The organism is Mycobacterium sp. NPDC050853 (assembly GCF_040653875.1).
Classification (GTDB): Bacteria; Actinomycetota; Actinomycetes; order Mycobacteriales; family Mycobacteriaceae; genus Mycobacterium.
The window spans coordinates 170639-228309 of record NZ_JBFAGW010000002.1 but is presented as its reverse complement, the minus strand read 5'-3'; the positions used below and the strand labels follow the sequence as shown (position 1 = coordinate 228309).

The 57671-nt window shown below is 64.3% G+C and carries 50 protein-coding genes, 2 tRNA genes and 1 pseudogene (2 of these 53 running past the window's edge); 38 read left to right on the top strand and 15 right to left on the bottom strand.

Annotation, left to right across the window (positions count from 1 at the left end; genetic code table 11):
- Nucleotides 1-1797, top strand: the 3' portion of a protein-coding gene (locus tag AB0H22_RS09380; RefSeq protein ID WP_358146421.1) for a cytochrome c oxidase assembly protein. 213 nt of this gene lie to the left of the window's left edge; the window shows 1797 of its 2010 coding nt (coding positions 214-2010); its start codon lies off the left edge, out of view; it ends in the stop codon at nucleotides 1795-1797.
- Here AB0H22_RS09380 and atzF read toward each other — a convergent pair.
- Complete coding sequence (atzF, locus tag AB0H22_RS09375; protein WP_358146420.1) at nucleotides 1794-3407, bottom strand: allophanate hydrolase; 1614 nt, start codon at nucleotides 3405-3407, stop codon at nucleotides 1794-1796. The genes AB0H22_RS09380 and atzF overlap by 4 nt on opposite strands.
- A 182-nt stretch (nucleotides 3408-3589) precedes the next feature.
- Here atzF and AB0H22_RS09370 point away from each other — a divergent pair, with 182 nt between their 5' ends.
- The 5 genes from AB0H22_RS09370 (at nucleotide 3590) to AB0H22_RS09350 (ending at nucleotide 11842) form a co-directional block, all read left to right on the top strand.
- Nucleotides 3590-4072 (top strand): single-stranded DNA-binding protein, encoded by a 483-nt coding sequence (locus AB0H22_RS09370; protein WP_358146419.1) that lies wholly within the window; start codon nucleotides 3590-3592, stop codon nucleotides 4070-4072.
- Nucleotides 4073-4190: 118 nt separating this feature from the next.
- A complete protein-coding gene (gene ettA, locus AB0H22_RS09365; protein WP_180751724.1) occupies nucleotides 4191-5864 on the top strand; it encodes an energy-dependent translational throttle protein EttA in 1674 nt (557 codons plus the stop codon).
- A gap of 227 nt (nucleotides 5865-6091) precedes the next feature.
- Nucleotides 6092-10765 carry an NAD-glutamate dehydrogenase gene (locus AB0H22_RS09360; protein ID WP_358146701.1) on the top strand — a complete coding sequence of 1558 codons (4674 nt, stop codon included), beginning with the start codon at nucleotides 6092-6094 and terminating at the stop codon, nucleotides 10763-10765.
- A 7-nt stretch (nucleotides 10766-10772) separates the two neighbouring features.
- The gene (locus AB0H22_RS09355) at nucleotides 10773-11198 is read left to right on the top strand and encodes a thioesterase family protein (protein ID WP_180751725.1); all 426 of its coding nucleotides are present in this window, start codon (nucleotides 10773-10775) and stop codon (nucleotides 11196-11198) included.
- The gene (locus AB0H22_RS09350) at nucleotides 11195-11842 is read left to right on the top strand and encodes a hypothetical protein (RefSeq protein ID WP_180751726.1); all 648 of its coding nucleotides are present in this window, start codon (nucleotides 11195-11197) and stop codon (nucleotides 11840-11842) included. Before AB0H22_RS09355 ends, AB0H22_RS09350 begins: the two co-directional genes overlap by 4 nt.
- Here AB0H22_RS09350 and AB0H22_RS09345 read toward each other — a convergent pair.
- Both AB0H22_RS09345 and AB0H22_RS09340 read right to left on the bottom strand, forming a co-directional pair.
- Nucleotides 11839-13428, bottom strand: coding sequence for a glycoside hydrolase family 13 protein (locus AB0H22_RS09345; protein WP_358146418.1), 1590 nt, complete (start codon nucleotides 13426-13428; stop codon nucleotides 11839-11841). The genes AB0H22_RS09350 and AB0H22_RS09345 overlap by 4 nt on opposite strands.
- Nucleotides 13429-13480: 52 nt before the next feature.
- A complete protein-coding gene (locus tag AB0H22_RS09340) occupies nucleotides 13481-13900 on the bottom strand; it encodes a globin (RefSeq protein WP_180751728.1) in 420 nt (139 codons plus the stop codon).
- A 237-nt stretch (nucleotides 13901-14137) separates the two neighbouring features.
- Here AB0H22_RS09340 and AB0H22_RS09335 point away from each other — a divergent pair, with 237 nt between their 5' ends.
- The 4 genes from AB0H22_RS09335 (at nucleotide 14138) to AB0H22_RS09320 (ending at nucleotide 16409) form a co-directional block, all read left to right on the top strand.
- Entirely contained in the window at nucleotides 14138-14689 is a 552-nt protein-coding gene (locus tag AB0H22_RS09335; RefSeq protein WP_358146700.1) for an HNH endonuclease, read from the top strand.
- Between the two features lie 55 nt (nucleotides 14690-14744).
- Nucleotides 14745-15008 (top strand): hypothetical protein, encoded by a 264-nt coding sequence (locus tag AB0H22_RS09330; protein WP_180751729.1) that lies wholly within the window; start codon nucleotides 14745-14747, stop codon nucleotides 15006-15008.
- Nucleotides 14995-15462, top strand: coding sequence for a DUF5130 domain-containing protein (locus tag AB0H22_RS09325; protein WP_180751730.1), 468 nt, complete (start codon nucleotides 14995-14997; stop codon nucleotides 15460-15462). The genes AB0H22_RS09330 and AB0H22_RS09325 overlap by 14 nt, the downstream gene beginning before the upstream one ends.
- Nucleotides 15463-15566: 104 nt before the next feature.
- Nucleotides 15567-16409 (top strand): hypothetical protein, encoded by an 843-nt coding sequence (locus AB0H22_RS09320; protein WP_358146417.1) that lies wholly within the window; start codon nucleotides 15567-15569, stop codon nucleotides 16407-16409.
- Nucleotides 16410-16484: 75 nt separating this feature from the next.
- Here AB0H22_RS09320 and pepN read toward each other — a convergent pair whose 3' ends face one another.
- On the bottom strand, nucleotides 16485-19046 hold the full coding sequence (gene pepN, locus AB0H22_RS09315; protein WP_358146416.1) for an aminopeptidase N: 2562 nt from the start codon (nucleotides 19044-19046) through the stop codon (nucleotides 16485-16487).
- Nucleotides 19047-19184: 138 nt separating this feature from the next.
- Here pepN and AB0H22_RS09310 point away from each other — a divergent pair, with 138 nt between their 5' ends.
- On the top strand, nucleotides 19185-19802 hold the full coding sequence (locus AB0H22_RS09310; protein ID WP_180751733.1) for a DsbA family protein: 618 nt from the start codon (nucleotides 19185-19187) through the stop codon (nucleotides 19800-19802).
- A gap of 9 nt (nucleotides 19803-19811) precedes the next feature.
- On the opposite strand, the gene AB0H22_RS09305 is transcribed toward AB0H22_RS09310, so the two are convergent.
- The gene (locus AB0H22_RS09305; protein ID WP_358146415.1) at nucleotides 19812-20768 is read right to left on the bottom strand and encodes a M48 family metallopeptidase; all 957 of its coding nucleotides are present in this window, start codon (nucleotides 20766-20768) and stop codon (nucleotides 19812-19814) included.
- A 60-nt stretch (nucleotides 20769-20828) separates the two neighbouring features.
- On the opposite strand from AB0H22_RS09305, the gene AB0H22_RS09300 reads away from it, so the two are divergent.
- The 3 genes from AB0H22_RS09300 (at nucleotide 20829) to AB0H22_RS09290 (ending at nucleotide 22854) form a co-directional block, all read left to right on the top strand.
- On the top strand, nucleotides 20829-21308 hold the full coding sequence (locus AB0H22_RS09300) for a ribose-5-phosphate isomerase (RefSeq protein WP_180751735.1): 480 nt from the start codon (nucleotides 20829-20831) through the stop codon (nucleotides 21306-21308).
- A gap of 6 nt (nucleotides 21309-21314) precedes the next feature.
- Nucleotides 21315-22112 (top strand): Fpg/Nei family DNA glycosylase, encoded by a 798-nt coding sequence (locus AB0H22_RS09295; protein ID WP_180751736.1) that lies wholly within the window; start codon nucleotides 21315-21317, stop codon nucleotides 22110-22112.
- Nucleotides 22113-22194: 82 nt separating this feature from the next.
- Nucleotides 22195-22854, top strand: a complete 660-nt coding sequence (locus AB0H22_RS09290) for a TetR/AcrR family transcriptional regulator (RefSeq protein ID WP_180751737.1) — start codon at nucleotides 22195-22197, stop codon at nucleotides 22852-22854.
- On the opposite strand, the gene AB0H22_RS09285 is transcribed toward AB0H22_RS09290, so the two are convergent.
- Together AB0H22_RS09285 and AB0H22_RS09280 are read right to left on the bottom strand one after the other, a co-directional pair.
- On the bottom strand, nucleotides 22851-23690 hold the full coding sequence (locus AB0H22_RS09285; RefSeq protein ID WP_358146414.1) for a DUF1542 domain-containing protein: 840 nt from the start codon (nucleotides 23688-23690) through the stop codon (nucleotides 22851-22853). The two genes, AB0H22_RS09290 and AB0H22_RS09285, sit on opposite strands and share 4 nt — an antisense overlap.
- Nucleotides 23691-23922: 232 nt before the next feature.
- Nucleotides 23923-23996: transfer RNA gene (locus AB0H22_RS09280), tRNA-Gly, on the bottom strand.
- A 164-nt stretch (nucleotides 23997-24160) separates the two neighbouring features.
- Here AB0H22_RS09280 and AB0H22_RS09275 point away from each other — a divergent pair.
- From AB0H22_RS09275 to AB0H22_RS09245, 7 genes are all read left to right on the top strand, one after another.
- Nucleotides 24161-24234, top strand: a tRNA-Pro gene (locus AB0H22_RS09275).
- 66 nt (nucleotides 24235-24300) lie between these two features.
- Complete coding sequence (gene tig, locus AB0H22_RS09270; RefSeq protein WP_358146413.1) at nucleotides 24301-25674, top strand: trigger factor; 1374 nt, start codon at nucleotides 24301-24303, stop codon at nucleotides 25672-25674.
- Between the two features lie 131 nt (nucleotides 25675-25805).
- Nucleotides 25806-26399, top strand: coding sequence for an ATP-dependent Clp protease proteolytic subunit (locus AB0H22_RS09265; RefSeq protein ID WP_180751740.1), 594 nt, complete (start codon nucleotides 25806-25808; stop codon nucleotides 26397-26399).
- On the top strand, nucleotides 26396-27052 hold the full coding sequence (locus tag AB0H22_RS09260; RefSeq protein WP_078298432.1) for an ATP-dependent Clp protease proteolytic subunit: 657 nt from the start codon (nucleotides 26396-26398) through the stop codon (nucleotides 27050-27052). Before AB0H22_RS09265 ends, AB0H22_RS09260 begins: the two co-directional genes overlap by 4 nt.
- A 217-nt stretch (nucleotides 27053-27269) precedes the next feature.
- Complete coding sequence (gene clpX / locus AB0H22_RS09255) at nucleotides 27270-28550, top strand: ATP-dependent Clp protease ATP-binding subunit ClpX (protein WP_180751741.1); 1281 nt, start codon at nucleotides 27270-27272, stop codon at nucleotides 28548-28550.
- A gap of 18 nt (nucleotides 28551-28568) precedes the next feature.
- Nucleotides 28569-29180 carry a maleylpyruvate isomerase family mycothiol-dependent enzyme gene (locus tag AB0H22_RS09250; RefSeq protein WP_180751912.1) on the top strand — a complete coding sequence of 204 codons (612 nt, stop codon included), beginning with the start codon at nucleotides 28569-28571 and terminating at the stop codon, nucleotides 29178-29180.
- Nucleotides 29181-29199: 19 nt separating this feature from the next.
- Nucleotides 29200-29739, top strand: coding sequence for a GNAT family N-acetyltransferase (locus AB0H22_RS09245; protein ID WP_180751742.1), 540 nt, complete (start codon nucleotides 29200-29202; stop codon nucleotides 29737-29739).
- A gap of 64 nt (nucleotides 29740-29803) precedes the next feature.
- On the opposite strand, the gene AB0H22_RS09240 is transcribed toward AB0H22_RS09245, so the two are convergent.
- The 3 genes from AB0H22_RS09240 to AB0H22_RS09230 are packed head-to-tail and all read right to left on the bottom strand — an operon-like array spanning nucleotide 29804 to nucleotide 32356.
- Complete coding sequence (locus AB0H22_RS09240; RefSeq protein WP_180751743.1) at nucleotides 29804-30001, bottom strand: hypothetical protein; 198 nt, start codon at nucleotides 29999-30001, stop codon at nucleotides 29804-29806.
- Between the two features lie 10 nt (nucleotides 30002-30011).
- Nucleotides 30012-31169 carry an acyl-CoA desaturase gene (locus AB0H22_RS09235; protein ID WP_358146412.1) on the bottom strand — a complete coding sequence of 386 codons (1158 nt, stop codon included), beginning with the start codon at nucleotides 31167-31169 and terminating at the stop codon, nucleotides 30012-30014.
- 29 nt (nucleotides 31170-31198) lie between these two features.
- On the bottom strand, nucleotides 31199-32356 hold the full coding sequence (locus AB0H22_RS09230) for a ferredoxin reductase (RefSeq protein WP_358146411.1): 1158 nt from the start codon (nucleotides 32354-32356) through the stop codon (nucleotides 31199-31201).
- Nucleotides 32357-32460: 104 nt separating this feature from the next.
- Here AB0H22_RS09230 and AB0H22_RS09225 point away from each other — a divergent pair, with 104 nt between their 5' ends.
- Nucleotides 32461-33117: a TetR family transcriptional regulator gene (locus AB0H22_RS09225; protein ID WP_358146699.1), complete on the top strand. Its 657-nt coding sequence runs from the start codon at nucleotides 32461-32463 to the stop codon at nucleotides 33115-33117.
- 12 nt (nucleotides 33118-33129) lie between these two features.
- Here AB0H22_RS09225 and AB0H22_RS09220 read toward each other — a convergent pair whose 3' ends face one another.
- Nucleotides 33130-33291 carry a hypothetical protein gene (locus AB0H22_RS09220; RefSeq protein ID WP_180751746.1) on the bottom strand — a complete coding sequence of 54 codons (162 nt, stop codon included), beginning with the start codon at nucleotides 33289-33291 and terminating at the stop codon, nucleotides 33130-33132.
- 72 nt (nucleotides 33292-33363) lie between these two features.
- On the opposite strand from AB0H22_RS09220, the gene AB0H22_RS09215 reads away from it, so the two are divergent.
- Nucleotides 33364-34044: a guanylate cyclase gene (locus AB0H22_RS09215; protein WP_180751914.1), complete on the top strand. Its 681-nt coding sequence runs from the start codon at nucleotides 33364-33366 to the stop codon at nucleotides 34042-34044.
- Nucleotides 34045-34048: 4 nt separating this feature from the next.
- Here the strand turns inward: AB0H22_RS09215 and fdhD are convergent, their stop codons facing one another.
- On the bottom strand, nucleotides 34049-34870 hold the full coding sequence (gene fdhD / locus AB0H22_RS09210; RefSeq protein WP_180751747.1) for a formate dehydrogenase accessory sulfurtransferase FdhD: 822 nt from the start codon (nucleotides 34868-34870) through the stop codon (nucleotides 34049-34051).
- Nucleotides 34863-37220, bottom strand: a complete 2358-nt coding sequence (locus tag AB0H22_RS09205) for an FdhF/YdeP family oxidoreductase (protein WP_358146410.1) — start codon at nucleotides 37218-37220, stop codon at nucleotides 34863-34865. The genes fdhD and AB0H22_RS09205 overlap by 8 nt, the downstream gene beginning before the upstream one ends.
- 265 nt (nucleotides 37221-37485) lie before the next feature.
- On the opposite strand from AB0H22_RS09205, the gene AB0H22_RS09200 reads away from it, so the two are divergent.
- From AB0H22_RS09200 to AB0H22_RS09180, 5 genes and pseudogenes are all read left to right on the top strand, one after another.
- Nucleotides 37486-39447 (top strand): 2-oxoacid:acceptor oxidoreductase subunit alpha, encoded by a 1962-nt coding sequence (locus AB0H22_RS09200; RefSeq protein WP_180751749.1) that lies wholly within the window; start codon nucleotides 37486-37488, stop codon nucleotides 39445-39447.
- Nucleotides 39444-40541, top strand: coding sequence for a 2-oxoacid:ferredoxin oxidoreductase subunit beta (locus tag AB0H22_RS09195; RefSeq protein WP_180751750.1), 1098 nt, complete (start codon nucleotides 39444-39446; stop codon nucleotides 40539-40541). Before AB0H22_RS09200 ends, AB0H22_RS09195 begins: the two co-directional genes overlap by 4 nt.
- A gap of 1012 nt (nucleotides 40542-41553) precedes the next feature.
- A pseudogene (locus AB0H22_RS09190) lies at nucleotides 41554-41778 on the top strand (transglycosylase family protein); the annotation flags it as partial.
- Between the two features lie 100 nt (nucleotides 41779-41878).
- Nucleotides 41879-42457, top strand: a complete 579-nt coding sequence (mobA, locus tag AB0H22_RS09185) for a molybdenum cofactor guanylyltransferase (protein ID WP_358146409.1) — start codon at nucleotides 41879-41881, stop codon at nucleotides 42455-42457.
- 4 nt (nucleotides 42458-42461) lie between these two features.
- Nucleotides 42462-43697, top strand: coding sequence for a YibE/F family protein (locus tag AB0H22_RS09180; protein WP_180751753.1), 1236 nt, complete (start codon nucleotides 42462-42464; stop codon nucleotides 43695-43697).
- 20 nt (nucleotides 43698-43717) lie between these two features.
- Here the strand turns inward: AB0H22_RS09180 and AB0H22_RS09175 are convergent, their stop codons facing one another.
- Both AB0H22_RS09175 and AB0H22_RS09170 read right to left on the bottom strand, forming a co-directional pair.
- Nucleotides 43718-44389, bottom strand: coding sequence for a VOC family protein (locus AB0H22_RS09175; RefSeq protein WP_358146698.1), 672 nt, complete (start codon nucleotides 44387-44389; stop codon nucleotides 43718-43720).
- 21 nt (nucleotides 44390-44410) lie between these two features.
- Entirely contained in the window at nucleotides 44411-45565 is a 1155-nt protein-coding gene (locus AB0H22_RS09170) for an FAD-dependent oxidoreductase (protein ID WP_358146408.1), read from the bottom strand.
- Between the two features lie 126 nt (nucleotides 45566-45691).
- Between AB0H22_RS09170 and AB0H22_RS09165 the strand changes: the two genes are divergently transcribed.
- The 10 genes from AB0H22_RS09165 to proB form a co-directional block, all read left to right on the top strand.
- Nucleotides 45692-46306 carry a DUF937 domain-containing protein gene (locus tag AB0H22_RS09165; RefSeq protein ID WP_358146407.1) on the top strand — a complete coding sequence of 205 codons (615 nt, stop codon included), beginning with the start codon at nucleotides 45692-45694 and terminating at the stop codon, nucleotides 46304-46306.
- A 175-nt stretch (nucleotides 46307-46481) separates the two neighbouring features.
- Entirely contained in the window at nucleotides 46482-49118 is a 2637-nt protein-coding gene (locus AB0H22_RS09160; protein ID WP_358146406.1) for a valine--tRNA ligase, read from the top strand.
- 6 nt (nucleotides 49119-49124) lie between these two features.
- Nucleotides 49125-50549, top strand: coding sequence for a folylpolyglutamate synthase/dihydrofolate synthase family protein (locus AB0H22_RS09155; RefSeq protein ID WP_180751757.1), 1425 nt, complete (start codon nucleotides 49125-49127; stop codon nucleotides 50547-50549).
- A gap of 68 nt (nucleotides 50550-50617) precedes the next feature.
- Nucleotides 50618-50944: a DUF4233 domain-containing protein gene (locus AB0H22_RS09150; protein WP_180751916.1), complete on the top strand. Its 327-nt coding sequence runs from the start codon at nucleotides 50618-50620 to the stop codon at nucleotides 50942-50944.
- A gap of 93 nt (nucleotides 50945-51037) precedes the next feature.
- Nucleotides 51038-51448: a nucleoside-diphosphate kinase gene (ndk, locus tag AB0H22_RS09145; protein WP_180751758.1), complete on the top strand. Its 411-nt coding sequence runs from the start codon at nucleotides 51038-51040 to the stop codon at nucleotides 51446-51448.
- A 504-nt stretch (nucleotides 51449-51952) separates the two neighbouring features.
- Entirely contained in the window at nucleotides 51953-54640 is a 2688-nt protein-coding gene (locus tag AB0H22_RS09140) for an Rne/Rng family ribonuclease (RefSeq protein ID WP_358146697.1), read from the top strand.
- 185 nt (nucleotides 54641-54825) lie between these two features.
- The gene (gene rplU / locus AB0H22_RS09135; RefSeq protein ID WP_078291167.1) at nucleotides 54826-55137 is read left to right on the top strand and encodes a 50S ribosomal protein L21; all 312 of its coding nucleotides are present in this window, start codon (nucleotides 54826-54828) and stop codon (nucleotides 55135-55137) included.
- 12 nt (nucleotides 55138-55149) lie between these two features.
- Complete coding sequence (rpmA, locus tag AB0H22_RS09130) at nucleotides 55150-55422, top strand: 50S ribosomal protein L27 (protein ID WP_180751760.1); 273 nt, start codon at nucleotides 55150-55152, stop codon at nucleotides 55420-55422.
- Between the two features lie 94 nt (nucleotides 55423-55516).
- Nucleotides 55517-56965, top strand: coding sequence for a GTPase ObgE (gene obgE / locus AB0H22_RS09125; protein ID WP_358146405.1), 1449 nt, complete (start codon nucleotides 55517-55519; stop codon nucleotides 56963-56965).
- Nucleotides 56962-57671: the 5' portion of a glutamate 5-kinase gene (proB, locus tag AB0H22_RS09120; RefSeq protein ID WP_180751762.1), read on the top strand. Its footprint extends 409 nt past the window's final position; the window shows 710 of its 1119 coding nt (coding positions 1-710); it begins with the start codon at nucleotides 56962-56964; the stop codon falls past the right edge of the window. Before obgE ends, proB begins: the two co-directional genes overlap by 4 nt.

The following is a 57671-nucleotide window of genomic DNA, read 5'->3' as shown; positions in this document are numbered from 1 at the left end:
GTCGGCGCATTCCTGCTCGCGGCCTTTTTCGTCCCACCGCAATCCAACGGCGTGCTCGACGTGGACGGCTACCGCTCGCTGCGCATCGGCACGGCCGCATCAACCGCGCTGGCGGTGTTCTCGGCGGCCATGGTGCCGTTGTCGGTGTCCGATGTGTCGGGTCAGCCGGTGAGTACTTTCCTGAACCCCGGCGAGCTGTGGTCGCTCGCGGGTGAAATCGACACCGTAAACGCGTGGCGCTGGATGGCATTCATCGCCGCCGGCGTCGCGATCGCGAGCCGGGTGGTGTTGCGCTGGGCATGGACGCCGCTGCTGGTACTCGGATCGGTGGCGACATTGATGCCGCTGGCATTGGTGGGGCATTCGGCATCCGGCGGCGCGCACGACCTCGGAACCAACAGCCTCATCATCCACCTGGTTTCCGCGGCGCTGTGGGCCGGTGGGCTGCTGGCGCTGCTGATACACGCGCTGCGCGGTGGCGGCTATCTCGATGTGGCGGCGCGCAGGTTCTCCACGGTGGCACTGTGGTGCTATGTCGCGATAGGGCTCAGCGGAATCATCAACGCGCTTATCCGGGTGCAGCTTTCGGACCTGCTTACCACCCGCTACGGATGGTTGTTGGTCGGCAAGACGACCGCGCTGCTTGTCCTCGGCGTGCTGGGATATCTGCAACGGCGTTCGGCGATGACGGCATTGGCCGAGGATCCACAGAATCGTCGGCCGCTGATTCGGCTCGCAGGCTTGGAAGCGGTCATCTTCGCGGTCACCTTCGGAATCGCCGTCGGGTTGGGTCGCACCCCGCCACCGCCGCCGCTGAACCTCAACCCTTCACCGGTCGAGGTCGCCATCGGTTACCCGATTGCCGGTCCGCCGACCCCGCAGCGTCTGATGTTCGACTGGCGCTTCGACCTCATCTTCGGAACGGCCGCCATTGTTTTCGCCGTCGCCTACCTGGTCGGTGTCCGTCGGCTGAAAAAACGCGGTGACGAATGGCCTGTGGGGCGCACCATCTCATGGGTATTCGGTTGCGCCTTTCTGCTCATCGCTACATCGTCGGGCGTCGGCCGGTACATGCCCGCGATGTTCAGCATTCACATGGTCGCGCACATGACGCTCTCGATGCTGGTGCCCGTGCTCCTCGTTCTCGGCGGGCCCATCACGCTGCTGCTGCGTGTACTGCCCGCCGCGGGCAAGGACGATCCGCCGGGGCTACGCGAGTGGGTGCAGATGGCACTGCACAGCACGTTCTCTCGCTTCGTGACGCATCCGCTGGTGGCGACGTCGTTGTTCATCGGCGGGTTCTACGGCTTGTACCTGAGTGGGCTCTATGACGCCGCCGTCGATGTGCACGCCGCGCACCTGGCGATGAATCTGCACTTTCTGCTGAGCGGGTACCTGTTCTATTGGGTGGTCATTGGTATCGACCCGTCTCCGCGGCGTCTGCCTCCGGTCGCCAAATTGGGCATTGTGCTGGTGTCACTGCCTTTGCACGCGTTCTTCGGCGTCATCCTGATGGGCACGAAAGCCATTCTCGGCGAAAAGTTTTACAGCAATCTGGCCTTGCCGTGGCGGATCGATCTGGCCGCCGATCAACACATGGGCGGCGCCATCACTTGGGCGACGGGGGAACTGCCGTTGCTGGTGGTCATGATTGCCCTGGTCATCCAGTGGTCACGTTCGGATGAGCGGCTGGCCCGCCGACAGGACCGTGCCGCCGAACGTGATGACGACGCCGATCTGGCCGCCTACAACGCCATGCTGGCCAAAATGGCTCAGTACGAAGAGAAGCCGAGCTAACCCACCGCACCTGCGGCGATGGCCGCCGGCCAGCTGCCGTACGCACTGATATCGGTGCCCGCTTGCGCCGCGGCGCCGTCACAGCCGAATCCGGTGCGCCACAGGCCGTCATCGCACTCGACCTTGCCCAGCAGCATTGGCTCGGGCAGCTGTGCGAGGAAGGTGCCCAGCGCTGCGGGGGAAAGCCGCCAGATCTCGCCGCCGATGCTCACCCCGTCCTCTTCGGAGCGGGTGAGGCCGGGTTTGGGTGGTGTGGTGTGCAGTGCCGCCATCCGATACTTCGGCGCGGTACGTACCGGGCCGATCCAACGTGCCCCCCGGTCGGTGAGCTGGAACTCCAGCGGGCCACCCTTAAGGTGAGCGCCGAATACCGCAAGCTCATGTGACAGGGTGCTCGCAGCGGGCCAAACGTCCTGTCCCGCCGTATCTCCGGTGACCATCGCGGCGATATCGAAGGCCACCGCGTCGTCGAAGGCGCGGGCCAGGACCGTCACCCCGAACTGGGCGTCACCTGCGGTTCCCGTGGGCACCGCCACCCCACACAGGTCGAACAGATTGCAGAAGTTGGTGTAGGTCCCCATGGTCGCGTTGACGCCAATCGGGTCGGCCGTCACCTGCTCGATAGTCGGATGCAGCGGTGCGGTGGGTACCAGCAGCGCGTCCGCACCCGCCAGGGAGGCCATGGCTTCCTCGCGGAGATGCTGCACCTCGGCGCGGTCTCGAACCAGCCGGTGTGCGGGGATATCGCGTGCATTCGAAATGATCTGCGCAACAATGGGATCCAGTGCAGCATTGGGGTTGGCATCGATGAACTCACCCGCGGCGGCATAGCGTTCGCTGACCAGCGCGCCCTCGTACAGCAGTTTCGCTGCCGCCAGGAAGGGCGCCAGATCGATCTCGACGATTGTCGCTCCGATTACTCGAAGACGTTCGACCGCCGCGTGAAATGCTTTGCGCCACGTCTCATCCAGTGCGGGAAGCTGGCGCGGAATGGCGACGGTGGGCTGTGGGGGAGCGGCCAGTCGTGTGTTGGTGGGCCAGGAGCGCGGCCCGACAGCACTTCCCATGGCGGCCATCGCGGCATTGGCGGTGTCCAGCGTCCGGGCGAAAATGGTGACACAGTCATAGGATTCGCAGGCTGGAACCACACCCTCGGTGGAGATGACGCCGACGGTCGGTTTGATCCCGACGATGCCCTGCAGCCCTGCGGGTACCCGCCCGGATCCCGCGGTATCGGTTCCGATCCCGATATCGGCCTGTCCGGTTGCGACCGCGACTGCGGATCCCGAACTGGAACCGCCGCTGATGTATTCAGGACGGCGCGAGTCGGATACCGCACCGTAGGGGGAGCGTGTGCCGACGAGCCCCGTCGCGAATTGATCCAGGTTCGTCTTGCCGACGACCACTGCACCCGCGCCACGTAAGGCCGCGACCACCGGGGCGTCGTGTTCGGGAACGTACGCGTATTCCGGGCAGGCGGCGGTGGTGGGCACACCGCCCACGTCCACGTTGTCCTTGACCGCGAGTCGCACTCCGGCCAACGGCCCTGATGAGCCCGCCAATTCGGCGGCGATGTCGTCCTCGGGGCGGCGCATGATCCAAACCGTCATGTCAAGCAAGGTACGGGTGGCCGGACTCATCGGCCAGTTATCCCCAATCCGATACCCATCCACAATCAGCACCCGCGGCCCCGTATGTGTCGGGCCGGGGTGTCGGTACGAGACGAGTTACTGGAGCCACCAAGGGCACCCGGTTCGGCGGTGCACGAATGAAAAAAGGAAAGGTACGGACAATGTTTGAAACTCCAGTCACTGTCATCGGCTCCATTGTTGGAGACCTCAAGCGGCGCCAGGTCGGCTCCGACGAGATGATCAAGTTCCGCGTCGCCAGTAATGCACGCCGTCGGCGTGACGACGGCAGCTGGGTGAACTCCAACTCCCTGTTCATCAATGTCACGTGCTGGGGCCGGCTGGTCACCGGAGTCGGCGCGGCGTTGGGGAAGGGAGCGCCGGTGATCGTGCACGGCCATCTGCACACCAGCGAGTTCGAGGACAAGGACGGCAACCGCCGTCAGGTCACCGAGATGAAAGCGATCGCCGTCGGGCCAGACCTATCACGGACGATCGCCCGGATAGAGAAGGCCGGATACACCGGCAAGCAGGAGGACATCGCGGCCGCGGAGCAACCCGGTTCCGGGGCCGAGGAATCGATGGAGGAGCCCGTGGATACCGACGAGAGCAGCGAGGAGCCGGTAAACCTTCCGTTGAGTGCTTGATATCTGAGCTGACGCCGGCGACCGCGCGGTCGCCTCTCACCTAGGATGGGTCGGGCAGCTCACCGGAACGGTCGTGAGCTGCGGCAAAAGAACTTAGAGGAGAGGCGACAGCGCGGCAATGGCTGAGTACATCTACACGATGATGAAAGTCCGCAAGGCGCATGGCGACAAGGTCATCCTCGACGATGTCACGCTGAGCTTCCTGCCCGGTGCCAAGATCGGTGTGGTCGGTCCCAACGGCGCCGGTAAGTCCAGTGTCCTGAAGATCATGGCGGGGCTCGACACACCGAACAACGGCGAGGCCTTCCTGGCCAACGGCGCCAGCGTAGGGATCCTGCAGCAGGAGCCGCAGCTCGACGAGACGAAGACGGTACGTGAGAACGTCGAGTCGGGCGTGGCCATCAAGGGCAAGCTCAATCGCTACAACGAGGTCGCCGAGTTGATGGCGACCGACTACACCGACGAGCTCATGGAAGAGATGGGCAAGCTCCAGGAAGAGCTGGACGCCGCCGACGCCTGGGATATCGACTCGCAGCTGGAGCAGGCCATGGATGCGCTGCGCTGCCCGCCGCCGGACGAGCCCGTGTCACATCTGTCAGGTGGTGAGCGCCGCCGGGTAGCACTGTGCCGTCTGCTGCTGTCTAAGCCAGACCTGCTGCTGCTCGATGAGCCCACCAACCACCTCGACGCGGAAAGCGTGCTGTGGCTCGAGCAGCACCTGGCCAGCTACCCAGGCGCCATCCTGGCGGTGACTCACGACCGGTACTTCCTCGACAACGTGGCCGAATGGATCCTCGAACTGGACCGTGGGCGGGCCTACCCCTACGAGGGCAACTACTCCACCTATCTGGAAAAGAAGGCCGACCGGATCGCGGTCCAGGGACGCAAGGACCTCAAGTTGCATAAGCGGCTACAGGAGGAACTTGCCTGGGTCCGCTCGGGCGCCAAGGCCCGCCAGGCTAAGAACAAGGCCCGCCTCGGACGCTACGAGGAGATGGCTGCCGAAGCGGAGAAGACCCGCAAGCTCGACTTCGAGGAAATTCAGATCCCGACTGGCCCGCGGCTGGGCAATGTGGTGGTCGAAGTTGCGCATCTCGACAAGGGGTTCGACGGCCGCGCGCTTATCAAGGACCTGTCGTTCACCCTGCCCCGCAACGGGATTGTCGGTGTCATCGGGCCCAACGGTGTCGGTAAGACCACTTTGTTCAAGACGATCGTGGGGCTGGAAGAGCCCGACAGTGGTGTTGCCAAGGTGGGCGAAACCGTGAAGCTGAGCTATGTCGACCAGAGCCGCGCCGGGATCGACCCCAAGAAGAACGTGTGGCAGGTCGTCTCCGACGGTCTCGACTACATCGAGGTCGGCCAGAACGAAGTGCCGTCGCGGGCTTACGTTTCCGCATTCGGGTTCAAAGGCCCGGATCAGCAGAAGCCAGCCGGTGTGCTGTCCGGTGGTGAGCGCAACCGCCTCAACCTGGCGCTCACCCTCAAACAGGGCGGCAACCTGATCCTGCTCGACGAGCCCACTAACGACCTCGATGTCGAAACCCTGGGCTCGCTGGAGAACGCGCTCGAACAGTTCCCCGGCTGCGCGGTCGTTATCTCGCATGACCGGTGGTTCCTGGACCGCACCTGCACGCACATCCTGGCGTGGGAGGGAACCGACGACAATCCCGCGTCCTGGTTCTGGTTCGAAGGCAACTTCCAGGCGTATGAGGAAAACAAAGTTGAACGTTTGGGTATCGATGCAGCCAGACCTCACAGAGTGACCCACCGCCGCCTGACACGCGACTAGGGTGAGGTTGCGTGCCAATGCCCGGCACGCAACCTCGGCCAGGAGTGCTTTGCGTGACGGTTAACACTGGGACCACAACTTCCGAAAACACGCCATCTACCAATGGATCTGGCGTTCCGACGATCGACGTTTTGGCGGCTGCGTTCAGCCACGCCCGCTTCCTGGGTGACCAGGAATGGGACGAAGTCGGCGACGCCGACGTCCATGCCACGTCGCCGACGCCGCCCGTGCGTGAAGCGCTCATGAGGGCGCTGCTGCGCCTGGCCGCACAACGTCGACCGCATGCGATTTCGATGGCCGTGTACCGCAACGGAGACGATGCCGGCCTCGGTACCGCCCTGCAGTTGGTCACCGATTACACGCCGTTGCTCGCCGACTCCGTCACCGTGCTGTTGCGACGTTTGGGTGTGGCGATCGTGGACCTGATGGACCCGGTTTTCATCGTCGAGCGCTCCGCCGACGGCACTCTTCTCTCCGCGATACCGGTCGACAACCCACACAGCGATACCGCCATCGGTGCCGAGTGCTGGATCCACCTGCAGCTGCCGCCGTCCATCGACGCCGAGCGGCTCGCCTTCATCGAGACGCAGCTGCCGCACACCCTCGAAGACGGCAGCCATGTCGCTGCGGACACCGATGCCATGCGTGATGCAGTCATCGACCTGGCTGCCGACCTGGACGCCTCCGCGGGCACCGCCCGGTTCTCCTCCGCCGAGTTGACCGAGGTGGCCAACCTGTTGCGCTGGCTCGTGGAAGGCAACTTCACGGTGCTCGGATATCAGCGTTGCACCGTCGAGGACGGGCGGGCCACCGTGGAGGAATCGAGTCGGCTCGGCCTGCTCAAGCGGCGCGAAGAGGTGCTTCCGCAGCTCACCCACAACGACGAGCTGTTGGTCCTGGCGCAGGCCACTGTGCCGACGTATCTGCGTTATGCGATCTATCCGAACATCGTGGTGATTAGGCAGGACGACGGCACCGGTCCCGCCATCGAGCACCGCCTCGTGGGCGTGTTCACAGTGGCAGCCATGAACGCGGATGTTCTGGATATCCCGGTGATCTCCGATCGAGTCCACCAGGTGCTGGCGCGTTCGGACGCCAACCAGGACTCGTTGGCCGGGCACATGCTCATCGACATTATGCAGAATCTGCCCCGTGCGGAGCTGTTCGCGGTGGGTGTGGACCAACTGCAAAACATCGTCACCGCCGTGAGGAACATTGGTGCACACCCGGGTTCGCTGCTGTTTCTGCGATCCGATGAGCTCGGAAACTTCGTGACCGCCCTCGTGTACCTGCCCCGTGACCGCTACACCACGACTGTTCGACTGGCCATGCAGGACACCTTGGTGCGCGAGCTTGGCGGCACCGGTATCGATTACACCGCGCGAGTCAGCGAATCCCCCTGGGCATTGGTGCATTTCACGATCCGTATGCCCGAGGACAATCTGTCCACGAATGTCGACACTTCTGAGGCCAACCGGATTCGATTGCAGGGCCTGCTGACTCAGACCAGCCGTACCTGGAGTGACCGCTTGGTCAGCGCGGTGCGCCCCGACTCGCCGATCGACCGCGCCTGCGCGGAACGCTATTCGGTCATCCTGCCCGAGGTCTTCAAGACGAACGTCGCACCCGCGGATGCCCTGGACGACATCGCAAGAATCGAAGGACTCCAGGATAACTCGCTGGACCTAGCCTATGACGCCGCCGAAGAGCCGGCCACCGGCGTGCTCAGCATGTACCTGGGCGGGCGCTCAGCCTCGCTCAGCCAGGTGCTCCCGGTCCTGCACAGCATGGGCGTCGATGTGTTGGAGGAGCGCCCCTATCACTTCATCCGTCCGGACGGCCTCGCCGTATCGCTCTATGCATTCCGCATCGTGGTACATCCGGCGATCGCGCGTGCCTTCGATGCCGAGGGCGTGCAGCACCGCGCGAAGCTCTTCACGGACGCGATCGACGATGTCTGGAACGGCCGTGTGGAGACCGACAGATTCAACGAGCTGGTGCTGCGCGCCGGGCTCACCGCCGGTCAGATCACCATCCTGCGCGGATATGCCAAATACCTGCGTCAGGCCGGGTTCCCCTACAGCCAGGCACATATCGAGACGGTGCTCGCCGACAACTCCGCGACCGCGCGTGATTTTGTGGAACTGTTCGAGGCCCGCTTCGATCCGGCCATCACCGACGACACTCTCGCCGACACCAAGGCAGAGCAGGTCCTCGCCGAGATCGAGAAGGTCGTCAGCCTCGACACCGACCGGGTATTGCGTGCGTTCTTTGCGCTGATCCAGGCCACACTGCGCACCAACTACTTTGTGACGCAAGAGGACTCGGCCCGGGCAAAGGGAGTACTTGCCTTCAAGCTCAACCCGCGTGAGATCGAGGAACTACCCGAGCCGAGGCCGCGATTCGAAATCTTCGTGTATTCACCCCGCGTCGAAGGGGTGCATCTGCGCTTCGGCGCCGTTGCCCGCGGCGGATTGCGTTGGTCGGATCGCCGCGAGGACTTCCGGACCGAGATCCTGGGACTGGTCAAGGCGCAGGCAGTGAAGAACGCCGTCATCGTCCCCGTCGGTGCCAAGGGCGGGTTCGTCGTCAAACAGCCGCCGCAGGCCACGGGCGATGCGGCGGTGGATCGAGATGCGTTCCGCGCCGAGGGCGTCGAATGCTATCGACGATTCATCGGCGGTCTACTCGACCTCACCGACAATCTGGAACGGGCCACCAACGCCGTCGTCCCGCCGCCCGGGGTGCGCCGCCGCGATGGCGCTGACACCTATCTGGTGGTGGCAGCGGACAAGGGCACCGCGACCTTCTCCGATATCGCCAACGACGTCGCCAAGTCGTACGGATTCTGGCTGGGCGACGCATTCGCCTCCGGTGGTTCCGTCGGTTACGACCACAAGGCCATGGGCATCACCGCCCGCGGCGCCTGGGAGAGCGTAAAACGGCACTTCCTGGAGATGGGAATCGACACCCAGACAGAGGATTTCACCGTCGCCGGGGTCGGCGATATGAGCGGGGACGTGTTCGGTAACGGCATGCTGCTGTCCCAGCACATCAAGCTGGTGGCCGCCTTCGACCACCGGCACATCTTCCTGGATCCCGATCCCGATCCGGCGTCCTCCTGGGCCGAACGCAAGCGGATGTTCGCCCTGGAGCGCTCCAGCTGGGCCGACTACAACTCCGCACTCATCAGCGCCGGCGGCGGCGTTTACAGCAAGGAACAAAAGTCGGTACCGATCAGCCCCGAGGTTCGTGAGGCGCTCGGAATCGCCGGGGATATCAGCGAGATGACGCCTCCCCAGCTCGTTCGCGCCATCCTGCTGGCCCCGGTTGACCTGTTCTTCAATGGCGGCATCGGCACCTACATCAAGGCCGAGAGTGAATCGCAAGCCGAGGTGGGGGACAAGGCCAATGACGCCGTCCGCGTCAATGGAAACCAGGTGCGCGCCAAGGTAATCGGTGAAGGCGGTAACCTCGGCCTGACCTCGCGCGGGCGGATCGAATTCGAACTCAACGGCGGTCGCGTCAACACCGATGCGCTGGATAACTCGGCCGGTGTGGATTGCTCCGATCATGAGGTCAACATCAAGATCCTGGTCGACTCGTTGGTCAGCGCCGGCAAGATCGAGGCCGCTGAGCGCACGGCGCTGCTGGAATCTATGACCGACGATGTCGCCGCACTTGTGCTGGCCGACAACGAGTCCCAGAACCACCTCATGGGCACCAGTCGCGCCAATGCTGCCTCACTGCTGAGCGTGCACGCGCGCCAGATCGCCTATTTGGTCGCCGAACGTGGACTGGACCGTGAGCTGGAAGTGCTGCCCTCGGAGAAGGAGATCGAGCGCCGCGTCGCACTCGGAATCGGTTTGACGTCACCGGAATTGTCGACGCTGATGGCGCACGTGAAGCTGGCACTGAAGGCGGATCTGCTGGCCAGTGACGCCCCGGAACAAGAGGTCACGCTACGGCGCATGGTGCACTACTTCCCGAACCAGCTGCGGGAACGTTTCGACGCGGAAATCCGCCAGCACCCGCTGCGCAAGGAGATCTACGCCACCATGTTGGTGAACGCGGTGGTCGACTGCGGCGGAATCACCTATGTGTACCGGCTGTTCGAAGACGCCGGGACGGGTTCGGTGGACGGTCTCAAGACCTATGTGGCGGTGGAGGCCATCTTCGGGCTGCGCTCGTTGTGGGATCGCATCCGCCATGCCGATCTGCCGGTGGCGGTCTCGGATCGGCTGACCCTGGACATGCGCCGTCTGCTGGACCGCGCCTCGCGGTGGCTCATCAGTTACCGGCCGCAGCCGCTGGCGGTGGGTGCCGAGATCAACCGATTCGCGCAAGGTATTGCTGAGCTGACCCCACTGCTCAACACCTGGCTGCGCGGTCACGATCTGGAGATCGTCACCAAACAGACCGAAGACTTGATGGCGCTGGGTGTTCCGCTAGATCTCGCCGGCGACGTCGCCGGCTGCCTCTACGGATTCAGCCTGCTGGACATCATCGACATTGCGGACATTGCGGACCGCGACGGCGCGGAGGTTGCCGACCTGTACTTCACCCTGATGGACGACCTGCGAGTCGACGATCTGCTGACGGCCGTGTCGCAACTGGAGCGCAACGACCGGTGGCATTCATTGGCCCGGTTGGCGATCCGCGACGATATCTACTCCTCGCTGCGGGCGCTGACCATGGATGTGCTCGCCGTTGGTGAGCCTGACGAGACGGGTGAGCAGAAGATCGCAGAATGGGAGTTCACCAATGCGGCGCGGCTGCAGCGGGCCCGCGGCACGCTGGCCGAGATCTTCGCTTCTGGAGAACCGGATCTGGCGACACTGTCGGTAGCATCACGCCAGATCCGAGGGATGATCAGGAGCAGCATCACCGGTCCTGCATGATGGAGTCATGAGTTCTGAGAAGCCCGGCTATGTCGCGGCGGTGCCGGTCCGCTGGTCCGATATCGATATGTACCAGCACGTGAACCACGCGACGATGGTGACGATCCTGGAAGAGGCGCGAGTGCCCTTCCTGCGTGACGTTTTTGGTGCCGAGATCACCACCACGGGCCTGCTCATCGCCGATGTCCACGTCAAGTACAAGGGGCAGGTACGGCTCGCGGACTCGCCGTTGCAGGTCACCATGTGGGTATCGAAGATCCGGGCGGTGGACTTTACGATCAACTACGAGGTGCGTTCGGTGAGCGCGGCGCCGGACTCGAAGCCTGCGGTGGTCGCAGACACCCAACTGGTGACCTTCCACCTCGACAGTCAAACCATGCTGCGTCTCACCGACACCCACCGCGAGTACCTGCAGCGGTGGTCTCGAGAATGAGCGAGGCTCCGTTGCGGGTACCCGAGGCGGTTGATCGCCAGGACCTGGCGACCTTCCTCACCCGCACATCGCGCATCGACGAGGCGGCCGTGGTGAGGCTGCGTGCACGTGCTGACGGACGGATAGTTATCTGGGCCGCAACACAATTCGATGTCCTGGCCTGCCGCGCGGTACGCGGAGAGCTGGGCACACCCGATATCACCGCCGCCGCGGACGAACTGCTGCGTGGCCTTCAGACGCCGGACGCGAGTGGATATGTGAACACGGGATTCCCGATGGACTCGGTGTGGCGAGGCGCGCTGCCTGCCGATAACGGCTTCGAGTATCTCGACGACATACCCGCGCGGTCAGTGCTCGAACTGGCGCAGCGCGGGGGAGAGCTGGCCCGCGAACATGGCAGCGCCCACGGCCCGCCCACGTCGCTGCTTGACCAGTCGGTCGTCACCATCGATGGAGCCGACGGCCAGCAGGTCGATGTGCCCATGCGATGCATGTTTGCCTTGACCGCAATGGGATTCATTCCGACGAGCCCCGCGGAGGACGAACCGGTGCGGGTGCGGGCATCGCAGGCATGGTTGCGGCTGGACGCCCGCTTCGGATCGGTGTACCGCCGGCGTAACGATCTTTCGCTGCTAGTGCGTTAGACGATCCAGGCCGCGGTGTTGCGCGGCAGCTTGCCGTTGACGAGTGGCCCACTGGCCAGGATGACCTCGCCCGGAGGCAGATCCACCAGGTCGCTGCTGACGTTCAAGGCGCAGGTCAGCCCGCCACCCTTGACGCGGAACGCGAGTGCGTTCGGCGGGCTGCCATACCACTCAAGGCTGGTGCCGTCGAATTCCTTGCGGCTCCTGCGCAGTTCGATGGCACGCCGATACAACGACAGTGTGGAATCGGTGCGCTCCAGCTGGCGTTCCACGGTTAAATCGGCCCAGCCGTGCGGCATCGGCAGCCATGTCTGGTCGTTACTCGAGAAGCCGTACGGGGGATCGGTGCCCTCCCAGGGGATCGGCACCCGGCAGCCGTCACGGCCTCGCTCGGTATGGCCGGAGCGCTCCCAGACCGGATCCTGCAGGGCAGCGTCGGGCAGGTCCACATTTGGTAGGCCCAGCTCGGAACCGTTGTAGATGAACACCGTTCCGGGCAACGCCAGCATCACCAAAGCCATGGCGCGGGCCCGCCATTGGCCGATCGAGCCATCGCCGTAACGCGTCACCTCACGTTCCACATCGTGGTTGGACAACGTCCACGTAGGTGTTGCTCCTACGGAATCCACTGCGGCAAGCGAGTTGTCGATAGCGGCGCGGATCTTCTCGGCGTCGAAATCGGCCTCCACCAATTTGAAGTTGAATCCGAGATGTAGCTCGTCGGGCCTGACGTATTCGGCGAAGCGGGTGTTGTCGTTCACCCAGATCTCCCCGACGGCGACCACATCGCGGTATTGGTCGAGCACCTTGCGGATCTTGCGGTGGTACTCGTGTACGCCCTCGTTGTTGAACCGCGGGTCTTCGTCGGTGGCATGCAGTATCGAGGTGTCGGTGTCCTCGATATCGGGCAGCCCTGGAGCTTTGGCCATACCGTGGGCGACGTCGAGGCGGAATCCGTCGATGCCGCGGTCGAGCCAGAAGCGCAGGGTGTCGGCGAAGTCGTCGAACACCTCCGGGTTGTCCCAGTTGAGATCCGGCTGTTCGGGAGCGAACAGATGCAGGTACCACTGACCGGGAGTGCCATCGGCTTCGGTGACACGAGTCCAGGCCGGACCCCCAAAGATTGAAGGCCAATTGTTAGGCGGCAGTTCACCATTGGTGCCCTTGCCATCGCGGAAGATGTAGCGCGAACGAGCGTCGCTGTCGGGCTTTGCGGCCAGCGCCTCGATGAACCAGCGGTGTTCGGAACTGGTGTGGTTGGGGACCAGGTCCATGATGACCTTGATGTCGTGCCGATGAGCCGAGGCGATGAGCCGGTGCATCGCCGTCAGCCCGCCGAACAACGGATCGATCTCCCGCGGGTTGGACACGTCGTAGCCGTGGTCGGCCATCGGAGATCTGGTGACGGGATTTAGCCAGATTCCCTGGACGCCGAGCAGGTCAAGGTAGCCAAGTTTTGCTGAAATGCCGTCGAGATCGCCGACGCCATCGCCGTCGCTGTCGCCGAACGACCGCGGATAGATCTGGTAGAAAACGGCGCGCGACCACCAAGGGTCGTCACGTTGGCCCAAGTAGGCGGCAGTCACGGTTGATCATTCTGCACCATGGCGCGGGCGGTGTTGAACCAAGATCCACGGATCAGAAAGGCGAATTGACCATCGACTGCGCCGCCATCTCCAGGTAGCTCCACAACTGGGCGCGATGGTCGTCGTCAAGGGTGTGCCGGTCGATCGAATCGACGGCGGTCCGCATGCATCGCAGCCACGCATCACGTTCGATGGGGCCGATCCGATATGGCGCGTGACGCATCCGCAGCCGTGGATGTCCGCGCTGGTCCGAGTAGGTGCGCGGCCCGCCCCAATACTGTTCGAGGAACATCCGGAGACGGTCCTCGGCGCCGGTCAGGTCCTCTTCTGGATAGAGGGGGCGTAGCACCTCGTCATCGGCCACGAGCTGGTAGAAGCGGGCCACGAGCGCGTGGAAAGTGGCGGCGCCACCGACGGCGTCGTAGAAGTTACTCGGCGTAGGCGCCGGGGAGAGCTCTGCCACGTAGGCCATTGTGCCGGTAGCTGCTTCGGGCGATCAGCCGGGTTGGTTACGGGATGTTCATTGGATTGACCTGCGGGCACGGCAGAAATTGTCGTGCGAAGACCGCGGAATCGTGGTGCACTGGTTGTAATGGCGCCACAGAAGAAGAGCCGTGGGCACCGGCGTAACAGTGCCAGCGCTGGGCCGACCCAGAACGGGTCGGTCCGAATACTGCACAGTGTCCCAGGGACGAGGGTCCCCGGGGCCATTCCCCCGCAGCAGTCCAACGACGCCGGTTCCCTATGGGGCCGGCGTCGCGTGTTATTGCTGAACTCCACATATGAGCCGCTCACCGCACTGCCGATGCGGCGCGCCGTCATCATGCTGCTGTGCGGTAAGGCCGATGTGGTGCACGACGACCCGGGTGCTCCCGTCATTCATTCCGCGACGACGTCGGTGGCGGTCCCGTCGGTGATCAGACTGAGGACCTTTGTGCGGGTGCCTTACCGGGCGCGGGTTCCGATGACGCGCGCGGCCCTGATGCATCGCGACCGGTTCCGCTGCGCGTACTGCGGCGGGCGGGCCGACACCATCGACCACGTGATCCCGCGCAGCAAGGGAGGCGCGCACTCGTGGGAGAACTGTGTGGCCTGCTGCTCCTCGTGTAATCACCGCAAGGCGGACCGGCTGCTGGCCGAGCTCGGCTGGGTGTTGCACACCACGCCGATGCCGCCCAAGGGGCAGCACTGGCGGCTGCTGTCGTCGGTCAAGGAACTCGACCCGGCCTGGGTGCGATACCTAGGCGAAGGTGCGGCATGACACCACGGATGAGCCGCTTGTGCGAACACCAGAGTGCTCGGATACGGTTTGCATCGTGAGCTTCCTCAACAGCCCCACATACATCGGGGCACCGGTCTGGGTGGTGTTGATTGCGCCAGTCTTCTTCGTGCTCGTCGGTCTGTGGACGATGCGCAAGAAGGGCCCGCACCCCGCGACATTCAACATGAACGACGGCTGGACGCACCCCCCGGTCCTGTGGGCAGCCGTCGACGAGAACGTTGGCAGTGGCCACGGCCACGGGCATGGCGATCACGCGAGCGCTGAGGCGATTGGAGGGTCCGCACGTGGCAAGTGGTGAAGTCACCAAGACTGCTCCCGTCGAATTACCGCGCGGATGGGTGCTGACGACAACCGGACGGATCTCGGGCGTTACAGAACCGGGCGCTCTCTCGGTCGATTACCCGTTTCCGAACTACGAGCTGGCGACCCTGGACGATGCCCTGACTTATGGCAGCCGCTCGTCGAAGGCGCGATTCGCGGTGTATATCGGCGACTTGGGGTCCGACACGACCTCCGGAGCGCGCGATGTGTTCCTCAAGGTGCCGACTCCGGACGAGTCCGTGCTGATTGCAGTCTCGCCCGACCAGCATGTCGTGGAGGTCGTCTACGGCGAGGCACTCAAGGGACGTGGCGCCGAGTCTGCCGCCGACCTTGGTGTCGCCGCAGCGGTGGCTTCCTTCAAGGAAGGCAACCTGCTCGACGGGATCATCAGCGCCGTTCGCGTGATGAGCGCGGCAATCGCGCGTCCATAAGTTCCTCTTTGCGCCGAATGTGAAACCTCGGCGGGATTTCGGTCCATTTCCCGCCATGGATTCACGCTCGGCGACTTGTCGGACCGTGAACGCAGACTGCGCACATGGGGGAACCATTCGTCGGTAGCGCGGTGGTGCGGTCCGGCGTCCTTACCCGTCATGCATTGCGGACGCGATATCGCGCGGTCTACCCGGATGTTTTCATCCGGCGGGATGAGGTGCTGACGGCGTCATCGCGAGCGAAGGCATGCTGGCTGTGGACCGATCGCCGCGGAGTTCTGGCGGGCCACTCTGCGTCGGCCTTGCATGGTGCAGGCTGGGTCGATCCCGCGCGCAACGCCGAGATCATTCACGACAATCGACACAGTCCGCCCGGCGTCGCCGTGTGGTCATCGGACATCTCGGACGACGAGATCTGCCTCATTGACGGCATGCGGGTCACCACACCTGCGCGCACGGCGCTCGACCTGGCGTGCCGGTACCCGACAGGCCACGCGGTGGCGTCCATCGATGCTTTGTGTCGGGCCACCGAACTCAAACCGTCTGAGGTGCTGGAGCTGGCGGAGCGGTACAAGGGCCGTCGCGCCATCCGACAGGTGAAGGCAGCCATCGATTTGGTGGATGCCGGTGCGCAGTCTCCTAAGGAGACCTGGCTCCGACTGCTGCTGATACGGGCCGGGCTACCCCGCCCAAGCACGCAGATCCTGGTGCACAACGGCGATTTCGTTCCGCTCGCCTATATCGACATGGGCTGGGAGGACGTCATGGTCGGTGTCGAGTACGACGGCGACCAGCACCGCAGCGACCGGCGGCAATACGTGAAGGACATCAAGCGCCTCGAGATGCTCGAAGGCCTGGGCTGGCTGATCGTCAGGGTGGTCGCCGAGGATCATCCCGACGACATCATCCGCCGAGTACACGAAGCGCTAGCCCTGCGCCGAGCGTGAAACGTGGGCGGGAAATGGGCCGAAATCCCGCCGTGGATTCACGCTCGGCGCAAAGGGGTTCGCAGAGAGGGGTTGCTACTGGGCGTCGAACTCGCGGGCCTTCAGCGACCTGACGATGCCTGCGCGGCCCTCAGACACCAGCCGGTAGAGCGATGCCGGGATCTCCTTGGCCAAGAAGCCGTCTGCCGACTCGACGGCCCGCTGCGAGATATCCCACGACGGGTACAGGCCGATCACCACGGTCTGAGCCACTTCGCTGGAACGCCGCGCCCACACCTCTTCGATGACATCGAAGTAGCGTCCCGCGAACGGGGCCAGCAGCTCGGCCTGTCCGGGCTGGACGATTCCCGCGATCACCGATCGTGCGGTGATGTTCGGCAGCGCGTCATCCTCGATGACCTGCTTCCACGCGGCCTGCTTGACCTCGGCGACCGGTCGAGCGGCCCGCGCCTGCGCGGCCTGACGCTTACCCGCCGCGGTCTGATCGCGCTCCAGCTCCGCGTCGATGAACACCGAAGCATCCGGCTCCAGGGCGCCGGATGCCGCCAGCGCGTTCACGATTCGCCACCGCAGGTCGGTATCCACCGTCAGGCCGGGCAGATCCAGTGAGGCCGGATCGGAGTCCAGTAGTGCCTGCAGCACCACGGTGTGCCCCGCCGACAGCACCGAGGTGGTGAACGCGTTGACGAACGCCAACTGATGATCCGAGCCCGCCTCGGCGGCACGGGCCAGCTCCAGTAACCGGTCGGCGAATGCCGGCCAACCGTGCTCTTTCGCCCATTCGGGTTCCGCGTACGAGTTCAACGCCGTCTGCGCCTGCACCAGGAGGCGTTGTGCCACACCGACTTCCGATTCGGCGTGCACACCGGAGGACACTAGGGCGACAAAGTCGCGCGCCCGTATCTCGGCCTCGCGGGTCATCTCCCAGGCGGCCGACCATGCCAGCGTGCGTGGCAGTGGCTCGGCGATATCGGCTACCCGCGATAGCACGGTCTGAAGCGAATCGTCGTCCAGTCGTAGGGAGCAGTACGTCAGGTCATCGTCGTTGACCAGGATCAGCTTGCCTCGGGAAATACCCTGCAGTGCGGGAACATCCGTCAACGGCCCCTCGACGTCCAGTTCCTCGCGGTGGACCCTGACCAGCTTGCCGTCCACATCGTCGTAGATCCCGACGGCCAACCGGTGCACCCGCGTTTCGCCGGCACCCGGCGCCGCGCCGGACTGCTTGACGGCGAACCGGGTGAACGTGCCCTCGTCGGAAACCTCGAAATCGGGCGAGAGGGTGTTCAACCCGGTCGTCTTGAGCCACTGCGTGCCCCAGTCGGACAGATCGCGTCCCGAGGCCTCCTCCAGAGCGCCCAACAGATCGTCGAATGTCGCATTGCCGAAGGCGTGCGCCGTGAAGTACGCGCGCAGACCCGACAGGAAGTTCTCCAAACCGACATATGCCACAAGCTGTTTGAGCACGCTGGCGCCCTTGGCGTAGGTAATGCCGTCGAAGTTCACCTCCACCGCAGCCAGGTCGGGGATATCGGCGGCCACCGGGTGGGTCGACGGCAGCTGGTCCTGGCGGTACGCCCACGACTTCTCGACATTGGCGAATGTGGTCCACGCCTCGGTGTACTCGGTGGCCTCCGCCTGGCATAGCACCGAGGCGAAGGTGGCGAAGGACTCGTTGAGCCACAGGTCATCCCACCAACGCATGGTGACCAGATCGCCGAACCACATATGTGCCATCTCGTGCAGCACGGTCTCGGCGCGGCGTTCGTAGGAGTACTTGGTGACCTTGCTGCGGAAGACGTAATCCTCCAGGAACGTCACCGCGCCGGCGTTCTCCATGGCACCCGCGTTGAACTCCGGGACGAAGAGTTGGTCGTACTTGCCGAAGGCATACGGGACGCCAAAGTTCTTGTGATAGAAGCCGAATCCCTGCTTGGTCTCGGTGAACAACCGATCGGCGTCCATGAACTCGGATAGCGAGGCGCGGCAGTAGATACCCAGATCGATGCTGCCGTGGTCATCGGAGTACTCATCGTTCCACCGCGCGTACGGGCCGGCGATCAGCGCCACCAGGTAGGTGCTCATCTTCGGAGTGGTGGCGAAGGTGTGTACACCGTCGGCCACGGACAGCGTCGCACCGTTGGAGATCACCTGCCAGTGCGCGGGCGCGGTCACCGTCACGTCGAAGGTCGCCTTGAGGTCGGGCTGGTCGAAGCTGGCGAACATCCGCTTGGCATCAGCGGTTTCGAACTGCGAGTAGAGGTACACCTCGTCGTCGACCGGATCGACGAAGCGGTGCAGGCCCTCGCCCGTGTGCGAGTACTCACAATCGGCCTCCACCACCACGGTGTTCGAAGCCAACAGCCCGGGCAGCGTGATGCCCTGCTCCTCGTCGTAAGAGCTGACGTCCACGTCGGCGCCGTTGAGCTCGACGCGCCGCACCGTGCGCGCAGCGATATCGATGACGGTCGACGCCCCCGGCTGCGCGGTGAAGGTCACGGTCGTCGACGAGTGGAAGGTCTCTTCGCTCGGACCGCCTTCGCCGTCGGTGAGGTCGAGGGTGATTGCGTAGTGCTGGACGTCGATCGCAGCGGCGCGGGCCGCGGCCTGGTCACGGGTGAGGTTGGGAAGTGCCACGTACCCAAGGTAGCCGGTAGCCGGCCGGGCGGGGCGGTGGGAGGGACCGTGTTCGTGCGCGACGGGAACAGGGCGGCAGGATTGGGAGTTGGGATGCACTAGGACCCTCCCGTCCAACTCACATTCGAAAGGCGCGCTATGTCTGCAGGCAAGAAGGACCTCGCCGAGTTCTGGTTCGATCCGCTGTGTCCGTGGTGCTGGATCACCTCGCGGTGGATTCTGGAGGTCCAGAAGGTTCGTGATATCGATGTGAAATTCCGCGTGATGAGCCTGGCCGTCCTCAACGAGGGACGCGACGATCTGCCGGAGCGCTATGTGGAACTGATGAAGAGTGCCTGGGGGCCCGTGCGCGTTGCCATCGCCGCCGAACAGGCCAAGGGCCCGGAGATCCTGGAGCCGCTGTACACGGCGCTGGGCACCCGGATCCACAACCAGGACAACAAAGACCTACCCGCCGTGATTGCCGAATCGCTGGCTGAGGTGGGTCTGCCCGCCGAGCTCGCGGAGGCCGCCGAATCCACCGACTACGACGAGGCGCTCCGCGTCAGCCACCACGCCGGCATGGACAAGGTGGGGCCCGATGTGGGCACCCCGACCATCCACGTCAACGGTGTGGCGTTCTTCGGCCCGGTGATCTCCAAGATCCCGCGCGGCGAAGAGGCGGGCAAGCTCTGGGATGCGTCGGTGATCTTTGCGTCGTACCCGTACTTCTTCGAGCTCAAGCGGACGCGCACCGAACCGCCGACCTTCGACTAGTAACGCGGCTTAATAACGCGGGGGTGGATTGTCGAACGTGTACCCCTGCTGAGGCGGTGCGTATCCGTACGGTATCGGGGGCGGTGCGGGGGGAAGCGGCGGCGGTACCGGTGGGATGGGAGTCGGCGGCAGCAACTTGGGTCGGAAGAACAACGACCCGGCCTGCTGCCGATTCCGCAACGCCGCCGCGCGCCAGGTGTGCACGGGATGGCTGGACAGCATGTTGACCAGCCATACGAAGAACCCGGTCTCCAGGGTGGCGCGGTTGGCCAGCGTGTCGAACTCGACTCGTTTGAGCAGGTACTTGCCGGCCGCCATTACCCCGATTGCGCCCTGAATCCCGGTGGGGCGCATGGCGTATCCGTGGTTGTCGGCGGTGTACTCCATAGACCGTGACAGCGACGTGCCGACAAACGGGACGAAGTTCATCGCGGTTTGAGCGAACTGGCGCCAATACGACGCATGCCCGGCGGCGATATGGCCGACCTCGTGGCCGATGATGAAGGCCAGTGCTTCCGGATCACGGGCCTCGCCGCCGATCTCGAAAAGGTCGCTGTAGATGACGACGAACCGGCGGAAGCCGTGCCCGCTCGCGAAGGCGTTGATCTGGCCGTTGCCCAGCACGACGTAGGCGTCGGGCACTTCGTGCAGGCCGAACCGCTGCGCCGCCTCGACCACCATCGCGAACCCCTCGGGGAACTGGGTGGGCGACATCTTCACGCCATTCACCCGCTGCTGCCCATAGAGGAGGCCGCGGCCCAGGTACAGCGTTAGGGGAGTAGCGGCCAGCGCGACGATGATGATGTTCAGCTGGACATGCTCGGGATCGGCGAGGAACCCGATGATGCTGAAGATCGCGACGACATACAGCAGCAGCGTGAACAGGATGACGACGACGAGCAACCCGATCTCCCACGGATGGCGACGCGGGGGATAGGTGTACTGGGGCAGTCCGACCGGGTACATGCGCGCCACGGTAACCGACCGAAGCGCAACCTGACACAACACGGCTGTCACAATTGGGACATGCGCGTCTATGTGGGAGCGGATCACGCCGGCTACGAGTTGAAGCAGAAGATCATCGAGCACCTTCGCGGCCGCGGCCACGAGCCGGTGGATTGCGGTGCCTACGAGGTGGACCCGCAGGATGATTACCCGGCGTTCTGTATCGACGCCGCCCGGCGCACCGTCGCCGACCCGGGCAGCCTCGGCATCGTGCTGGGGGGTTCGGGTAACGGTGAGCAGATCGCCGCCAACAAGGTCCCGGGTGCCCGCTGCGCGCTGGCGTGGAGCCTGGAGACAGCGGTGCTGGCCCGTGAGCACAACAACGCGCAGCTGATCGGGATCGGCGGGCGCATGCACACCGTGCCGGAGGCGCTTGCCATCGTGGACGCCTTCCTTGCGGCCACCTGGTCGGAGGAGCCGCGGCACCAGCGCCGCATCGACATCCTGGCCGAGTATGAGGCGACCCGCGTTGCGCCGCCGGTACCGGGCGCCAAGTCGTAAACGTCTGTGCCCGAAGGGCATACCCTGCACCGGCTGGCCCGGTTGCATCAGCGCCGGTTCGCGGGCTCACCGGTGGCGGTCAGCAGTCCGCAGGGACGGTTCACCGAAGGTGCGGCCGCAGTCAATGGACGCACCTTCGTCAAAGCGCATGCCTGGGGCAAGCATCTGTTTCACGACTACGGCTCGGCGGGGGTCGTGCACGTGCATTTGGGGTTGTACGGCACCTTCACCGAGCTGCCGGTACCGATGGGTGTACCTGTCGGTCAGGTGCGGATGCGCGTCGAAGGACATGAGTTCGGGACCGATCTACGTGGCGCGACCGCGTGTGAGCTGATCGGTCCTGAGCAGGTTGACGTGATCCTGGCGCGCCTCGGTCCCGACCCATTGCGTCCCCGATCCGACCCGGCAACGGCCTTCGAACGGATCGCAAAGTCGCACAGACCAATCGGCGCCTTGCTGATGGATCAGAAGATCATCGCCGGGGTTGGCAATGTCTATCGCAGCGAGGTGCTGTTCCGTCGTCGGATCGACCCCTACCGTCAGGGTCGTCGATTGGATCCGGAAGAGCTCAGTGCGCTCTGGGGCGATTTAGTCGACCGGATGCGCGTTGGGTTGCGGGTCGGCAAGATCGTCACCGTCGATGCCGAACACGATTGCGGAGAACCGTCATACGCGCGGGACCGTCCCCGCACCTATGTGTACCGACGCGCGGGATCGCCGTGTCGGGTGTGCGGCACACCCATCCTCACCGCGGAGTTGGAGGCGCGAAACCTGTTCTGGTGCCCCTCATGTCAAATGCGCTGATGTCACCGCAATGACACATCTGGTTGCTAGAGTGGGACGCCGGGTACCAAGTAGCTAGTGCGAACAACCGAGAGGCGGGTTAATGACGCGACCGGGCGCGCCGTTGGGAAAGCTCATGGCCCGCGCAGTTCGTGGATTGGGATCACACCCCGAACCCGATGACATCGAGGCGCGCTTGTTGGATGCCAGCATCGCGGTGCTTGCCGAACAGGGCACCCAGTCCGCCACCATCGACGAGGTGGCGCGCAGGGCAAAGGTGGGCCGCGCCACAGTGTTTCGGCGCTTCTCGAGCAAGGACCAACTTTTCGAGCGTGCCCTCGGTCGGGAGATGTACCGATTCCTGAGCGAGGTCCAACAACGCGCCGAGAACTTCGACGATGTCGCGGACCGCGTGGCCGAGACATTTGCGGTGTGCATTGAAATCACCGGCCATCCGTTGTTGCGCAACGCATCCGCTCGGGGGCGTGCGAGTTTCATCGACGCTATCGGTCAGGGATCGCCCTCGCCCAAGGATCTCGCGCGGGGCTACTTCGTGTCGAAGATCGACGAGCTACGTGCCGAGGGCCGGATTCCCCCCGGGGATTCGGAACGTCAGGCTGACGTGTTGATCCATATCGTGCTCGGATATCTCGTGTCACCCGAGTCTCCCGTTGATCTCGCCAATCCCATCGAGGTCAGGGCCCTTGCCCGCGAGACCTTCTCACCGATCCTGCTGGCGCCCAACGAGCCAAAGGTCGGCTAGAAGTCTCCGCCGCCGAAGTCGCCACCGAAATCGCCACCGCCATCCCAGCCGCCGCCTTGATCCCAGCCACCACCGCCGCCCTGGTCCCAGCCCGAGCCTTGATCGGCACCGCCCTGGTCCCAGCCGTTCTGATCTGCGCCACCACCCTCGTTCCCCGCGCCGAGTCCGGCGTCGTATCCGTCCGAATACCCTTGCCCGAAGCCGCTTTCGAACCCGGAGGCGCCATACCCGACTCCGTGCATACCGGAGAAGAGCGAGTTGAACAGCAGGGCCGAACCCACACCCCAAGCGCCGGCAACGAGAGCGGGCTTCCACCACGGCTCCGAGTACCAGCCGGCGGGAACCGGACGTCCGGCGACGGAGCCGCCGGGGTAGTAGTTGGGTGTCCGGCCGGACGGCTCTGGGGAGGCCTCGATCTCGCGGCCCTCGAAGTTGATCCGCCGATCCTCGCTGACCGAACCGGCTCTGCTCTGTCCGGTGGTCGAGGGGAGTTCCGGCCCGGGATCCATACCCATGGCAACCCGAGCCGCGCGGACGTAATAAAGTCCCTCGATGGCGCTCTCCTTGGCCAGCGTCGCCTGCGCGGCGGTCCTGGACTGCTCAATGGCCGAGGACGCGGCGGTGTAGCGCTCGGAGGCATCCGCGAGAGCTTGTTTCGAGGCATCATCGGTACCGGAAAGCCCCAGCACCTGGCCGCCGAGACGCTCGGTGAGGCGGCGCGCGTCGGCCTTGGCATCCTCGAGCTGCTCGCCGCGACGGCGGCTCGATCCCTGCGTGTAGATGATCGCGCCGCCGACGATCACGCCAACGAGAAGTAGGCCCAGGATGATTTCCATGGGAACCACCGTACTGGTGTTTGACTACTCGACTTCAGCCTCGACGAGGCCGAATGGTGACGCCGTCGGGACGACCCGGGTCATTTGGAAACCGGCCCGCTTGAGGAAGGGCCTGGTACTCCCGGCAGTGCGTTCGCACGCTCCCAGCGTGAGCAGCATCTCCATATCGGTCCACTTGCCGCCCCGCCTACCCAAACATCCGTGCGGCGGGACGCGGCCCTGTACTGACTGGTGGAGCGGGCGACGGGAATCGAACCCGCGTAGCTAGTTTGGAAGACTAGGGCTCTACCATTGAGCTACGCCCGCGCGCTTACGGGTTGCCCCGCTTGCGTTGACGAATGTACAGCGCCGGGGCGGATCAAATCCAATTTAAGGGCCGAGGCCACGTCATGCGATGAGCCGCGTGCGCGAAGAGCATGTGGAACGCCGTAGGATCGCTTGGTCAAACGCCCAGCCGCGGATTGGTTGGACGGGGTGTAGCGCAGCTTGGTAGCGCATCCGCTTTGGGAGCGGAGGGTCGCAGGTTCAAATCCTGTCACCCCGACAGCACGACAGCACGAAGAACTGCAGGTCACGACGATCTGCCGCGAACTATAAAGGAGCACTGCACGTGAAGAGCACCGTCGAAAAGCTGAGCCCGACCCGGGTTCGCATCAACGTCGAGGTTCCCTTCGCAGAGCTTGAACCAGATTTCTCCAAGGCCTACCAGGAGCTGGCCCAGCAGGTGCGCCTGCCCGGTTTCCGCCCCGGCAAGGCTCCGGCCAAGCTGCTCGAGGCCCGCGTTGGCCGCGCCGCCGTGCTGGAACAGGTCGTCAATTCGGCCCTGCCGACCCGGTACAGCGAGGCCGTCACCGCCTCCGATGTGAAGCCGCTCGGTCAACCGGAGATCGAGGTCACCAAGATCGAGGACGGCGAGGAGCTGACCTTCACCGCCGAGGTCGACGTGCGTCCCGAGATCGAGCTGCCCGACCTGAGCACCGTGACGGTCACCGTCGAGCCGGTCACCGTCGAGGACTCCGAGGTGGAGACCGAGCTGGACGCGCTGCGTGCGCGGTTCGGAACCCTCAAGGGCGTCGAGCGCGCCGCCGCGGACGGTGACTTCGTGTCGATCGACCTGTCGGCCACGGTCGATGGCAAGGACGTCGAGGAAGCCGCGACCTCCGGGCTGTCCCACGAGATCGGTTCCGGGCAGCTGATCGACGGCCTGGACGAGGCCATCATCGGCCTGAAGGCTGGCGAAGAGAAGGTGTTCAACACCACGCTGGCCGCCGGTGAGTTCGCTGGGCAGGACGCTGAGGTCACCGTCAAGGTCGGGTCCATCAAGGAACGCGAGCTTCCCGCCGCCGACGACGATTTCGCCCAGCTGGCAAGTGAATTCGACACCATCGGCGAGCTCAAGGAGAGCCTCACCGAGCAGGTGAAGGGCCGCAAGCGCATCGCGCAGGCCGATGAGATCCGCAACGAGACCATCACCACGCTGCTCGACACCATCGAGATTCCGGTACCCGAGAAGATCCTCGAGGAGCAGATCGGGAACAGCCTGCACGAGGCCGTTCACGGACTGGACCACAACGAGGACAAGCTCAACGAACTGCTCGAGGAGCAGGGCACCACGCGCGAGGAGTTCGACAAGGACCTGCGTGAGTCCGCGACCAAGTCCATCAAGACCGAGCTGCTGCTCGACGTGATCGCCGACAAGTTCGATATCAACGTCGACCAGCAGGACCTCACCGAACGTCTCGTGCTCATGTCGCGCCAGTACGGCATTGAGCCGCAGCAGCTGGTTCAGTACCTCACCCAGCAGCAGCAGCTGCCTGGGCTGTACGTCGACGTGCGCCGCGGCAAGGCGATCGCGGAGGTCATTCGTCAGGCCAAGGTGACCGATTCCACCGGTGCCGATGTTGACGTCGAAGCCGTGCTGGGACCGCGTCGCGAGGCCCTGGCGGATGCTGACGGCGCCGATGATGCGGAAGACACCAAATAACGCTCTGAGCGAACTCGCCCGTGGTGGGGAGTGCACGACCGCCGATGTTGGTTAATGTCGGCAGTACACGGAATTGGTTCCAAAGCGATATCCCGAAGAGCTAGACGAAGGCAGGTTGCACAGTGACTGAAATGCGTTCGGCGACAGCCGGGCTCAACCTCATCGACTCGGTGTATGAGCGCCTGCTCTCCGAGCGCATCATTTTCCTGGGCCAGCAGGTGGACGACGACATCGCCAACCGGCTTTGCGCGCAGATCCTGCTGCTGACGGCAGAGGATCCCACTAAGGACATCCACCTCTACATCAACTCGCCGGGTGGCTCGATCAGCGCCGGTATGGCGATCTTCGACACCATGCAGCTCTCTGAATGCGATGTCGCCACCTACGCGATGGGCATGGCGGCCTCCATGGGCGAGTTCCTGCTGGCGGCCGGCGCCAAGGGCAAGCGGCATGCCCTGCAGCACGCCCGCATCCTCATGCACCAGCCGCTTGGTGGCGTGACCGGCAGCGCGTCCGATATCGCCATCCAGGCCGAGCAGTTCCAGGTCATCAAGAAGGAAATGTTCCGCCTCAACGCCGAGTTCACCGGCAAGAGTGTCGAGCAGATCGAGACCGATTCGGACCGCGACCGCTGGTTCACCGCGCCGGAGGCACTCGAATACGGCTTCGTCGACCAGATCATCACCCGCGCAAACCTGAACGGCAGCAAGGGAGCTTCAAAGTGATCAGCAAGCACCTCAACCCAGAACTGGCGCCGCAAGCCCGGTACATCCTGCCCTCGTTCATCGAGCACTCGAGCTTCGGTGTCAAAGAGTCCAACCCGTACAACAAGCTGTTCGAGGAGCGCATCATCTTCCTCGGCGTGCAGGTGGACGACGCCTCGGCCAACGACATCATGGCCCAGCTGCTGGTGCTGGAATCGCTGGATCCCGATCGCGAGATCACCATGTACATCAACTCCCCGGGTGGCTCGTTCACCTCGTTGATGGCGATCTACGACACCATGCAGTACGTCCGCTCCGATATCCGCACGGTGGTACTGGGCCAGGCCGCATCGGCCGCTGCGGTGCTGCTCGCCGCGGGAACCCCCGGTAAGCGGATGGCGCTGCCCAACGCCCGCGTGCTCATTCACCAGCCGTCACTGTCGGGAGTTATCCAGGGCCAGTTCACCGATCTGGAGATCCAGGCCAAAGAGATCGAGCGCATGCGGGTGCTGCAGGAGACCACTCTGTCCCGGCATACGGGTAAGGCCGAAGAAGTCATCCGCAAGGACACCGACCGCGACAAGATCTTCACGGCCGAAGAGGCCAAGGAGTACGGGATCATCGACGTCGTCCTGGAGTACCGCAAGCTCTCGGCGACCAGCGCCGCTTCGTAACGGTTGCGACACACCGGTCTCGGTCGCGCGTCATCGGGTGCCGCGGTCGGTGTGAGGCGATATGTTCTCCAGCACGGCGGGCGTAAATGCCGTCGGTGCTATTCGGTTTATCGGTCGCGGGGTGTCCGGTGTAGCGGGTAGCGTCGGGACGAACAGGTCAGAGGACGTGCTGACACCACGATCCACCACCGCGTGACAGGAAGTAGGACTGGCCACCATGGCACGTATTGGAGACGGCGGCGACCTGCTGAAATGCTCGTTCTGCGGAAAGAGCCAGAAGCAGGTCAAGAAGCTCATTGCCGGCCCCGGCGTGTACATCTGCGATGAATGCATCGACCTCTGCAACGAGATCATCGAAGAGGAATTGGCCGACGCCGACGACGTCAAGCTCGATGAGCTGCCCAAGCCCGTCGAGATCCGTGACTTCCTGGAGAACTACGTCATCGGCCAGGACAATGCGAAGAAGACGCTGGCCGTCGCCGTCTACAACCACTACAAGCGCATCCAGGCCGGAGACAAGGCCCGTGACGCCCGCGGCGAGACCGTTGAGCTGGCCAAATCCAATATCTTGATGCTGGGCCCCACCGGCTGCGGTAAGACCTACCTGGCGCAGACGCTGGCCAAGATGCTCAACGTGCCCTTCGCGATCGCCGACGCCACCGCCCTCACCGAGGCCGGATATGTGGGCGAGGACGTCGAGAACATTCTCCTCAAGCTGATTCAGGCGGCCGACTACGACGTGAAGCGCGCCGAGACCGGAATCATTTACATCGACGAGGTCGACAAGATCGCCCGCAAGAGCGAGAACCCGTCGATCACGCGTGATGTGTCCGGCGAGGGTGTGCAGCAGGCGCTGCTGAAGATCCTGGAAGGTACTCAGGCCTCGGTGCCCCCGCAGGGCGGCCGTAAGCACCCGCACCAGGAGTTCATCCAAATCGACACCACGAACGTGCTGTTCATCGTGGCCGGTGCCTTCGCGGGCCTGGAGAAGATCGTGGCAGACCGTGTCGGCAAGCGCGGCCTGGGCTTCGGTGCCGAGGTCAAGTCGAAGGCCGATATCGACACCGCCGACCACTTCGCCGACGTCATGCCGGAGGATCTGATCAAATTCGGGCTCATCCCCGAGTTCATTGGCCGTCTGCCGATTGTCGCCTCGGTGACCAACCTCGACCGCGAATCGCTCATCACGATCCTGTCCGAGCCGAAGAATGCGTTGGTCAAGCAGTACACCCGCCTCTTCGAAATGGACGGCGTCGAGCTGGAATTCGAGCAGGATGCGCTTGAGGCCATTGCCGATCAGGCCATCCACCGTGGCACCGGTGCCCGCGGGCTCCGCGCCATCATGGAGGAAGTGCTGCAGCCAGTGATGTACGACATCCCGAGCCGCGACGATGTCGCCAAGGTTGTGGTGACTGGGGAGACCGTCATCGACAACGTGCTGCCGACCATCGTGCCGCGTAAGCCCTCGCGCACTGAGCGGCGCGACAAGTCTGCATAGCTCGTCGTCATGAGCGCCATGCAGTTGGCGCGGGCAGAGCGTATCGATCTCGCGAAGTTTTTGGCAGCGCTAGCCCCTGAGCAGTGGGATGCACAGACCCTCTGCACCAAATGGCGGGTGCGTGACGTGGTCACGCACCTGATCGGTTACGAAGAGCTCAGCTACGCCGAGTTCTTTCCCCGCGTTGTCAAGGGTGGCTGCAACCCGAACCGGATCAATGCCAACCGCCTCGCCGAGCTCGCCGATAGGACCCCCGCGCAACTGTTGGAGATGGTCCGCGCCTCGGAAACTCCGCGCTCACTCACATCGGGATTCGGGGGTCGGATTGCGTTGCTGGACGGCATAGTCCACCAACAAGACATCCGCCGTCCGCTGGGCATCCCGCGCATCATCCCGCAAGAGCGGCTGGTCCCGGCACTGGATTTCGCGAGATGGGCCCCTCCGGTTCGTGGCGCGCTGCGGGCTAGGGGGGTCCGTCTGGTGGCCACCGACATCGACTGGTCGCGCGGTAGCGGGCCCGAGGTCACCGGTCCCGCGGAAGCGCTGCTGATGGCGATGGCCGCACGCCCACACGCACTCACAGACCTGGAAGGCCCGGGTAAATCAACCCTGGCACAACACATTTCATAGATGTCCGTATGCTGGATATATGTCCGCGGAGTTCCTGAGCCAGCCCACTCTCGAGGGTCCCACGTTGACCCTGCGTCCGTTGGAAGCGGACGACCTTGAGCCGCTGTACCTCGCCGCCAGTGATCCGCTGATCTGGGAGCAACACCCGAGCCCGGACCGCCACGAGCGGGCTATCTTCGAGCGGTGGTTCGCCGAGGCTCTTGCCGCGAAATCGCTTGTCATCATCGACCATTCGACGGGGGAGATGATCGGGTCCTCCCGGTTCTACGAATGGGATCCGGAGACGCGCGAGGTCGCGATCGGGTATACCTTCATCACCCGCGAGTACTGGGGTGGCACCGTCAACGCCGAGCTCAAGACGCTCATGCTGGATTACGCCTTCATCAACGCGGACCTGGTGTGGTTCCACGTGGGTGCCACCAATGTGCGGTCGCAGCGGGCGCTGGCCAAGATCGGAGCCCAGGAGCATCACCGCCAGAAGCGCGAGATCAACGGCGCACTGGAGAACTACGTGTACTTCACCATCACCGCGACCGACTGGCGAGAAGCCTCCGACTGACGTGACTCCGCGCTGAGGGCGGACATTTCGCGGTGCTGGCCGGCCTCAGCGCAGAGTCAACGTATTACGTTTCTTCCTGGTCGCGCTCGGCTGTTTTCGCAGCCTCGCGCATCTCGAAGGCGTCGGTGGCGATCTCACCGATCTGCCTGGTGACATCCACCACCGCATTGGTGATGATCTTGGCGATCTCGCCCACGTGCTCGGCGGTCGACGACACGACTTCCTGTGCCAGGTCCTTGTTGCGTTCGAACTTGCTCACCACGCCACCTAACTTACGCGTCGACCAGCTCGCCGCGCTCGTCAACTACGACGATCTCGGGCCGCTTCTCTCGATCGATATGCACGACGAGCTCCGGCTCGCCGCCGAACCAGCCGTTGGGCAGCGATAGACGCGCGATCTTCTTCCACGTCGAGGAGATCTGTTGGAAGAAGCCGCCGGAGTTGTACGGCAGTCCGTACTTCTGGCACAGCTCCCGGACCTCGGGTGCCATCTCTGGGTAGCGGTTGGCGGGTAGGTCGGGGAACAGGTGGTGTTCGATCTGGTGCGACAGGTTGCCGCTCATGATGTGGAACAGTCTGCTGCCCTCAATGTTCGCAGAGCCGAGCAGCTGGCGGACATACCACTCGCCGCGCGTTTCGTTCGCGGTCTCCTCCTTGCTGAATGTCTGCACACCGGAGGGAAAGTGTCCGCAGAAGATGATCGAGAACGTCCAGATATTGCGTATCAGGTTGGCGGACGCATTACCGAGGAAGGTGATCGGGAACAGCGGCCCGGTCAGCGCCGGATAGATCACGTAATCCTTGAGGACCTGCTTTCCTGCCTTCCTCCACATGCCCTTGACGAGTGTCTTGACGTCGTACCACTTGCGCTTGCCTTTGAGGATGTTCTCGACCTCCAGGTCATGCACCATGACGCCCCACTCGAACAGCAGCATCAGGGCCGTCGCCCAGGCGATGTTCCCCAGGTAGTACGGGTTCCACTTCTGCTCGGGCACCATCCGCAGGATGCCGTAACCGATATCGCGATCCATATCGACGACATTGGTGAAGGTGTGGTGCAAGTAATTGTGCGAATGCCGCCACTGATCGGCGGGGCACACCGTGTCCCACTCGAATTCCCTTGAATTGAGCCCCTTTTCGCGCATCCAGTCGTACTGGCCGTGCATGACGTTGTGCCCGATCTCCATGTTGTCGAGGATCTTCGAAACAGAAAGAGCGCCCACCGCCGCGAGCCAGACCGGCGGGATGAACCCGAGGTACATCAGGCCGCGTCCGGCGAGCTCGCAGCCGCGCTGGGTCTTGATGATGGAGTAGATGTACTCGCGGTCGCGGTCGCCCAAATCGGCAACGACGCGGGAGCGCAGCGCGTCGAACTCCTTGCCGAGCGCCTCGACATCTGCTGCGTTGATGGTGATTTCGTTGCTTGTCATCTCGCTGCCTTCCTGGTGGGTAGCCGGGTTTAGAGTTTGATGTCGACGTCACCGACGGGGGCGGTGATGCAGAGCTGGATGTGTTGATCGGGGTCGTCGTTCTCGTCGCCAGTACGCAGGTTCCGGGTGCACCCGGACGTCTTCACCGCCGAACAGGCGAAGCAGATACCCATCCGGCAGCCGAACTCGGGTTGCAGACCGGCCGCTTCGGCCTGTTCGAGGATGGGCCGTCCGTCGTTTTCGGCGGTGACTGTGCCCTTGTCGGATGTGGCGAATCGCAGCACACCCCCGGCCTCGGCGGTGGTGCTCGACGTGGTGAGGGTGAATTCTTCGGTGTGCAGACGGTCGGAGATTCCGCGTTCCGCATACAGCGCGCCGACTGCCTCGTGCAGAGACGGCGGGCCACACAGGAATGTCTGGGTGTCGGCATGCGCAGGGGCCTGGTCTTCGCGCAAGCTGGGGGTACCTCCCGCTTGCGGGGGACTCATCCATGGCGCGACTGCGTCAAGCTGCTCAGGGCCGAAGTATTGGCCGCCTGCGCGGGTGTACTCGGTGTGCACCGTGACCGAGGGCAGCTCGGCCAGCTCGGCCAGCTCGCGGGCGTACGGGTTCTCCGCGGCGCTCGGAGCGTAGTAGAGGATTGTCAGGGTTCCCGGATACCCATTTCCTACAAGGCTTCGTGCCATTGAGATAACAGGTGTAATCCCACTACCGCCCGCGATGAGTAGGGTCCGCGAGGGTCGCGGGTCCGGCAGGGTGAAGCTGCCTGTGGCCGGGGTGATGCTGTACACATCACCGACCGCGGCGTGCTTGTACAGATAGTTCGAGACCAAGCCTTCGGGTCGTCGGGCGATGGTCAGCTCGATGATTTCCCGGGCGTCGTCGGCGCACGAGGGCGAGAAGCATCGGACATGCCGCACACCGTCGATGACGACGCCCAATTGGACGAACTGACCTGCTCGAAAGCCTTTGAACTGGCGGGTTGTGCGCAGGGTCAAGGTCACCGATCGAGTAGTGCGGCGCTGGACGCGAACGACGCGGGCGCGGGCCTCTTCCCAGGTGATCATCGGGTCGACGAGTTCGAGGTAGCGGTCGACGGCGTGTGGGGTGAGCGCGGCTGACAGTAGCCGGCCCAATGAGGACTCGGGAGTCAGGATGCGCCGGGTGGCTTTAGTTAGAAATGTCATTCGAACTGCCTCCATTAGGTTAACGAATGTACACTGAAATTGTGAACCAAGAGACCCCCACTCAGTCAAGCCGCAATCACCGTGTCGGCCATCACAGCGATAAAGTGGCCGCCATGACCAGTCGTCGTGAGCGGGGACCGCATTCGGGTGGTTCCGCGCGGCGTGAATCGGTCCGGGGTGAGCAGAAGTTGCGCACCAGGACGTCACTGATCGAGGCCGCTCTTGATCTCTCCCGTACCCAGTCTTTCTCGGGCCTGAGCCTGCGCGATGTGGCGCGTGGAGCCGGGATCTCGCCGACGGCGTTCTACCGCCACTTCTCGTCACTCGACGAGCTGGGTGTGGCCCTGGCCGAGGAGGGGATGAGGAGCGCGCGGGGCATAGCGCGCGAGATCCGCCGTGGCGAGCCCAAGACACTGAGCGAGGCGATGGGAATCCTGACAGAGCAGGTGCGGCAGAGTCCCGATCAGTTGCGGTTCGTCGTGACCGAGCGATACACCGCGCCCACCGAGGTGCGGCGTGCGGTGAACATCGAGATGCGGCTGCTGGCGGGGGAGCTGGCGATCGACCTGGCTCGACGCGATCAGATGCGGATGTGGGATTCCGCCGACCTGACGACGGCGGCGAATCTCATTCTGTCGATCGCCGCGAATGCGGTCGCGGAGTTGGTACAGCCAGATGCCGACACCGATGAGGTGGTCAGTACCGCGACTAGCTCGTTGAGGATGGCCTTCGTCGGCCTGCAGAACTGGAAGTCCAGCTAGTTCGAGGCCTCGCTAGTCGCGACGCTCCGATTCGCCGAGTCGCTGATGCAGCCGGTCGCGGATCTCGTCCACGGTGTACGCCTTGCGTCTGCGTTGATCGCGGGCGACCAGTACGCCCCCTGCCGCCACCCCGACGGCCCCGGCGAGCCCGAGCCACTTCCACATGTTGGCCATCGGTCCAGGCTACGGTGCGGAGATGATCGAGAAGGCGACAGGATGAGCCGCTTGCGCGAAGACAATCGGTCCGTGTCGATTGAGCAGGCGCTCGATGCGACACGGACCGGCGACATTTGGGTGTTCCGCGGACGGTCGGGTCCCGATCGTCTTATCCAGACGTTGTCGAACAGCCCGGTCAATCATGTTGGCATGACGTTGGCGATCGACGACCTGCCGCCGCTCATGTGGCACGCCGAGCTCGGCAACAAACTCACCGATGTGTGGACCGGCGATAATCACCGAGGAGTGCAGCTGCACGATGCGCGCGCGGCGATCGAGCGATGGGTACACGTGTACGGGCAGCGGTGCTGGCTTCGGCAGCTGAGCCCGCGGCTGAGTCGCGAGCAGGAGGACGCCGCGCTGCGCGTCGTCGCCCGGATGGACGGGACGCCCTTTCCGGCCACCGCGCGGTTGACGGGCCGCTGGATGAGAGGCCGATTTCCGACCGTCAGCGATTGGACACGCGGAATCCCGTTCGTGCACAAGAAGGTTCGCGAGGTGGCCGAGCGCGACAAGGTGGAACACCGCCAGGCCGGGTTGGAGACGGCGTTCTGTGCAGAGACGGTGGCGATCAGCTATGAGGAGATGGGACTGCTCCTCACCGAGAAGCGGTCGAACTACTTCGACCCGGGATCGTTCTGGAGCGGCGACGGCTTGCCGTTGGCGCCGGGCTACTCACTGGGTAGGGAGATCGCCGTCGAGGTGCCGTGAGGCGCTAACGGATGCGGTCTGCCCGGGTGTAGACATTCATGCTGTCCTCTCGCAGGAATGCAACGAGCGTCATCCCCGACTGGGCCGCCAGATCGACGGCCAGCGAGGACGGCGCCGACACCGCGGCCAGGATCGGAATCCCTGCCATGGTGGCCTTCTGGGCGAGCTCGAAGGAGGCCCTTCCGCTCACCAGTAGCACCGTTCCGGTCAGTGGCAGCCTGTCGTTCTCCAGTGCCCACCCGATGACCTTGTCCACCGCGTTATGCCGGCCGATATCCTCGCGCACTGCCAGCATGGTGCCGTCGATGGTGAACAGTGCCGCGGCATGCAAGCCGCCCGTCGTCGCGAAAACCTTTTGTGCCGAACGAAGTTTGTCGGGCAGGCCAACCAGTGTGTGCGACTCGATCGTGGACGGGTCGTCACCGGGGGAGAAGCGGCTGATTGTGCGTACCGCTTCCAAGGAGCCTTTGCCGCAGACACCGCAGGAGGAGGTGGTGTAGAAGTTCCTCGTCACCGCCGGGTCCGGTGCGGGAACTCCGGGGGCCAAGGTGGCATCCAGGACGTTGTAGGTGTTCAGACCGTCGGGTCCTTCGCCCTGGCAGTAGCGCACGGTCAACAGATCTTCGCGGCCGGCGATGACCCCTTCGGTGAGCAGGAACCCTTGGGTGAGTTCGACATCCGATCCGGGGGTGCGCATTGTGACGGCCACCGCCTGCCCGTTCACCCGAATCTCCAGGGGCTCCTCGACGACCAGTGTCTCGCTGCGGTCGTTGTGTTCGACACCCTCGATGCGCCGAATGCGCCGTCTGTCGGTGACCCTACCCACGGGCTTCCAGCCGGATCACGACCGCCTTGGACACCGGGGTGTTGGAACGCTCTGCGACGTGATCAAGGGGCACAAGCGGATTGGTTTCGGGATAGTAGGCGGCCGCGTTACCCCGGGGCGTGGAATACGGCACCACCAGGAAGTCCTCGGCCCGCCGCTCCTCGAGTGTTCCGTCGGCGCCGGTGTATTCGGAGACAAGATCCACCCGCGCGCTCTCGGATAACCCAAATGCCACCAGGTCTTCTGGGTTTACGAAGACCACTCGGCGGCCGCCCTTGACGCCGCGGTATCGGTCGTCCAGGCCGTAGATGGTGGTGTTGTACTGGTCGTGGCTGCGCAGCGTCTGCAAGACCAGCCGGCCATCGGGGATCTGCACCCATTCCAGCGGTGCCACCGAGAAGTTGGCCTTGCCTGTGTGGGTGGGGAATTGGCGATCGTCACGTGGCGGATGCGGCAGACCGAACCCGTCTGGTTGGCGGACCTTGGTGTTGTAGTCAGTGCATCCGGGCACTACTCGTGAGATGGCATCGCGGACGGTGTCGTAGTCCTCGATGAACCTCTCCCACGGCACCGGATGCGTTGGGCCCAGGGCGGCGCGTGCCATCTGGCAGACGATGGCCACCTCGCTGCGCAGCTCCGTGCTGGGCGGGTGCAGACTGCCGCGCGACAGGTGCACCATGGACATCGAATCTTCCACGGAAACAAGTTGCTTTCCCGATTTCTGGATATCGCGGTCGGTGCGCCCGAGGGTGGGCAGGATAAGTGCAGTGCGACCGTTCACCAGGTGGCTGCGATTGAGCTTGGTGGAGATCTGCACCGTCAGTGCGCAATTGCGTAGCGCGGCCTCCGTAACGGCGGTGTCAGGGGTGGCGGAGGCGAAATTGCCGCCCATGCCGATGAAGACCGAGACCTTGCCGTCCCGCATGGCCCGGATCGCGTCGACGGTGTCGAGCCCGTGCTTGCGCGGGGTGGTGATGCCGAACTCGGAATCCAATGCGGCCAGGAATGATTCGGGCATCTTCTCCCAGATGCCCATGGTGCGGTCACCCTGGACGTTCGAGTGACCACGCACGGGGCACACTCCGGCACCCGGCTTGCCGATCATGCCGCGCATCAGCAGCAGGTTCGTCGCTTCGCCGATGGTGGCAACCGCATGCCGGTGCTGGGTGAGGCCCATCGCCCAGCAGAAGATGGTGCGCTTTGACTCGGCAAGCAGGTTCGCCACGGTACGCAGCTGGGACATCTCGATTCCCGTTGCCTGCGAGACGGTTTCCCAGTCGACCGTCCGGGTTTGCGCGGCCCATTCCTCGTATCCCGCGCAATGCTCCTCGATGAACTGCCGGTCGACGACGCTCCCCGGGTTGGCGTCTTCGGCTTCCAGGAGCAGCCTGCCCAGGCCGGCGAAGAGCGCCATATCGCCGCCGAGGCGGATCTGCAGGAACTCGTCGGCGATCGCCACGCCGTGGCCGACAACGCCGTTGACCTTTTGCGGGTCCTTGAACCGAAGCAGCCCGGCCTCCGGGAGTGGATTTACGGCAATAATCTTGGCGCCGTTGGCTTTCGCCTTCTCCAGCACCGACAGCATGCGGGGATGATTGGTGCCGGGATTTTGGCCGGCGATGAGGATGACGTCGGCGTGCTCGATATCCGGTACGGATACCGAACCCTTTCCGATTCCGATCGAGTCCGTCAGTGCGGTACCCGAGGACTCGTGGCACATGTTGGAGCAGTCGGGCAGGTTGTTGGTGCCCAGGCTGCGGACCATCAGCTGGTAGCAGAATGCTGCCTCGTTACTGGTGCGCCCCGAGGTGTAGAACGCCAGGCGGTCTGGGTCGGCAGCGGCGTTGATCTCACTGGCGATGAGCCGGTAGGCGTCGTCCCAGTCGATCGGCCGGTAGTGCGATTCGCCCGTGTGCAGCACCATCGGGTGGGTGAGGCGACCTTGCTGGCTGAGCCAGTATTCGGGTAACTCACGGAGTTCGTCTACGGAGTGCTGGGCGAAGAACTCCGGGGTGACCGTGCGCTTAGTTGCCTCTTCGGCCACCGCTTTGGCCCCGTTCTCGCAGAACTCGGCGAGTTTGCGGTGACCCGGAGTTTCGGGCCAGGCGCAGCCGGGGCAGTCGAAGCCGTGGCGTTGATTCAGCTTGGTCAGTGTCGCGACGGTGCGTAGCGGACCCATTTGTTCGATGGCGCGTTGCAGTGAAACTCCCACCGCGGTCATTCCTGCGGCGACGTCCTTCGCCCCGGTGACGGCGATATGGGGTTCGCCGCCTTCACCCGACTCAGGCGCGCTGCCGTGGCCAAAGCCGTCACCAACCGTCGGTATCCGGTGCCCGGTCATGATTCTCATTCTGGACCTGTCGGCCGGTCTCGGCGCCACAACCCCCTGATAGTCGTCGCGGAGCGATGGCGCCAACGGGCAACCAAGCAGATGCTTGGCTGATCCTTGTGATTTGCCTCACGTCTACTGGCGGGTAGTGAGGCAACGGCACTGGCCAGGCAGTAGGAATTGTCTCGACAGGTGTCAAGTTTCGCGCCTACGGGCACGCCCTCGTCAAGGTCAGCGGTGCGAAAGTGTAATAATCGGTACTGAGAGTGACAGAAAACTCCGCTGAATGGTGGCGTACGTACCGCCACCGCCGGAGTTCGTCGTGAAAGGTAGGTCACCGGTGGGCGACGGAGCCGTATCGGAGAAGCTGGAAAAGGTCGTCATCCGGTTTGCTGGAGACTCGGGCGACGGTATGCAGCTCACCGGAGACCGATTTACCTCCGAGGCCGCGGTCTTCGGTAATGACCTCGCCACACAGCCCAATTACCCCGCCGAAATCCGCGCCCCACAGGGCACGCTGCCCGGTGTTTCGTCCTTCCAGATTCAGATTGCCGACTACGACATCCTCACCGCGGGCGACAGGCCCGACGTACTGGTGGCGATGAACCCGGCGGCTCTCAAGGCCAACATCGGCGATCTGCCGCGCGGCGGCATGGTGATCGCCAACTCCGATGAGTTCACCAAGCGGAACCTGGCCAAGGTCGACTACCAGTCCGATCCGCTCGAGCACGACGATATGTCGGACTATGTGGTGTATCAGGTCCCGATGACCACTTTGGCGCTCGGTGCCGTCGAGCCCGCCGGAGTCTCGAAGAAAGACGGCGCACGCACCAAGAACATGTTCGCGTTGGGGCTGCTGTCCTGGATGTACCACCGTCCCTTGGAGGGCACCGAACAGTTCCTGCGGGAGAAGTTCGCGAAGAAGCCCGATGTGGCCGAGGCCAACATCTTGGCCTTCCGGGCCGGCTGGAACTACGGCGAGACCACCGAAGCCTTCGGAACCACCTACGAGGTGGCCAAGGCTTCGCTTCCGCCTGGCGAGTACCGGCAGGTTTCGGGTAACACGGCGTTGTCCTACGGCGTTGTCGCCGCGGGACAGCTTGCGAAAACCCAGGTGGTGCTCGGTACCTACCCGATCACCCCGGCATCCGACATCCTGCACGAGCTGAGCAAGCTCAAGCATTTCGGCGTGCTGAGCTTCCAGGCCGAGGATGAGATCGCTGGAATCGGTGCGGCCCTTGGGGCTTCGTTCGGTGGCGCCCTGGGCGTCACCAGCACCTCCGGCCCCGGTGTGGCGCTCAAGAGCGAGGCGGTGGGGCTGGCGGTCATGACTGAACTGCCGCTTCTGGTGATCGACGTGCAGCGCGGCGGACCGTCGACGGGTCTGCCCACCAAGACCGAGCAGGCCGATCTTCTACAGGCCCTCTACGGGCGCAACGGTGAGTCACCCATCGCGGTGCTGGCACCGCGGTCGCCCTCGGACTGCTTCGATGTCGCCGTCGAGGCGGTGCGTATCGCGCTCACCTACCGGACCCCGGTGATGATCCTGTCCGATGGAGCAATCGCCAATGGCTCTGAGCCGTGGGCCATTCCGGATATCGCGAGCTACCCGGCGATCGAGCACACATTCGCCACACCGGACCAGGACTTCGCGCCCTACAACCGCGATCCCGAGACACTGGCCCGCCAGTTCGCCGTGCCCGGCACCCCCGGGCTGGAGCACCGTATCGGCGGCCTGGAGAAGGCCAACGGTTCGGGCAACATTTCCTACGACCCGGCCAACCACGACCTCATGGTGCGGTTGCGCCAGCTCAAGATCGACGGAATCACCGTGCCGGACTTGGAGGTTGACGATCCGAGCGGCGGTGCCGAACTGCTCATGGTCGGGTGGGGCAGCTCGTACGGCCCCATCGGCGAGGCATGCCGGCGCGCCCGCCGGAAGGGCCTCAAGGTGGCCCATGCCCACCTGCGTCACCTCAACCCGTTCCCGCAGAACCTGGGTGAGGTACTACGCAAATACCCGAAGGTCGTTGCGCCGGAGATGAACCTTGGACAGCTCTCGCTACTGCTGCGCGGCAAGTTCCTGGTGGATGTGCAATCGGTGACGAAGGTGCAGGGTATGGCCTTCCTCGCCGACGAGGTCGAAGAAATCATCGATGCGGCCCTGGACGGGTCACTCGCCGAAAAGGAAAGTCAGAAGGCTGTACTCGCGCGCGAATCAGCGGTGGCCGTAGGGGATCGAGCATGACCGACGTTTTGAACGGAACCGACAGCGTGAACGGTCTCACCGGTGTGGATCTTGGCCTGAGCGCCAATGCGCTGGTGCCCACCAGCGACGAGCAGCTGAAGTCGAAGGACTTCACCTCCGATCAGGAGGTGCGCTGGTGCCCCGGATGCGGTGACTACGTCATCCTCAACACCATCCGAGGCTTCCTGCCCGAGCTTGGTCTCAAGCGCGAGAACATCGTGTTCATCAGCGGCATCGGTTGCTCCAGCCGGTTCCCCTACTACCTCGATACCTACGGCATGCACTCGATTCACGGGCGTGCCCCGGCCATCGCAACCGGCCTGGCGCTGGCTCGCGAGGACCTGTCGGTGTGGGTGGTGACGGGTGATGGTGACGCGCTGTCCATCGGCGGCAACCACCTGATCCACACCCTGCGCCGCAACGTGAACCTGACAATCCTGTTGTTCAACAACCGGATCTACGGCCTCACCAAGGGGCAGTACTCGCCCACCTCGGAGACCGGCAAGGTCACCAAGTCGACGCCCATGGGCTCGCTGGACTACCCCTTCAACCCGGTGTCGTTGGCGCTGGGCGCCGAGGCCACCTTCGTCGGCCGAGCACTGGACTCGGACAAGAAGGGCCTGTCGGAGGTGCTGCGTGCCGCGGCCGCGCACCGTGGTTCGGCGCTTGTCGAGATCCTGCAGGACTGCCCGATCTTCAACGACGGGTCCTTCGACCTGTTGCGCAAGGAAGGCTTCGAGCAGCGCGTTATCAATGTGAGCCACGGCCAGCCGATCACTTTCGGCGCCGAGGGTGAACTCTGTGTCGTCCGTTCCGGTTTCAGCCTTGAAGTGGCTAAGACTGCGGATGTGAAGGCCGAGGATATCGTGGTGCACGACGCGTATTCGGATGATCCCGCCTACGCCTTCGCACTGTCACGGTTGTCCGAACAGGATCTTGAATACACCGTGATGGGTGTGTTCCGCAGCGTGCAGCGGCCGAGCTATGACGATATGGCTCGGGAGCAGCTGGCCGTCGCTGCGGCGGCCAAGCCGAGCGACACCGCCGCGTTGCAGGCGCTGTTGACCGGTCGCGACACCTGGACCGTCGGCTAGCTAGAACTTCTAGCTGACCCTGTCCCCGGGCTCGCTCGTCGAGTGTGGGGGTAGGTCGCGAAACGGGCGGGATGCGTCCGTAACCCACAGTCGGCGATGCTATGCGCGATAGCGCCGATGGGGTCCGCCGGCTGGCTGGAAAGTCTTTGGTGGCACCGGCTTTGGTGTCTAAGTGGGGCACCGTCAGGTGCCCCGTGTCGGGCGCGTACCTCACTCACATCTCACTTAGGTGGATTGTGTGCGCCTGCGATGGCGCTTGCTGACGTCACTCGCTGCGGTAACGAATTCGTAGACACCCCTTGGCTTTTGGTCAATCCCTTGGGTATTGGGAATATATGATTTCCTTTCTGTTGTCTACATTTGTGGCAATTGGCAAATTGAGTTACTTGTGATACCAATGTGAATAGAGTTAATTTGTCAATTAGCCACGCCGCATGTTGTTGAAGTTTCTATCGTGACGCGTGTGATTTGCTGAATCGTGGCGCGGCTCACAATATTGCCGTGATCTGACTCACTTGTGCCAGCTAGAGCGCACTCTGGGCCAACCTGAGAATTTCGTAAGTGACCTGCGGTTAGTCGCTAAAGATTCCCTCCGTGATTGTTTTGTTATTGGTTTGGGATGTGCGTGTCGTGGGATGACTTTCGCTGAGTCCTTCCGTACGGTCCGACGGGTCAACAAATCGGAGCAAAACTCCGAACCGTGAACCCTGTAAGTAAATGGGGACAGGAACGCCAGTAGGTAGTTCCTGGCCGCCGGCGAGATGAGCCGGTGAGGCAACAGCCGCCTCCCTTGTCGCGCCCGACCGAGACGGCGCGATCCGACGAAGATGTCCACCTCGCCTGTAGGTGTGCCAGAGCCCGCTGCGGTTATCCGCAAGCGGGTGGTGGTCGGTGCGTGCCCGGCGAGAGGAACGACATGAATTACATCCGCAAAACGCTCACCACGGCGGCCATCACCGGCGCGCTCGTCGCGGCTCCGATGGCGCTGGCTGGAACAGCGAGTGCGGATCCGGTCAACTGGGATGCCATCGCTAACTGCGAGTCCGGTGGCAACTGGGGAATCAACACCGGAAACGGCTATTACGGCGGCCTGCAGTTCAACATGGGCACCTGGCGCTCCAACGGCGGCGCCGGCTCACCGCACCTCGCTTCGCGCGAGGAGCAGATCCGGATCGCGGAGAACGTGCTGTCCCGTCAGGGGATCGGCGCATGGCCGGTCTGCGGACGGCGCGGCTAAGCCGTAGAACCACCTCAACGAGCCACCAAGGGCATGGCACACCTCGACCGGTGAACCTACCCCTTGGTGGCTTGTTGGCATCTGTGCGTACCTTTCCCGTATGAACGCACTCGCGGCGGTGGTGCTCACCGGGGGAGCCTCGCGCCGCATGGGCCGCGACAAGGCGACCATCCGCTGGGGCGGGGAGAGCCTGGCGGAACGCATCGTGCGAACAGTGAGCTCACGCTGTGCGCCGGTGATCGTGGTGCGCGCGCCGCATCAGGACATGGGTGATCTCGGAGGGAGTTCAGACACGGTCGTCGTCGACGACCCGAAGCCGGGGCAGGGGCCGCTGGTGGCGCTGGGACAGGGCTTGCGGGCCGCCGCGGAACGGGGAGCACTCAGAGCCTTTGTCTGTGCCGTCGACATGCCGTTGCTTGCCTCGGCGCTCATCGATGAACTCGCCACCGGCGGTGGCCGCATCACCCTCGCCACTGCGGACGGCCGGGATCACTACCTGGCGGCCGTGTATGACACGGACCTATGCGACACCATTGATGAGTTGACGTCCACCGGGGAGCGACGGCTCGGCTCGCTTTTCGAGAGCGTTGGTGCGCAACGAATTTCGATATCCAACCCGAAATGGGTCGCCAACGTGAACACGGAGGCGGAGCTGGCTGCGTTGCCACCTCTACCCTGACAGAGTGGCGCATTCGCATACCCATTCCCACACGATGCCGACGGGCCCCGCCCCTTTCGGCTCCACCGCCGCCCGGACCGTGGTGGGTCTCCTCGGTGTGATGGGGATTGCGGTCCTCGTCGGCCTCGTTGTGTTGTGGCCGGAGCACCGCACGGTGGATATACCGCAGCCGTATCAGAATGCCCATGGCGGTGCGGTCACCACAGAATCGGGCCAGGTGGTAGCGACGCGTATCGGTGAGTGCGGCAGCCCCTCCACCGGGCAGGTGCTCACCGCTGACCCGGTGCCGGGTCAGACACCTGAGTCGACGTGCTCGCTCGACCTCATCGCCATCACCTCCGGCCCCAACTCGGGCGCCAAGACTCAGCTGGAATTCACGGCCGGTGGCGGGCAGCCGACTCTCGCTGCCGGAGAAGATATTCGGATCACCAGGCAGGTCGACGCGCAGGGCGCCACCACCTACAGCTTCTATGACTACGAACGCGCGTGGCCGCTTGCGGCGGTAGCCGCAGCCTTCGCGATCGTCATCTGCCTGGTGGCGCGCTGGCGCGGATTACGGGCATTGGTGGGCATCGTGGTGGCGTTCATGGTGCTCGCCGTGTTCCTGCTTCCGGCAGTGCGTGACGGCGGCCCCGCGTTGCCGCTGGCGCTGGTGGCGTCGGGCTTGATCCTGTTCGTGGTCATCTACCTTGCTCACGGTGTGAGCATGCGCACCAGTGCGGCGCTATTGGGCACCCTCACGGCGATGCTGTTCGCGGCCGGACTGTCTTGGGCCGTCATCGGGCTGACACATCTGACCGGCCTATCGGACGAGCAGAACAACGAAGTCGCCGCGTACATGGGTGGGGTGTCGATCTCCGGGTTGTTGCTCGCCGGGTTCATCATCGGATCGCTCGGCGTTCTCAACGACGTGACGGTCACGCAGGCCTCAACGGTCTTCGAACTGGCAGAGCTCGGCGACGGCTCGACGCGACGCGACATTTTCCTGGGCGCCATGCGGGTGGGGCGCGATCACATCGCCAGCACGGTGTACACGCTGGTGCTGGCGTATGCCGGGAACTCGCTGCCGCTCCTGCTGTTGTTCAGCGTCGCCAATCGATCCCTGGGTGACGTACTGACTAGCGAGGGAGTGGCGATCGAGATCGCCAGATCCGCGGTGGGTGGCATCGCCCTGGTGCTGTCGGTTCCGTTGACGACTGCGATCGCAGCGGCGTTGGCGACACCAGGCAAGCGGGCCTAGCCGAAGGCGGGCAAGCGGCCCTAACCGAAGGCGCAGAACTCGTTTCCGTCCGGGTCGGTGAGCACAGTCCAGCGGATATCGGTATCGGGGCCGCGGAGCGCGCGGGCGCCGTCGTGCACCAACTCGGCGGCATCGGCACGTACATCCCAGTGCCAGCGGTTCTTGACCACACGCTCATCGGCAACCGGAACGAACTTCCAGATCAGGTCACCCCATCCGGCGCCGTCGCGCAGCCACCGCGGCGCCCCGTCGGAGCCGGGTATCAGTGTGCCGCCGACGAGGCCCTGCCACCACCGGGCGATCTCGACCGGATTGTCGCTATCGGTGCACACTGCGAATAGCCGTGCAGGCGTATCACTTTCGAGTTGCGGATCGAGAAAGGCGCAGAACTCGTTGCCCTCGATGTCCGCCAGTACGGCCCGGTTCGGCCCATACTCCGCCACCACCGTCGCGCCCAGCGCGATGAGGTCCTCGGCGCCACGTGCGTATACATCGAAATGCACACGGTTCTTGACGGCTTTGGGCTCCGGGACGCGATTGACCCAGATATCGACATCCTTGCCGCGCCGGATCAGCGCTTCGCCTGCCTCGTCGACATCGACCTCACCCCCGATGGCCGCGGCCCAGAACTTGGCGACGGGCACGGGCAGCATCGCGTCGATGCAGAAGTCCTTGAGACTGGCACTGGGCATGGGAATCGACACAGGCGAATCCTATGGGCGAACGGTTATGTCACACGCGTCATATCCGGAGATGCCCCGTAGCTGGCGCCAGAACACGGCTGCGGGTATCCGAGCCGATGCTCGGGTCAGCAGTCCGCTCAACACGGCGGGGCGCGCATAGGTCGCGTGACCGATGTGACGGCTCCGATTGACCACTGTGCGGGTGCGGGATTTGCGCTGGCGCGCGTATTCACGGAAAGCGCTTGGCAGAGAGGATCGTTCGGATACTGCCACGCCGAGCACTGCGGCGTCCTCAAGGGACTGGCATCCGCCCTGGCCCAAGTGTGGTCGCATCGGGTGCGCCGCGTCGCCCACCAGCACGACCCTCCCGCCGGTGATTCGGCGCAGGCGCCCGCGGTCGAAGATATCGCCGCGGAGCACCGACGACTCGTCGCTCTGCTTCAGCAGGTCCGGGATCGGGTCGGCCCAATCGCTGAACTTTCTTGCCAGGTAGTCGATTTCGCCGTTGGACGCGCGTTGTGCTTCGAGGGATCGTTCGCCGGCGAACCAGTATGTACGGCCGCCGGGCATCGGCAGATGGCCGAATTCGATGCCCGGTCCCAGGGTGATCCCGGCCAGCTCCTCGGAGACCGCCATGTCGGCGATACCGCGCCATGCGGTGTACCCGGAGTATCGGAACGCGAGTGGTCCATTGAGATATTGCGCTGCGAGCGATCCGATCCCGTCGGCACCGATGACCGCGGAGGCGGTGAGTGCCTCGCCGTCGGCCAGCTCGACGGAGGTCCCGTGAAGCCCGTCGCGAACTCTGGCCACGCGAGCGCCGTAGCGGACGGTCCCCGGCGTGAGCCGGCCCGCCAGAATCGCCAGGAGTTGATTGCGTTCGGTGACCGCGACGGGCTCGCCGATTGCCCTGGTGAGCTGTCCGTTCGGAGGTTCTCGGAGTATTCGCCCGTCCCGCCAGCGCATCATGCCCGCCTCCACCCGCGCGCTCGCATCACGCACGTCGTCACCGACACCGAGGGCGTCGCATGCCGCTAATGCGTTGGGCCATAAGGTAATCGCGTAGCCTGTGGAGGTGCCATCTCGATCGTCGAGAACCACGACATCGCGCCCGGACTGCTGTAACGCGACTGCGGTGGCAAGACCGGCGATCCCGGCGCCAACCACGACGATGTGGCCGCTCATGGTTCGACGGTATGGGCGGACCCCACAGGGGTAAAGGGTCTGGGTCTGTGATGTTCGGCATTCGTTTACTCGGGGCTGATCTGCTTGGCTAAGGTTCACCAAACCCAGACATCTAGGAGGAGACCCATGGCCACACTCGAAGAGCTACTTAACGAGATTCCGACCGATCAGATCGCCGCGAAGCTCGGAGTCGACAACGAGACGGCCGAGAAGGCGATCAAGTCAGTGGTGCCGCTCCTGGTGGGCGGTCTGCAGGCCAACGCCGACGACCCGGACAAGGCCGCTGATCTGCAGGCCAATGTCAGCAGCGCGCCGAGCACCCTCCTTGACGGCGGTGTGAATGTCGACGATGTCGATCAGAGCGCAGGCAACGCGGTCGTTGCTTCGTTGTTCGGTGACAACAATGCCGACGACGTAGCCGCCAAGCTGTCCGGCGCCGGAGCCGGCAGCAGCGACTTGATCAAGCAGCTGCTGCCGATCCTTGCGCCGATCGTGCTTGCCTTCGTCGCCAAGAAGCTCACCGGTGGAGGCGCGCAGGCTGCTCCCGCCGAGGCGCCCGCGGCCAGCGGCGGCGGTATTGGCGACATCCTGGGCAACATCCTCGGCAGCGCCGTCGGTGGCGGGGCAGCCTCCGGTGGTAACAACCCGCTGGGCAGCATCCTGGGCAGCGTCCTCAGCAGCAAGGGCGGCAGCGACGCCCTGGGGAGCATTCTGGGCGGCCTGCTCGGCGGCAAGAAGTAACCGCGCAGCCTCACGCGGAACCACCCGGCGCCTCACGGGCCGGGTGGTTTCGTCGCGTTATAGCCCATCCGGTCTGACGAATATGGCGTCAGCGCGGCGTTCGGGCCGGATTCCCGCGGTGGGGTCACACTCGGCGCGTGAAATGCCGTGGACCGGCAACCCTAGAATCTGATGGGTGACCCAAACCCCTGACACGAACGCCGCCAGCTCCCTGCCCACCTCGTGGGACCCGGGAGCGGTAGAGGCGGACCTGTATCAGGGCTGGGTCGACGCCGGATACTTCACCGCCGATCCGTCCAGCGACAAGCCGGGCTACTCGATCGTGCTGCCACCGCCGAATGTCACCGGCAGCCTGCACATGGGACACGCGCTCGACCACACCCTGATGGACGCGCTGACCCGCCGCAAACGCATGCAGGGCTACGAGGTGCTCTGGCTGCCCGGTATGGACCATGCCGGTATCGCCACTCAGAGCGTGGTGGAGAAGCAGCTGGCCGCCGACGGCAAGACCAAAGAGGAGTTCGGCCGCGAGCTGTTCATCGAGAAGGTGTGGGACTGGAAACGTGAGTCCGGCGGCGCCATCGGTGGGCAGATGCGCCGCCTCGGTGACGGCGTCGACTGGAGCCGTGACCGCTTCACCATGGACGAGGGCCTGTCCCGCGCGGTGCGCACCATCTTCAAGAAGTTGTTCGACGCCGGGCTGATCTACCGCGCCGAACGGTTGGTCAACTGGTCACCGGAACTGAAGACCGCCATCTCCGACCTCGAGGTCAAATACGAGGAGGTCGAGGGCGAGCTGGTCTCGTTCCGGTACGGCTCCCTGGACGACAACGAACCGCATCTGGTGGTGGCCACCACCCGCCTGGAAACGATGCTGGGGGATACCGCCATCGCGGTGCATCCCGACGACGATCGATACAGTGCGCTAATCGGTCAGACGCTGGCGCACCCGTTCCAGGACCGCAGCATCCCGATCGTCGCCGACACTCACGTCGACCCCGAATTCGGCACCGGCGCCGTCAAGGTCACTCCAGCGCATGACCCGAATGACTTCGAGATCGGGCTGCGACACAAGCTGCCGATGCCGACGATCATGGATATCCACGGCCGGATCTGGAACAGCGGAACTCAGTTCGACGGCATGGACCGGTTCGAGGCGCGGGTCAAGGTGCGCGAGGCGCTGGCCGAGCAGGGGCGCATCGTCGCCGAGAAGCGCCCCTACCTGCACAGTGTCGGTCATTCCGAGCGTTCGGGCGAGCCCATCGAGCCGCGGTTATCCCTGCAGTGGTGGGTCAAGGTCGAGTCGCTGGCCAAGGCCGCCGGTGATGCGGTTCGCAATGGCGACACCGTCATTCACCCAGCCAGCCTGGAGCCGCGTTGGTTCGCATGGGTCGACAATATGCACGACTGGTGCATCTCCCGTCAGCTGTGGTGGGGCCACCGCATCCCGATCTGGCACGGCCCTAACGGGGAGATCGTGTGTCTCGGTCCCGACGAGACCGCCCCCGAGGGCTACGAGCAGGACCCGGATGTGTTGGACACCTGGTTCTCCTCGGCGCTGTGGCCGTTCTCAACGATGGGCTGGCCCGATGCCACCCCGGAGCTGGAGAAGTTCTATCCCACAAGCGTTCTGGTCACCGGGTACGACATTCTGTTCTTCTGGGTGGCGCGGATGATGATGTTCGGCACGTTCGTGGCTGGGGATCCCGCATTGGGCGACGCCCGCGTCCCATTCCAGAACGTCTTCCTGCACGGCCTGATCCGTGATCAGTTCGGCCAGAAGATGAGCAAGTCCAAGGGCAACGGTATTGATCCGCTGGACTGGGTGGAAGGGTTTGGCGCCGACGCATTGCGCTTCACGCTCGCCCGGGGCGCCAGCCCGGGTGGTGACCTATCCGTCGGCGAGGATGCCGCCCGCGCCTCACGTAACTTCACCACGAAGTTGTTCAACGCCACCCGATTCGCGTTGATGAACGGTGCCGCGCTGGGCGAACTTTCCGCCGCCGATCTCACCGATGCCGACCGGTGGATCCTGGGCCGCCTCGAACAGGTGCGGGCAGAGGTGGATGTCGCACTGGATCGCTACGAGTTCAGCGTGGCCTGCGAGGCGCTGTATCACTTCGCGTGGGACGAGTTCTGTGACTGGTACCTGGAATTGGCAAAGGTGCAGATGGCCGAGAAGCCGGAGGGCACCCGCATTGTGCTGGCGACGGTATTGGACGCCTTGCTGCGGCTGTTGCATCCGGTGATTCCGTTCGTCACCGAGGTGTTGTGGAAGGCGGTCACCGGCCAGGAGTCGGTGGTCATCGCGGCCTGGCCGACCGCCTCGGGTATCGAATTGGATAACGCTGCGGTGCAGCGTATTGCCGATATGCAGAAGCTGGTGACGGAAGTTCGGCGATTCCGCAGCGATCAGGGCTTGGGTGACCGCCAGAAGGTCGCGGCCCGTCTGGCCGGTGTCTCCGAGGCGGGACTGGACGGACAGCTTGCCGCGGTGACCTCCCTGGCCTGGCTGACCCCTGCCGAGGAAGGTTTCAGCCCGACGGCTTCGGTGGAGGTGCGGCTGTCCGGCGCCACCGTGACCGTCGAGGTGGACACCTCCGGCACCGTCGACGTCGAGGCTGAGCGTCGGCGATTGGAGAAGGATCTGGCCGCCGCACGTAAGGAACTCGACGGCACTACAAGCAAGTTGGGCAATGATGCGTTCTTGGCTAAGGCGCCCGACGCCGTGGTTGAGAAGATTCGTGGCCGCCAGCAGTTGGCCACCGAGGAGGTCGAGCGGATCACCGCCCGCCTCGGCGGGTTGGTGTAACCAGTCATGAATCCAGAACCCTCGCCCGACGAGATCGCCGCTCTGCTGCAGATCGAATATCTGCTCGACCAACGGTGGCCGGAAACCAAGATCGAACCGTCGACCGACCGCATTGTCGCCCTGATGGAACTGCTGGGTTCGCCCCAGCGCGCATATCCGGCCATTCACGTCGCCGGCACCAACGGCAAGACCTCGGTGACGCGGATGATCGACGCGCTGTTGACGGCGCTGCACCGGCGCACGGGACGCACCACCAGTCCGCATCTGCAATCGGCAGTTGAGCGCATCGCCATTGACGGCCAACCGATCTCGCCGGCGAGTTACGTCGAGATCTACGCCGAGATCGAACCGTTCGTGGAGTTGGTGGACAAGCAGTCGCAGGAGCAGGGCGGGCCCGCGATGAGCAAGTTCGAGGTGCTGACCGCCATGGCCTTCGTCGCGTTCGCGGACGCGCCTGTCGACATCGCGGTCGTGGAGGTCGGGCTCGGCGGCCGGTGGGATGCCACCAATATCATCGACGCCCCGGTCGCCGTCATCACGCCGATCGGTATCGACCATGTCGAATTCCTGGGGTCGGACATTGCGACAATTGCCTCGGAAAAGGCCGGAATCATCAAGCGGCACAAGCTTGATGGAATGACGGGCGAGGCCGGTTCCGATACAGTTGCCGTCATCGCACAGCAGACGCCCGAGGCGATGGAGGTGCTGCTGAGCCAGACCGTCGAGGCCGACGCCGCGGTCGCACGGGAAGGCTCGGAGTTCTCGGTGTTGTCCCGTCAGGTCGCCGTCGGCGGGCAAATGCTCGAACTACAAGGTCTCGGTGGGGCGTACTCGGAGGTCTTTCTGCCCCTGCACGGTGAGCATCAGGCGCATAACGCGGCGCTCGCGCTCGCCGCGGTGGAGGCATTCTTCGGTGCGGGTGCCGAACGACAACTCGATATCGATGCAGTGCGCGCGGGATTCGCGTCTGTGATCGTGCCCGGACGGCTGGAGCGAGTGCGCAGCGCTCCCGCCGTCTTCCTGGATGCCGCCCATAACCCGCACGGTGCCGCCGCGTTGGCCGACACCTTGCAATCAGAATTCGACTTCCGGCGTCTTGTCGGCGTCATCAGCGTGATGGCTGACAAGGACGTCGCCGGAATTCTTGCCGCGCTCGAACCGGCATTCGACGAGATCGTGGTGACGCACAACGGTTCTCCCCGCGCGTTGGGTGCCGATCAACTGGCAGAACTGGCCCTGGAAATCTTCGGCGAGGACCGCGTCGTCGTCGCACCCACACTGCTCGATGCGATCGAAACCGCCACCGCGATGGTGGAGGAAGCGGCTGAAGACGGGGGAGCGGAAGGCTTTTCGGGCACCGGAATCGTCATCACCGGATCGGTCGTCACCGCGGGTGCAGCACGGACACTGTTCGGAAAGGACCCAGAGTGAGCACCGAGAGCGAAGAGGGGGAGACCCAACCGCCGCCACCGGATCCCTGGCGGGGTTTCCGCGGGGTGATGGCAGGCACGCTCATCCTGGAGTCGATCGTGGTGCTGCTGGCTATCCCGGTGGTGAAGATGGTCGGTGGCGGGCTGACAACGTTGTCGTTGACCTACCTCATCGCGGTCGCCGCGGTGATGATCCTGCTCTCGGGCAGACAGGGCCGGTCGTGGGCATTGCAGGCCAACCTGACACTCCAGGTGGTTCTCGTTGCGGGATTCTTCGTCCACGCCGCGATCGGCTTCGTCGGGCTGCTGTTCCTCGGCGTCTGGCTGCTGATCTGGTACATGCGCAATCAGGTCCGTGACCGTCAGAGCCGCGGGGAGCTCCCGGGTCAGCGATGAGCCGCTTGCGCGAAGAGGGTCTGATCGGATGAGCCGCTTGCGCGAAGAGCATCGGGTAACAGCACACCTCTACCGACCAGTAGGCTGTCGCCCGTGACTGAGCGGACGCTGGTTTTGATCAAGCCCGATGGTGTGCAACGGGGACTTGTCGGTGAGGTGCTGAATCGGATTGAGCGTAAGGGCCTGACGCTGGTCGCCCTCGAGCTCAAGAACGTCGGCGAGCCACTGGCCCGGGCGCATTACGCCGAGCATGAGGACAAGCCGTTCTTCGGCTCGCTGCTCGACTTCATCACCTCGGGACCCGTGGTGGCGGCAGTGCTGGAGGGGCCGCGGGCGATTCCCGCCTTCCGCCAGATTGCCGGCGGCACCGATCCCGTGGAGAAGGCCGCAACCGGCAGCATCCGCGGGGACTTCGCATTGGAGACCCAAGAGAACCTGGTGCACGGATCCGATTCACCCGAGTCGGCGGCGCGCGAGATCGCGCTCTGGTTCCCCGCGCTCTGACACCTAGCCCACTTGACCTATTTGGGGCTCCGGGAATCGCACAGGTTCACCGCTTGGTGCCTGCCATCTGATTCGTATGGGATACTAGGTGTGGGCTACGGCACTTCGACCCCAATAGGGGCCGGCCGGCATCCCGAATGACGGCACGACGAGCGCGGTTGCGCGACTGAACGACACCGCAGCGCGTCACGCCATCATTCCAGCCAGGCACTGAGTGGGTTCGCGTCGCGGATCGCTCGGAGCGAGACCACCACAAACCCGGACCTAGCCCGGGTACATAGAGAGAAAGCCCTCGCGTGGCCGCGTCTAGTGACGCGCCCGGGGGCTTGAGGAGAATAAGTGGCCGACTTTGAGCTACCAGAAGACCTACACACCAGCACTCCAGAAGGGGACCAGGCCGCGCAAACGCCGGACACCCCGCAAGCCCCTGCTGAGCAGGGAGAACTACCCGAGAAGCTGAGGGTGCACTCCCTTGCGCGTGTCCTCGGCACCTCCACCCGCCGCGTGCTCGACGCTCTGTCCAAACTGGACGGGCGCGCCCGCAGCCCCCACTCGAACGTCGACAAGCAGGACGCCGCGAAGGTGCGCGAGGTGCTCGCCGATGAGGCCGAACAAGTTCCTGTGCAACCGACCTTGGAGGCGGCCCCGGAACCGACTGCGGAACCAGCGCCGGTAGCCGTCGAGGACCCGGCCCAGGATCCCGATGCACCGGCGACCGCGCCGACCCTTGTCGCGGAGGTGACGGCCATCGAGGCCGCCGCGGTACCGGCACAGGCGACATCAGGTCCCACCGCATATGACTACGGTCCGCTCTTCGTGGCACCGCAGGCTCCGGAGCCCCAGGAGCGTCCCGCACCGGTCCGCGCTGAGAGCACCGAGGACGCCGACGAAGACTCCATCGACACGGATGACCCCGAAGCTGAAGCCGATGAGGACGGTGACCGTCCCGCGCGTCGCAGGCGTCGGGGACGCCGCGGCCGGGGGCGTGGTCGAGGCGAGCAGGCAGGTGCCGACGAGGCAGAGGAATCTGATGCCGAGGGTGGCGAGGTCACCGACGGTGAGGACGCGCCCGAGAATGCCGATGACGCTGCCGATTCATCGGACGGCGATGAGACGAGCGCCGAAGACGGCGACTCTCCCGAGGGCGCCAGCCGGCGTCGGCGTCGGCGTCGTCGCCGCAAGGCTGGAACCGGTGACGATGCCGAGGGCACGTCGGATGACGATCCGCCAAACACCGTTGTGCACGAGCGCAAGCCGCGTGCCGAGCGAAGCGATGAGATTCAGGGCATCTCCGGGTCAACCCGTCTGGAGGCCAAGCGTCAGCGCCGCCGCGACGGACGCGATGCCGGACGGCGCCGCCCACCGATCCTGACCGAGGCTGAGTTCCTGGCCCGACGCGAGGCCGTCGACCGGGTGATGGTGGTACGGGACAAGACCCGCACCGAGCCGCCGCATGAGGGCGCTCGGTACACGCAGATCGCCGTCCTGGAGGACGGTGTGCTCGTCGAACACTTCGTGACATCGGCGGCTTCTGCTTCTTTGGTGGGGAACATCTACCTCGGCGTCGTGCAGAACGTGTTGCCCTCCATGGAAGCCGCGTTCGTCGACATCGGCCGTGGTCGCAACGGTGTGCTGTACGCCGGTGAGGTCAACTGGGACGCCGCCGGTCTCGGCGGTTCGAACCGCAAGATCGAACAGGCTCTCAAGTCCGGCGACTATGTCCTTGTCCAGGTCAGCAAGGACCCGGTGGGACATAAGGGCGCCCGGCTTACCACCCAGATCTCACTGGCGGGCCGCTATCTGGTGTACGTGCCGGGTGCGTCGTCGACCGGCATCAGCCGCAAGCTCCCCGACACCGAGCGTCAGCGTCTCAAGGAGATCTTGCGGGAAATCATCCCGTCGGATGCCGGTGTCATCATCCGCACCGCCTCAGAAGGCGTGCGGGAAGAGGAGATCCGGGCCGACGTGCAGCGACTGCAGGAGCAGTGGCAGGGGATCGAGCAGCGTTCCGCCGATCTCTCAGCTAAGGCATCCGGTGCTGCGATGGCTCTCTACGAGGAGCCCGACGTGCTGGTCAAGGTGGTCCGTGACCTGTTCAACGAGGACTTCTCCAAGCTCATCGTCGAGGGTGACACCGCCTGGGACACCATCGACGAGTATGTGAAAAATGTTGCCCCCGATCTTCTTTCGCGGATCGGACGGTACGACGGCGAACAAGGTCCGGATGTGTTCGCGGTGCACCGCATCGACGAACAGCTGGCCAAGGCGCTCGACCGCAAGGTGTGGTTGCCCTCGGGCGGAACTCTCGTCATCGACCGCACGGAGGCCATGACGGTTGTCGACGTCAACACCGGGAAGTTCACCGGTGCCGGCGGCAACCTGGAAGAGACCGTCACCCGCAACAACCTGGAAGCTGCCGAGGAGACCGTGCGGCAGCTGCGCTTGCGCGACGTCGGCGGAATCATCGTCATCGACTTCATCGACATGGTGCTGGAATCCAACCGGGACCTGGTGTTGCGCAGGCTGACCGAGGCGTTGGGCCGGGACCGCACCCGCCACCAGGTATCTGAGGTCACGTCGCTGGGATTGGTGCAGCTGACCCGCAAGAAGCTCGGCACGGGCCTGATTGAGGCGTTCTCGTCGAACTGCACCCACTGCGCCGGCCGTGGAATCGTGCTGCACGTCGACCCCGTCGACAACGCCAGCGCCGCGCCCAGTACTGCCAAGAAGACCGAAACCGGGAGGCGCGCCAAGCGCTCCCGCAAGGGCAAGGCCGACGAGGTGGTGGTGGCGCACACACCACCTCACCCGCAGGGCGACCACCCGATGTTCCGGGCGATGGCGGCGGCGAATGATCACCCCGAGGACGAGGATTCCGACGACGACGATGTGGACCGCGACGAACTGGAGCTGATCGCTTCGGAGGATGCGGATGCCGCCGATGACGTGTCGCAGGACATCGCCGAGGACACCCTCACCCCAGGCGACGAGGTTTCCGAGCCTGAGTCCGTGCCCGCCGACGGTGGCGTCACGCAGGAAACCGAGGCCGAAAGTGCGCCTGAGGTTACTGTCGACGAATCCGAGGCGAGCCCCGTAACCCCGGAACCTGCCGCTAAGGCGCCTACGCGGCCCCGACGGAGGCGTTCGGCCGCTCGCGCCGCGGGGCCTCCGGTAGATCACGAGACCGGATAGCCCCAACTAAGGGTGTCAGTTTGACCCTTAGCCCGCTGGTCACGTAGCCTTGAGCAGTTGTCACGAGGCTTCCGGCCCGCGACATGCGGCCTAGTGGAAGAACTTGAGCGGGCCCACCCACGATCCAGATGCGTCAGCCGACCTGGTTGCGCGCGTCCGAAGAGCAGAGCAGAGGTAGCGCAACGATGGCGACGTACGCAATCGTCAAGACCGGTGGCAAGCAGTACAAGGTTGCCGTCGGTGACGTGTTGAAGGTCGAGAAGATCGAATCGGAGCCTGGCTCCTCGGTCCAGCTGCCTGTTGCTCTGGTCGTGGATGGCGCTACCGTCACCACCGACGCAGACAAGCTGGCCAAGGTCGCGGTGACCGGCGAGATCCTCGAGCACACCAAGGGCCCGAAGATCCGCATTCATAAGTTCAAGAACAAGACCGGCTACCACAAGCGGCAGGGTCACCGTCAGCCGTTGACCGTGCTCAAGGTCACCGGGATCAAGTAGAGGATTTGACTCATGGCACATAAGAAGGGCGCGTCTAGCTCGCGCAACGGTCGTGATTCCAACGCGCAGCGACTCGGCGTCAAGCGATTCGGTGGTCAGCTGGTCAAGGCCGGAGAGATCCTGGTTCGCCAGCGCGGTACCCACTTCCACCCCGGCGTGAATGTCGGCCGTGGCGGTGACGACACCCTGTTCGCAACCTCGAGCGGTCACGTCGAGTTCGGCGCCAAGCGCGGTCGCCGCGTCATCAACATCGTCCCAGTCGTCGCTGAAACCGTCGACGCCTAAGAGGCGAGGACTTTCACGCGAATGTGACGCAAGCGCGAGGTTCTCGAAGAGAGTCCCGCGATAGCGTCACAATCGGCGGTTGAAAGGAGGCCTTATGCCTCGCTTTGTCGACCGTGTCGTCATCCACGCTAAAGCCGGTACAGGCGGACATGGCTGCGCGTCCGTACATCGTGAAAAGTTCAAACCACTCGGCGGGCCCGACGGCGGTAATGGCGGTCGCGGTGGCAGTGTGATTCTGGAAGTGGACCCGCAGGTGCACACCCTGCTGGACTTCCATTTCCACCCCCATGTACTGGCACCCAGCGGCACGCAGGGCATGGGTGGCCACCGCAGTGGCTCCAACGGCGACGACCTGGTTCTCAGGGTGCCCGACGGCACTGTCGTGCTCGACGAAGCGGGCCGGATCCTGGCCGATTTGGTCGGCGCGGGTACGCGTTTCGACGCCGTCGCGGGTGGCCGTGGAGGATTGGGCAATGCTGCGTTGGCATCCCGGGCCCGCAAGGCCCCCGGATTCGCCTTGCTTGGCGAGACCGGAGCCGAAGCCGAGCTCACTCTCGAACTGAAGACCGTCGCCGATGTCGGGCTGGTCGGATTCCCGTCGGCGGGCAAATCCTCTCTGGTATCAGTGCTTTCGGCCGCGAAGCCGAAGATCGCCGACTACCCGTTCACCACACTGGTACCCAACCTTGGGGTGGTGTCCACAGGTGACAATTCGTTCGTGATGGCCGATGTCCCGGGGCTGATTCCTGGTGCCGCCGAGGGACGCGGGCTGGGCCTGGAGTTCCTGCGCCATATCGAGCGGTGCGCGGTCTTGGTGCATGTGGTGGACTGCGCGACCCTGGAGCCGGGCCGCGACCCGGTCTCCGATATCGAGGCCTTGGAAAATGAATTGGCGCGATATCAGCCAACGTTGCAAGGTGATTCGGCGCTCGGTGACCTGGCAGATCGGCCTCGCGCGGTGGTGCTCAACAAGGTCGACGTGCCCGAGGCCGCCGAGCTTGCCGATTTCGTCACGGAGGAGGTCTCCAAGCGCGGCTGGCCCGTCTTCCAGGTGTCGACTCTGACCCGTGACGGACTGCGGCCGTTGACGTTTGGGCTGTGGGAGATGATCGAGGCGGCACGTGCCGCCGCGCCTCCTGTGGTGAGAACGCGGCCCGTTATCAGGCCCATCGCGGTCGACGAGACCGGATTCACCGTGGCCCCGGACCCGGCCACACCCGGTGGTTTTGTGGTGCGCGGGGTGCGCCCCGAGCGCTGGATCCGGCAGACCGATTTCCAAAACGACGAGGCCGTCGGCTATCTGGGCGACAGGCTCGCGCGTCTGGGTGTCGAAGAGAAGCTGGTCAAGCTGGGTGCACAGCCTGGTTGCGCTGTCACCATTGGCAATATGACCTTCGACTGGGAACCGCAGACCCCGGCCGGTGTCGATGTGACGCCCAGTGGGCGCGGCACCGATACGCGGATCGACCAGACAGACCGTGTCGGTGCGACCGAACGTCGCCAGGCTCGGCGGGTGCGGCGCGGGCAGGTGGACCCGGAATGAGTCCGGGTGCGCAAGCACGCCAAGCTATTCAGGCGGCACGCACCGTCGTCGTGAAGGTCGGTACCGCGGCCCTCACCGATGCGACAGGTACCTTCAGTGCCGATCGGTTGGAGTACCTGGTTCAGGCCATTGAAGGCCGAATGAAGGCCGGATCCGATGTGGTGATCGTGTCCTCGGGAGCCATCGCGGCGGGTATGGTTCCGCTCGGATTGACCAAGCGCCCAACAGATCTGGCGACCAAGCAAGCCGCCGCAAGTGCGGGACAGGTTGCCCTCATCAGCGCCTGGAGCGCGGCCTTCGCCCGGTATCAACGCACCGTGGGCCAGGTGCTGCTCACCGCCCACGACATCTCCATGCGCGTGCATCACACCAATGCACAGCGCACGCTCGACAAGCTGCGGGCATTGCACGCGGTCGCCATCGTGAACGAGAACGACACCGTGGCCACCAACGAGATTCGCTTCGGCGACAACGACAGGTTATCGGCGCTTGTCGCCCATCTGGTGGGTGCCGACGCATTGGTGCTGCTCTCCGATATCGACGGGCTCTACGATTCCGATCCTCGAAAGGCGTCCCCGGACAATCCTGCGCGCCTGATTCCCCTGGTGAGTGGACCGGAGGATTTGGACGACGTGATCGCGGGGCCGGGCGGTTCGCGTGGAACCGGGGGCATGGCCTCGAAACTCTCCTCGGCCCTTTTGGCCTC

Excerpts from the sequence above, each read along its gene's own strand:
- AB0H22_RS09245 (WP_180751742.1), top strand. The coding sequence starts at position 29,200 with ATGTCCGCGGAGTTCCTGAGCCAGCCCACTCTCGAGGGTCCCACGTTG.
- AB0H22_RS09170 (WP_358146408.1), bottom strand. The coding sequence starts at position 45,565 with ATGAGCGGCCACATCGTCGTGGTTGGCGCCGGGATCGCCGGTCTTGCC.
- atzF (WP_358146420.1), bottom strand. The coding sequence starts at position 3,407 with ATGACGGTTTGGATCATGCGCCGCCCCGAGGACGACATCGCCGCCGAA.
- AB0H22_RS09230 (WP_358146411.1), bottom strand. The coding sequence starts at position 32,356 with ATGACATTTCTAACTAAAGCCACCCGGCGCATCCTGACTCCCGAGTCC.
- AB0H22_RS09155 (WP_180751757.1), top strand. The coding sequence starts at position 49,125 with ATGAATCCAGAACCCTCGCCCGACGAGATCGCCGCTCTGCTGCAGATC.
- AB0H22_RS09205 (WP_358146410.1), bottom strand. The coding sequence starts at position 37,220 with ATGAGAATCATGACCGGGCACCGGATACCGACGGTTGGTGACGGCTTT.
- AB0H22_RS09220 (WP_180751746.1), bottom strand. The coding sequence starts at position 33,291 with ATGGCCAACATGTGGAAGTGGCTCGGGCTCGCCGGGGCCGTCGGGGTG.
- AB0H22_RS09165 (WP_358146407.1), top strand. The coding sequence starts at position 45,692 with ATGGCCACACTCGAAGAGCTACTTAACGAGATTCCGACCGATCAGATC.
- mobA (WP_358146409.1), top strand. The coding sequence starts at position 41,879 with ATGAACGCACTCGCGGCGGTGGTGCTCACCGGGGGAGCCTCGCGCCGC.
- AB0H22_RS09175 (WP_358146698.1), bottom strand. The coding sequence starts at position 44,389 with ATGCCCAGTGCCAGTCTCAAGGACTTCTGCATCGACGCGATGCTGCCC.
- obgE (WP_358146405.1), top strand. The coding sequence starts at position 55,517 with ATGCCTCGCTTTGTCGACCGTGTCGTCATCCACGCTAAAGCCGGTACA.
- AB0H22_RS09355 (WP_180751725.1), top strand. The coding sequence starts at position 10,773 with ATGAGTTCTGAGAAGCCCGGCTATGTCGCGGCGGTGCCGGTCCGCTGG.
- AB0H22_RS09200 (WP_180751749.1), top strand. The coding sequence starts at position 37,486 with ATGGTGGCGTACGTACCGCCACCGCCGGAGTTCGTCGTGAAAGGTAGG.
- ettA (WP_180751724.1), top strand. The coding sequence starts at position 4,191 with ATGGCTGAGTACATCTACACGATGATGAAAGTCCGCAAGGCGCATGGC.
- AB0H22_RS09300 (WP_180751735.1), top strand. The coding sequence starts at position 20,829 with ATGCGCGTCTATGTGGGAGCGGATCACGCCGGCTACGAGTTGAAGCAG.
- AB0H22_RS09195 (WP_180751750.1), top strand. The coding sequence starts at position 39,444 with ATGACCGACGTTTTGAACGGAACCGACAGCGTGAACGGTCTCACCGGT.
- AB0H22_RS09150 (WP_180751916.1), top strand. The coding sequence starts at position 50,618 with ATGGCAGGCACGCTCATCCTGGAGTCGATCGTGGTGCTGCTGGCTATC.
- AB0H22_RS09250 (WP_180751912.1), top strand. The coding sequence starts at position 28,569 with ATGCAGTTGGCGCGGGCAGAGCGTATCGATCTCGCGAAGTTTTTGGCA.
- rplU (WP_078291167.1), top strand. The coding sequence starts at position 54,826 with ATGGCGACGTACGCAATCGTCAAGACCGGTGGCAAGCAGTACAAGGTT.
- AB0H22_RS09290 (WP_180751737.1), top strand. The coding sequence starts at position 22,195 with ATGACGCGACCGGGCGCGCCGTTGGGAAAGCTCATGGCCCGCGCAGTT.
- AB0H22_RS09235 (WP_358146412.1), bottom strand. The coding sequence starts at position 31,169 with ATGACAAGCAACGAAATCACCATCAACGCAGCAGATGTCGAGGCGCTC.
- AB0H22_RS09265 (WP_180751740.1), top strand. The coding sequence starts at position 25,806 with ATGCGTTCGGCGACAGCCGGGCTCAACCTCATCGACTCGGTGTATGAG.
- AB0H22_RS09340 (WP_180751728.1), bottom strand. The coding sequence starts at position 13,900 with ATGGCCTACGTGGCAGAGCTCTCCCCGGCGCCTACGCCGAGTAACTTC.
- AB0H22_RS09370 (WP_358146419.1), top strand. The coding sequence starts at position 3,590 with ATGTTTGAAACTCCAGTCACTGTCATCGGCTCCATTGTTGGAGACCTC.
- AB0H22_RS09310 (WP_180751733.1), top strand. The coding sequence starts at position 19,185 with ATGTCTGCAGGCAAGAAGGACCTCGCCGAGTTCTGGTTCGATCCGCTG.
- AB0H22_RS09285 (WP_358146414.1), bottom strand. The coding sequence starts at position 23,690 with ATGGAAATCATCCTGGGCCTACTTCTCGTTGGCGTGATCGTCGGCGGC.
- AB0H22_RS09320 (WP_358146417.1), top strand. The coding sequence starts at position 15,567 with ATGGGGGAACCATTCGTCGGTAGCGCGGTGGTGCGGTCCGGCGTCCTT.
- AB0H22_RS09305 (WP_358146415.1), bottom strand. The coding sequence starts at position 20,768 with ATGTACCCGGTCGGACTGCCCCAGTACACCTATCCCCCGCGTCGCCAT.
- AB0H22_RS09350 (WP_180751726.1), top strand. The coding sequence starts at position 11,195 with ATGAGCGAGGCTCCGTTGCGGGTACCCGAGGCGGTTGATCGCCAGGAC.
- clpX (WP_180751741.1), top strand. The coding sequence starts at position 27,270 with ATGGCACGTATTGGAGACGGCGGCGACCTGCTGAAATGCTCGTTCTGC.
- rpmA (WP_180751760.1), top strand. The coding sequence starts at position 55,150 with ATGGCACATAAGAAGGGCGCGTCTAGCTCGCGCAACGGTCGTGATTCC.